This is a genomic window from Thalassiella azotivora (genome assembly GCF_054781695.1).
Genome location: NZ_BAAGTX010000002.1, coordinates 169,290 through 226,540 on the forward strand (window position 1 = coordinate 169,290; position 57,251 = coordinate 226,540).

Genomic DNA, 57,251 nt, shown 5'->3' on the forward strand with positions numbered 1-57,251 from the left:
GTGCGCTGGTCGGCGTCGACGACCACGCCGCCGCGCGGGCCGAGCCGCAGGCCCGCGGCACGGGCGAGGGTGACGTCGGGGCGCACGCCGATCGCCAGGACGACGAGGTCGGCGTCCAGCAGGCGGCCGTCGGCGAGACGGACGGCGTCGTCGGTGACCTCGGTGACCTCGGCGCCGAGCTCGAGGCGGACGCCGTGGTGGCGCAGCTCCGCCTGCACCGGCGTCACCATCTCCACGTCCAGGGGGGTCAGGACCTGCGCGGCGCGCTCGACGACGGTCACCGCCAGCCCGCGGTGGCGCAGGTTCTCGGCCGCCTCCAGACCGATGAAACCGCCGCCGACGACGACGGCGGTCCGCGCGCCGGCGTCCAGGCGCGCCACGATGGCGTCGACGTCCTCGACCGTGCGCAGCGTCGACGCGCGCTCCACCCCCGGGACCGGCGGGACCACCGGCACCGCCCCGGTGCTGAGCACGAGGTGGTCGTAGCGCTCGGTGTACGCCGTGCCCGAGGTCAGGTCGAGCACCCGGACGGTCCGGTCGGCGACGTCGATCCCGACGACCTCGGTCCGCACTCGCACGTCGATCCCGAACCTGGCGCCCAGGGACTGCGGCGTCTGCAGCAGCAGCGCGTCCCGCTCGGTGATCACGCCACCCGCGTAGTACGGCAACCCGCAGTTGGCGTAGGACACGTGGGCGCTGCGTTCGAGCACGACCACCTCCGCGGTCGGGTCGAGCCTGCGCAACCGGGTCGCCGCGGACATCCCGCCCGCGACCCCACCCACGACCACCGTCTTCACGTCCGCTCCTCGCGCTCGCCGCCCCTGGACCAGGGCGTCCGACGACCTGCAACGCCATACCCGGCGGGGTATTCCTGGCCGCGGCCGACCGGGCGACGCGCGGTCAGGTGGTCGGCCGCACCACTCCCTCGGGCGCGCCACCGCAGGCGGCGACCACGTCGAGCACCAGCCGCCGTGCCCGGTCCAGCACGGCGTCCTCGCCGAACAGCTCGCGGTGGGCGTTCGCGGCGGCGAGGTAGGCGTCGACGCGCCAGGCGTCGGTGACCGGGTCGGCCGAGCCGGCCACGACGAGCTCGGCCTCCAGCAGGTCGAGCCACTCGCGCTTGAGCCGGCGGACCGCGTCGGCGACCGGGCCGTCGCGGTGACCGAACTCGACGGTCGTGGCCGCGACGAAGCAGCCGCCGGGGAACACGCGGTCGCGCAGGTAGCGGACCCAGCTGTCGACGAGGGCGATCAGGCGGGCGCGCCCCGGTGCAGCGGTCCAGGCGGGGGCGATGACGGCGTCCCGGTAGACCCGTCGGGCCTCGGCGACGGCGGCGACCTGGATCTGCTGGCGGTCGGCGAAGACCGTGAGGATCCCGCTCTTGCTCAGGCCGGTGGCCGCGGCCAGCGAGCCCACGGTGATCGAGTCCAGACCGGTGGTCGTCGCGACGTCGGCGGCGGCGCGCGCCGCCTTGCGGCGGGTCACGTCACCTCGAGCCCGTCGTCCGTCCGCCGGTGCGCCGTGCGTCATACCGAGCATGGTAGGCGACCGTCTGGACGTACATCTTCGGGCGCGCTAGCCTTCGGGCCCACATCACGACCACTCGGTCGTAAAACACTGGAGGTCGCCGTGAGCACCGTCCCCGTCGTGAGGTCCAGCATCGAGATCGCCGCTCCCCCGGCGCGCGTGTGGGAGCTCGTCAGCGACGTGCGGCAGATGCCGCGGTGGAGCCCGACCGTGGCGTCGACCCGCCTGCGCGACGGGCACGAGCGCGTCGAGCTGGGCACCGAGTTCACCAACCGCAACGTCGACGGCGAGCTGCAGTGGACGACGCGAGGGACCGTCGTGCGCTACGAGCCGGAGCGCGAGCTGGCCTTCCGGATCGCCGACAACTGGGTGGTCTGGGTGTTCCGGCTGGAGCCCTGCGGCGAGGGCACGCTGCTGAGCGAGCACCGAGAGACCCCCGAGGGGGTGTCCGAGCTGTCGCAGCAGCTGACCGACCGCTACATGGGCGGCCAGGAGGCGTTCACCGAGCGGCTGCGCGCCGGGGTCGAGCAGACCCTCCAGCGCATCAAGGCCGAGGCCGAGGCCTGACACCGCTCCTACGAGCCCATCTCGGGAGCGGGACACCCCTCGTACGGTCCGCGTGACCGGCGAGGGCAGCACGGCCGCGCACGACGTCGTCCCCAGAGGCGTGCTACGTCGGGAAACGTGTCGACACGAGCTCTCGCATGCGCCGCTCGACAGCCAGCCGCTCGCCGGGCGTGCTGAGCTGGTCGAGCTCGTGCAGCAGGAGGGCGAGCGCCCGGTCGAGCTCGCTCTGCTGGTCCCAGGCCACGAGCCGCGCGTAGAACGCCCTCTCGAACCGGGCCACCGGCAGGTCCCACAACCCGAAAGCACGCAGGAGCAACCGGTACCGGGCGTCGTCATCCTCCGCCGGAGGTACCTCCATCCCCCACTCGGCCAGCATCGCCCGGACCGTGTCGCCCGCATCCGCCCGCGTCGCACCGCGCGGCAGAGACGCCATGTCGACGGTGGCCCAACCCCCGAGACCGAGCGCCACGAGCTCCTCGGCGAGGACGACGGCCTCCTCCAGGCCCGGACGCGTCGGCATGGCGACCTCGACCGCCACGGCTCTCAGCCGACGGACGAGCTCCGCACCGGGATGAGTGGTCACGCCACCCATCGTCCTCTCCCAGGTGCGGGGGCCGTTGCGTGGGGAGCAACCACACAGCAACAGGGCCCGGTCTGCGTTTCCACAGACCGGGCCCTGTTCGTTGTAGCGGGGGCAGGATTTGAACCTGCGACCTCTGGGTTATGAGCCCAGCGAGCTACCGAGCTGCTCCACCCCGCGTCGGTGGCTCAACCATAAGCGGGTGCCGCCCGGCGGGGCAAATCGAGGTCGCGGTGCACCCGGCGGGTCGGGTGCTCCGCGCCCGAGATGCGGCTCCCTCCCCCGCCAGCGAAGGTGACGAGCATGGACGCGAGGGCGGCACACCAGCACACGGACCAGGACGAGCCGGGCCGAGGGGCCGACGGTGCACCGGCCACGCACCGGGTCCGGCCGAGCATGGCCCGACTGGTCCTGGTGCGCCACGGCGAGAGCGTCGGCAACGTCGCCGACGCCGAGGCACGACGGCGCGGTGCGCACCGACTCGACCTCGACGTCCGCGACCCCGACGTCGAGCTCTCCGGCACCGGCCGGGACCAGGCCGCCGCCGTCGGCCGGTACCTGCGCGACCTCGACGAGGACGAGCGCCCCCACGTCGTCGTCACCTCGCCGTTCCAGCGGGCGCTCGGCACCGCGGAGACGGCCCTGGAGGTGGCCGGCCTCGACGTCCCCCTCGTCGTCGACGAGCGGGTGCGCGAGCGCGACCTCGGCGCGTTCGACGGGATGACGGGCGACGGCATCAAGGCCACCTTCCCCGACGAGGCGGAGCACCGCGGCAAGGTGGGCAAGTTCTACTACCGACCGCCCGGCGGCGAGAGCTGGTGCGACGTCGCCCACCGGGTGCGATCCGTCCTGCGCGACCTGCACGACGAGCACCGCGACTCCCGCCTCTGGCTGTTCTCCCACCAGGCGGTGATCATGAGCTTCCGGCTCGCCATCGAGGGACTGCGCGAGGCGGAGCTGCTGGAGATCGACCGGGAGGACCCCGTCCCCAACTGCTCGCTCACCACGTACGCGCGCACGGACCACGGGCGTCTCGAGCTGGTCCGGTACGCCGACACGACGGCCGTCGAGCGGACCGAGGCACCGACCACGGCGGAACCCGGGGCCGACGACGCCGCGGACGAGCAGGCCGACGAGCAGGCGGACCCGTCCGAGGGACGACGTGACGCCTCCTGAGCCTCGCGCGGAACCGGGAGCGGCCGGTCGCGCGACCGCCGGCGCGCCGGACCCGGTCGCGGTCACGACCCGGGTGCTGCGGGACTGGCCGCTGCCCGCGCCAGGCGACGACAAGGAGTCCCGCGGCCGCACCCTCGTCGTCGGCGGGTCCTGCGCCACGCCCGGCGCCGTGCTCCTCGCCGCCGAGGCGGCCCTGCGCTCCGGCGCCGGCAAGCTCCAGGTCGCCACGGCACGGTCCGTCGCCCCGGCTCTGGGGGTCGCGCTGCCCGAGGCCCTCGTTCTGCCGCTCCCGGAGAACGGGGACGGCGACCTGGACCCGCGCTGCGCCGAGCAGGTCCTGGACCTGGCGGGCGGCTGCGACGCCGTCCTCGTCGGGCCCGGCCTGCGCGACCCCGACGGCGCCGCCGACCTGGCCCGTCGCCTCGTCCCGCACCTCGACGCGTTCGTCGTGGTGGACGCCCTCGCGCTCGCCCACCTGACCGAGCACCCGGACGCCGTGGCGCACCTGGGTGGTCGTGCCGTCCTCACCCCGAACCTGCGCGAGCTGGCCCGCACCCTGCACACCGACGACGAGCAGGTGGAGGACGACCCGGCGGCCGCGGCCCTGGCGCTGGCCCGCCGCTGCTCCGCCGTCGTCGCCGCCGGCGGTTCGACGTCGTGGACGGCGGCACCGGACGGGCGCCGGTGGTGCGACGACACCGGCGGGCGGGGCCTGGGGGTCTCCGGGTCGGGCGACGTCAAGGCGGGGTTGGTGACCGGCCTGGCCGCCCGCGGTGCCGACCCCGCCCAGGCGGCGGTCTGGGCCACGCACCTGCACGGGCGGGCCGGTGACCGGCTCGCCGCCGCCGTCGGGCGGCTCGGTTTCCTCGCCCGCGAGCTGCCCGCCCAGGTGCCGCAGGTGCTGTCCGAGCTCGAGGTCTGACGCCCCCACGCGGCCGTTCCCCGCTGGGTGACCCGACGGACGACGGCCCCCGACCGGTCAGGTCGGGGGCCGTCGTCCGCGGCGAGCCCACCGCGTCACGGCGCTGCGGTGTCCTCCGGGGCCTCCTCGGTGGTCGCCTCCTCGTCGGTGACCGGCGGGGCGGCCCCCCGGATCTCGGCCTCCGCGTTGAGCGCGTCCTCGATCGCCCGCTGCAGGCGCTGCTGTGCCTCGCCGTAGGCGGTGAAGTCCTGCTCCGCGAGCGCCGCCTGCCCGTCCTGGATGGCCTGGTTGGCCGCCGTCAGCGCCTGCTGGAGCCGGACCTCCGCCTGAGCCGGCGCGCTCGGCCCGGCGTCCGGGTCGGTCGGGTCCGTCGGGACGTCGGACGGGTCGCCCGCCCCCGCGTCGCCGGCGGTCGCACCGGAGTCCCCGCCGAACACCTGGTCCAGCGCCGCGTCGAGGGTCTCGGCGAAGCCGATCTGCTCGCCGAACGACACCAGCACGCGCTGCAGCTTCGGGTACGACGTCTCCCCGGCGCTCTGCACGTACACCGGCTGCACGTAGAGCAGACCACCACCGACCGGCAGCGTCAGCAGGTTGCCGCGCCGCACCTCGGAGTCACCGCGGGCCAGGATGTTCAGCTCGTTGGACACCGTCGGGTTGGCGTTGAAGTCGTTCTGCACCTGACCCGGTCCGGGGACGACCTCGCCGCGGGGCAGCTGGAGCAACCGGATCTTGCCGTAGCCCTCGGCCTTCTCACCCCCGGCGTCGCCCGCGTCCGCGTCCACCGCCACGAACCCCGTCAGGACGTTGCTGACGTTGCCCTGCGTGGCCCTCGGGATGTACGCCGACGTCAGCGAGAACGACGGGTCGTCCTGGCCGGGCATCTGCAGCGTCAGGTAGTACGGCGGCTGCGCCTCGCCCTGGTCCGTCGGAGCCGTCGGGTCGGCCGGCACCTGCCAGTAGTCCTGACCGGAGTAGAACGCCTCGGCGTCGGTCACGTGGTACTGGCCGAGGACGGTGCGCTGCACCTTGAACAGGTCCTCCGGGTACCGCAGGTGACCCATGAGCTCACCGTCGATCTCCGACAGCGGCTGCACCGCACCGGGGAAGATCTTCATCCACGTCTGCAGCAGCGGGTCCTCGTCGTCCCAGGCGTACAGCGTCACCTCGCCGGAGTAGGCGTCCACCGTGGCCTTCACCGAGTTGCGGATGTAGTTGATCTCCCGCTGCTGCAGCGCCACGACGCTGGAGGACGTCTGTGTCAGGGAGTCGACCGTCACGTCGCCGAGCGGCTGGGTGTCCGCGTACGGGTAGGCGTCGGTGACCGTGTACGCGTCGACGATCCACGTCACCCGGCCGTCGACGACCGCCGGGTACGGGTCGCCGTCCAGGGTCAGGAACGGCGCGACCTTCTCCACCCGGTCGCGCGGCGCGCGGTCGTACAGGATCTGCGACTCGGCGTTCACCGCGTCCGACAGCAGGATGTTCTGGTCCCGGAACTTGATCGCGTACAGGAGCCGGTTGAACAGGTTGCCGACGCTGGGGCCGCCGTCCCCGCTGAACGTCGTGTTCGCCTGGCCCGTGCCGTCGCCCTCGTCGGTCGGGAAGTCGAGCTCACGGGGGGCCGCCCCCTCCGGCGCGCCGACGATGGAGAAGTCGGGGGACTTCTCACCGAAGTAGATGCGCGGCTCGTACTCCCCGAGCACGCCCGTCGACGGGATGCCCTGCTGCATGAACGCCGGCTCGCCGTCGTCGTTGCGCTGGTTGCCGTACGCCGCCACGACCCCGAAGCCGTGGGTGTACACGGCGTGGTCGTTGAACCAGGAGCGCTGGTTGTCGGGCAGGCCCGACAGGTCGAGCTCCCGGACGGCGATCACCGTGTCCCGCACCTCGCCGTCGATCTCGTACCGGTCGACGTCCAGCGGGTCGGCGAACGTGTAGTACTGCTTGTTGCGCTCGAGCTGGCGGAACGTCGGGCTGACCAGCGCGGGGTCGAGGAGGCGGATGCTCGCCGCCGTCTGCGCGTCCTCGCGCAGCGCGCCCCGCTCGCCGGTGGCCGCGGCGGCGTACTGGCTGACCTCGACGTCGTCGATGCCGTACGCCGTCCGCGTCGCGTCGATGTTGCGCTGGATGTACTCGGCCTCCCGGGTCAGCTGGCTGGGCGTGACCTGGAAGCGCTGGACCAGCGCGGGGTAGATCCCACCGACGACGACGGCGGACACCACCAGCAGCGCGACGCCGATCGCCGGCAGCCGCCACGTGCCGCCCCGGCGCGCGGCCGCGACGAAGAACAGGACGGCGACAAGGACGGCGATCGCGGCCAGGATGCTCTTGGCCGGCAGCACCGCGTTGATCCCGGTGTAGCCGGCACCGGTGAACCGGTCGTTCTCCTCCGTGAGCGCCGAGTACCGGTCCAGCCAGTACGCGCCGGCCTGCAGCAGCACCAGCAGGCCCACCAGCCCGGCCAGGTGCACCCGCGCGGCGTTGGTCGTGCGAGGGCCGCTGCCCTGCAGGCGGATCCCGCCGTACAGGTAGTGGGTCGCGGCGCCGGCCAGCAGCGCCAGCAGGAAGACGGCCGTCAGGAAGCCGACGACGAACCGCAGGAACGGCAGCGTGAAGACGAAGAACGACAGGTCCATGCCGAACTCGGGGTCCCGCGTCCCGAACGGCGTCCGGTTCAGCCACATCAGGGTCGTCTGCCACTGCTGGGCGGCCGCCGACCCGGCGAACAGCCCGAGGCCGAGCGGGAGCACCACCATGACGAGGCGGCGCAGCGGCTCCAGGCTCTCCCGGTAGCGGTCGAGGTTCTGCTGCTCGACGTCGACCGGCGCGTACACCGGCCGGGACCGGTAGGCCCAGGTGATGCTCGCTCCGACGGCCGCGGCCATCAGCCCGCCGCCCACGACGAACAGCAGCGCCTGCGTCACCAATCGGGTGCGGAAGACCTCGCCGAAGCCGAGCTGGCGGAACCACAGCACCTCGGTCCACACCTCGGCGAGCAGCCCGAGGACGACGGCCAGCCCGGCCAGCACGATGAGGGTGGGGACCAGCGGCCCCCGGCGTCGGCGCTGCAGGACCGGCCGGGACGGGCCCGGGCTGGTGGCGAAGCTCACGGTGGGTCTACCTCACGTCGTCGGCACGGCGGGCGTGGCCCGATCCTCGCACGCGGCCCGGGGCACCAGCAGGCGGCGTCCGGCGCACGTGCCAGGATCGAGGGGTGACGCCCTCTACCGGACCCAACGGCGCGGAGCCCGACGGGGTTCCGCGGTCCCCCGGGGCCAGCGCGGCCGACGCGCCGACGGACCGCCCGACCGACCCGCCGGACCCCCTTGACCGGGCCGTCCGCGAGCTGGAGCGGCACGTGGCGCGCGGCGGCTGGGACGCCCCGGTGCGCGTGTTCGCGCTGATCCGCACGGCGCAGGCGCTGCGCCGCGACCCCTCGCTCGCCGAGCAGCTGCCACCCGACCTCGTGGCCAGCGCGCAGGCGGACCCGGACCACATCACGTCCGTGGAGCAGGAGGGCCTGCCGCAGGCCGACACGATCGAGGAGCTGCTGGCCCAGATCACGTGGGGCCCGTCCGTCGACGGGGCCGCGCTCGTCTGCGAGCGGCTCGTCGTCCCGCCGGAGGCCGAGGCCGACCTGCCCGACGACCCGGACGAGGCGCTGGCGCGGCTGATGGAGCACCCGCAGCGCCAGGACGTGCGCCTGGCCGTGGGCGTGATGCGCGACGGCGCCACGCGCTGCGCGATCCGCACCCGCGCGCACGACGAGGACCACGCCGTCGGGACCGGTGCGGACCTCGCCCCCGGGGTGGCCGCCGCGCTGCGGGCGACGCTCGAGCCCTGACGGGGGCGCGACCGGCTCGGTCGCAGGTCGGCTCGGTCGCAGGTCGGCTCAGTCGCAGGTCGGCAGGTCCCGCGTCCCCTGGCCGGCGCCGATCGCCTCGACCGCGGCGCGCGCCTGCTCCAGGGTCTCCACCTCGACCACCCGCAGGCCGTCGGGGACGTGCCCGACCACCTCGGGGCAGTTGCCGGCCGGCGCGAGGAACCACTCGGCTCCCGCGTCCCGGGCGGCCACCAGCTTCTGCTGGACCCCGCCGATCGGACCCACCGTGCCGTCGGAGTCGACCGTCCCGGTGCCCGCGACGTGCTCGCCGCCGGTCAGCGCGCCCGGGGTGAGCTTGTCGATGATCCCCAGGGCGAAGACCATCCCGGCGCTCGGTCCGCCGATGTTCTCGATGCTGATCCGCACGTCGAACGGGAACTCGTACGTGGGGTCGACGAGGACGCCGAGCAGCGTGCGCCCGTCCTCGCTGCCCGTGGTCGTCACGGTCACCGGCACCGTCGCGCCGTCCCGCACGACGCCGACGACGACGTCGTCACCGGGCTCGGAGCGCTGCAGCACGTCCCGCAGCTGCGGCAGGTCGGTGACCTGCTGGCCGCCCACGGCGACCACCACGTCCCCCTCGCGCAGCACGTCCTCGGCCGGGGCGTCCGGGGAGAAGCCGGCGACCGTCAGGGTCGTCGGGACCGGGACGTCGAGCTCGTGCAGCGCGGCCGCGGTCGCCTGCTCCTGCGACGTCACCATCTCCTGGTTGCTCTCCTGCTCGATCGACTCCCTCGTCACGTCGGGCGGGAAGAGCTCGTCCCGGGGTCGCACCGACACGTCCGGGTCGAGGACGCCCGACACCAGCTCGGCGAGGTTGACCGGGCTCCCCGGTCCCCCGTCGACGGACACCGTCAGCAGGTCGAGCCGGCCGTCGGTCGGGTAGGTGCGCTCCCCCTCGACCGCGATCATCGGCGCACCGCCGTGCGTGCCCAGCACGTCGCGGACCGGGCCGGGTCGCACCACGGCGTACGGGACGGGCAGCATCGACACGGCCGCCATCAGGGCGACGGTGAGCAGGCCGAGGACGGCGGTGACGGCGTGCCGCGGGTCGAGCCGGTCGGCAGCGGGAGCGGCAGGCGCCACCGGCTGACCGGCAGCCGTGGCGGCGCCGGGCTCGGAGGCTGCGCCGGACGCAGGCGGAGCCGGCGGCGGGCCGACGACGTCCGCACCACGCTGCTGCTGGTCGTTCTCCGCGGTCACCGGGGCCGGTCCTCCTTCGTCGACCTGCGGACCGGGTGCCCGGGTCGCTGCCCAATATCGCACCCGCGAGGACCGCCGGCCGGTCGGGCCCTCGGTCAGGCCCGTCCGCCGCGCCGGCGCCCCGCCCGCACCCGCGCCTGCCGCCACACCGCCGCGGTGCCGACGAGGGCGACGGCCGCGCCCGCGGCACCGAGGGCGGCGTCGCGCCGCTCGAGCCGGCGGGCGGCCACCGCGTGGTGGCCCGCCACGTGCTCGAGCAGCTCGCGCAGGCACTGCTCGTTGTCGTGGGCGGGACGCCAGCCCGCCTCCCGCAGCCGCTGCGCCGACACGACCCAGGGGTGGACGACGTACGCCAGGTCGGTCGCGGGCATCGGCAGCACCCCGACGCGGTGCAGGCGCTCGGCCGTCCCGAAGGCCAGCGCGGCGGGGAGGTCGACGCGGCGCATCCCGCTGAGCCGCTCGACGTCGTCGGCCGACAGGGCCCCCGGCGCGCCGACGCCGACGTCACCGTCGATCCCGTCGAGGACGACCCGCAGGACGGCGGCGCCGAGGTCGGCGACGTGGCAGAACTGCCAGGCCGTGCGGGCCTCCCGCACCGACAGCAGCCGCGGCGCCTCGAAGTGCCGGGTGCTCAACGTGTCGACGCCCGGTCCGACGAGGGCGGCGGGACGCACGGCCGTGACCGTCAGGGCGGGGTGGGCGGTCCGCGCCCGGGCGACGACCTGCTCGACCTCCAGCAGGTCACCCACCACCCCGGTGTCGGGTTCGGCGAGCAGCGGCGCGTCGTCCGCCAGCGGGACCGGCGCGTCGGGGCGGGCGCCGTGCACCATCGCCGAGCCGACGACCACCACGTGCCGGGCACCCACCGCCGCGGCGGCCGTGAGCACCGCCTGCGCGGAGCGCACGACCCGGGCGCGCCGCGTCGGGTGGTCGACCGCCAGCGCCGCCTCCAGGTCGTCGGGGCAGGCGACGTGGACGACGACGTCGGCACCTTCCAGGGCCCGCACGACCGTCGGCGAGGCGGTGTCCGCGGCGACCGCGGCGACGTCGTCCGGCAGCACGTCCCCGGGGTGGTCGTCGGGTGCGGGCGCCGGCGGGACGACGGCGACGACGCGGCGCAGCCCGTGGCCGACGGCGGCGGCGAGCGCCGCGGTGACGGCACGCCCGGCCGGACCCGTGGCACCGGTCACGACGACGACCGGCCCCGACCGCCGGCCGCGCCTGCGACGCGACGGCGTGGCACCCGGCTGACCGGTGGAACCCACGCACCCTCCCCGGAGTTGTCCTGACGAGCCGGTCGGCCGGCGCTCGCGCGGCGACCTCGGCCGCGGGAGCGGTCGGCCGCCCCGGCGGCACCGGCTCGGGGACGGCCGGACGGTGGGTACCGTGGGAGGCCGTCCGCTGCACCGGTCCGGTGCGGTCCATCATCCCGGTGCGAGCGGCGCGGTGTCCGGCACCCGCGCGTCAGGAGAACGTGAGATGAGCGACGTCCCGCACGACCCGACGGACGACGACCCCCGTGACCGTCCGGACGGCGAGCAGGAGCCCGAGCCCGGTGAGCCGGCCGGGTCGAGCGGGTCCACCGGGCCCGGGCCGCGCGGTGGCGACGTGGGGTCCCGCAGCGGTCTCGGCTTCGGCGGTCCCGGACCGCAGGGCGGGTCGTCGGCGTCCGGCCCCTCCGACGACGACGACAACCCGCTCGCGGCGCTGCTGGGCCAGCTGATGAGCGGCGGCCTGCCCGGTGGTCTACCCGGCGGTCTGCCCGGGCTGGATCCGGCGCAGCTGGCGGCCGCGGGGATCCCGACCGACCCGGCGGCGCTCAACCAGGTCCTGGCGCAGGTGCAGCGGATGCTCAGCACCGCCGGGGACGGTCCGGTGAACTGGGACCTCGCCAAGGACCTCGCGCGCCAGACCGCGGCCCAGTCCGGCGACCCCACCGTCAGCGGCCCCCAGGCCCGCGCCACCGGCGAGGCCCTGCGGCTGGCCGAGACGTGGCTGGACGCCGTCACGGACCTGCCCGCGTCGTCGGCGACCGCGCAGGGCTGGTCGCGGGCGGAGTGGGTCGAGTCGACGCTCGCGACGTGGCGCCGCCTGGCGGAGCCGGTCGCGGCGTCGGTGGCGGACGCGATGGCGGCGGCGATGGCCCAGCAGGCACCGGAGCAGATGCAGCCGTTCATCGCCCAGGCCGGCTCGATGATGCGCCAGGTCGGCGGTGCCGTCTTCGGCATGCAGGTCGGGCAGGCGGTCGGGGCCCTGGCCTCGGAGGTGCTGTCCTCCCACGACATCGGCGTCCCGCTGACGAGCGGCGGGACGGCGCTGCTGCCCGCGAACGTCGAGGCGTTCAGCGAGGGCCTGGGCGTGCCGGTGGACGAGGTGCGGCTGTACGTCGCGCTGCGCGAGGCCGCCCACGCACGGCTCTTCGCGCACGTGCCGTGGCTGCGCGCCCACGTCCTGGGCGCCGTGGAGGCGTACGCGCGCGGCATCACCATCGACACCGCGCTCATCGAGCGGGCGGTGCAGGACGTCGACCCCACCGACCCCCAGGCCCTGCAGCAGGCGCTCTCCGAGGGGCTGTTCGAGCCGCAGCGCACGCCCGCGCAGGAGCAGGCGCTGGCCCGGCTGGAGACCACGCTGGCCCTCGTCGAGGGGTGGGTCGACGAGGTGGTGGACCGCGCGGCGTCGGGGCAGCTGCCGCACGCCGCCGCGATGCGCGAGACGATGCGCCGCCGTCGGGCGGCCGGCGGGCCGGCGGAGCACACCCTCGCCAGCCTGGTGGGCCTGGAGCTGCGCCCGCGGCGCCTGCGGGACGCCGCGACGCTGTGGCGCACGCTCGAGGAGGCGCGGGGCGCCTCGGGGCGGGACGCCGTGTGGGAGCACCCCGACCTCGTGCCCACCGCGGAGGACCTCGACGACCCCACCTCGTACGCGACGCGGCGCGGTGACGCCGAGGCGGCGTCCGCGGAGGTCGACGCCGCCCTCGCCGCGCTGCTGGCGGACGAGGGCGCCCCACGCCCCACCGAGGGCGGCATGACCGGCGACGGGGACGACGGCCGGCGCGCCGGCGAGCCGAACGACGGGGACGGGCCGGACGACGGGGAGGGGCCGGGTACCGGTGACGCGGGCGGTGACGGCCCGCGGTGAGCCTGCACGCCGAGGCGGTCCGGCTGCTCGGGGCCTGGACCGCGCCCACGACCACCCAGGACGTCCTGCGCCGCACCTACCTCGAGCACCTCGCCCACCACCCCGACGGCGTGTTGCGGGACGGCCCGCCCGCGCACCTGACCGCGTCCTGCTTCGTCCTCGACGCGTCGCTGGGGCGGGTCTGCCTGACCCTGCACCGCAAGGGCGGCTTCTGGGTGCAGCCCGGTGGTCACTGCGAGCCCGGCGACGCCGACCTCGCCGCCGCGGCCTGGCGCGAGGGCACCGAGGAGACCGGCCTGCCGGGGCTGACGGTGCTGCCCGACCCGGTCGACCTCGACCGGCACGCCCTGTCGGCGGCGTTCGGGCGCTGCACCGAGCACCTCGACGTGGCGTTCGTCGCCCTGGCACCGGACGGCGCCACGCCGGTGGCCAGCGAGGAGAGCGACGAGGTGGCGTGGTTCGACGTGGACGCCCTGCCGGACGGCGTGGTCGGTGACCTGCCCCCTCGGCTGGCCGGCGCCGTCGTCGCCGCCCGCCGCCACCTGCTGGTGACGGGCCGGCTCTGACCCCGTCAGCTCAGACCCGTCAGCTCAGACCCGTCAGCTCAGACCCGTCAGGCGTGCGCGGCGCGGATCGCCCGGTCGAGGTCGGCGAGCACGTCGTCGGCGTCCTCGAGCCCGACGGACAGCCGCAGCAGCCCCGGCGCGGGCTTCGCGTCGCCCGCGACCGGCCGGTGGGTGAGCGCCGCGGGGTGCTGGATCAGCGTGTCCACCCCACCCAGGGACACCGCGTGGGTCGCGAGCCGGACCCCCGCCGCGACCCGGCAGGCCGCGTCGTAGCCGCCGTCCACCTCGAACGCGAGCACGGCACCGGGGCCGTCCATCTGCCGCCCGACCAGCCCGCGCGGGTCGCACTCGGTCAGGCCCGGGTAGTGGACGGTGCGCACGTGCCGGTGCCCGAGCAGGGCCGCGGCGACCTTGCCGGCCGTCTCGCCCTGCGCCCGGACCCGCAGCGGGAGGGTGGGCAGCCCCCGGTGCAGCAGGTACGCCCCCAGCGGGTGCAGCAGCGCGCCGGTGACGGCGCGCACCCGCCGGAGCCTGGCGGTCCACTCCACCGCGCGCGGGCCGGCCGTCGCCACCACGCCGCCCATCGCGTCCCCGTGACCGCCGAGGTACTTCGTGGCCGAGTGGAGCACCAGGTCGGCGCCGAGGGCCGCGGGCCGCTGCAGGACCGGCGTGGCGAACGTGTTGTCGACGAGGACGGCGGCCCGTGGTGACCGCTGCCGGACGGTCGCGACGACCGCCGCGACGTCGACGAGGTCCAGCGTCGGGTTCGCAGGGGTCTCCAGGACGACGAGGGCCGTGTCGGCGCGCAGCGCCGCGACGAGGTCGCCGGCCGCGGCGAAGGTCACCTGGGGGCCGAGCACGCCGGTCGCCAGGAGGTGGTCGCTGCCGCCGTACAGGGGCCGGACGGCGACCACGTGCGGGCGGGCGCGCTCGTCGGTGAGCGCGGCCGCCTCCCCCAGCCCCACGAGCACGGCGCTCAGGGCCGCCATCCCCGTGCCGAAGGCGACCGCCCCGTGCGCGCCCTCGAGGTCGGCCAGCGCGTCCTCGAACCGGGCGACCGTCGGGTTCCACAGCCGCGCGTACACGTGCGAGTCGTCGGCGCCGGGCGCGCCGCCGGTGGCGAGCAGCTCGTAGCTGGCTCCCCCGGTCTCGACCCCCGGGAGCGGGTTCGTGGTGGACAGGTCGATCGGCAGGGCGTGGACGCCGAGTCCCGTCAGGTCGCTGCGTCCCGCGTGCACGGCCCGGGTGCGCAGGGACGGGGCGGGGGCGTTCGAACGGGGCGTCTCGGTGGTCACGTCGGCTCCTCGGGTTGGCGTGGCCCGGGTCACGGGCCGTCGACGGGAGTCTGAACGAGACGATGGCAGGATGGGGGCGGGACCGAACGTCCTTCGGTCAGACGCCCGGAGGACGACGAGGTCTTCGACCGTGCGGGATCAGGAGGACCAGGTGCCGAAGATCGTTCGACCCCCCGGGCAGGACCTGGACGACGTCGACCGGGCACTGCTCGCCGAGCTCGAGGACGACGGGCGGGTCAGCAACGCCGAGCTCGCCGCGCGCGTGGGCGTGGCGCCGTCCACCTGCCTCGCGCGGGTGCGCGAGCTGCGCCGGCGCGGGGTGCTGCGCGGCATCCACGCGGACGTCGCCCCCTCGGCGGCCGGGTTCCCGCTGCAGGCGATGATCGCCGTCCGGCTCCGGCTGCACGTGCGCGAGCAGGTGGAGGCGTTCCGGGCCAGCGCGACGTCCCTGCCGGGGGTGCTGTCGGTCTTCCACGTGTCGGGCACGGACGACTACCTGCTGCACGTGGCGCTGCCGAGCGCCGAGTCGCTGCGCGACTTCGTCCTCGAGCACCTCACCGGCCACCCCGCCGTCGGGCACACCGAGACCAGCCTGATCTTCGAGCACCTGCGCGGTGCCACGAGACTCGGCCTGCGCGACGGGCCCACCCGGGCGCGCTGACCCCCACCGGCCGGCTGCGCCCCCGCCACGCGAGCGGTCCGGTGCCGCTGGACCGGCGGTTCAGGTGCCGGGCACCCGGGCGACGTCCGCCGCACCAACCCGCCGCGCGGGCGCCTGCGCGGCGCCGTCCACGTCGTCCCCGGCCTCGTCGTCGTCGGCTCCCGAGAGGGGCGGCAGGTCCCTGCCCGCCGCGAAGCCGTCGAGGTAGCCGCGGGCGCGCTCGGTCCGCGGGTAGCCCTCCAGGAGCCGCCAGAACGCCGGGCCGTGCCCGGGTTCGATCAGGTGGGCCAGCTCGTGCAGCAGCACGTAGTCCAGCACCCACGGCGGCACACCACGCAGCCGCGTCGACAGCCGCACCGTGCCGTCCGCCGGGGTGCACGACCCCCAGCGGGTGTGCTGGTTGGTCGCCCACCGCACGCTCGACGCCCGGGCCCGGCCACCGAGGTAGCGCTCGGACAGCTCGGCGGCCCGCTCGGTGAGCACCTCGTCGCTGGGGCGGCGCCGTCGCTCCTGGGCGGCGAGCCGCTCGAGCATCGTCGCGACCCAGGCCTTCTCCTCGGCGCGGGTGAACCGCGCCGGGATGGCCACGACGACGGCGCCGTCCTCCCGGTAGGCGGTGACCGTCCGGCGGCGGCGCCTGCTGCGCCGGACCACGACCGGCGGGTCCCCCGGCACGGTGGGGCCCTTGCGCGGCTCACCGGCAGCGGGCGCGCCGGCTGTGGCCCTGCTCACGCGGCCACCGTACCCGCGGGCGCCGGCCCTCCCCAGGACCCCGACCCGGTCGTGACCGCCGTGTGACCTGCCCTCGCGTCCGTGCCGACCCGCGGTGACGGTCCGCGGCGCCCGCCTCAGCGGCCGCGGAAGTGCGGGGCGCGGCGCTCGCGCTGGGCGGCCAGGCCCTCCTGCAGGTCGTCGCCGGCGAGCGTGACGGCCTGGGCGAGGGCCTCCCACCGCAGCGCCGTCGCGTGGTCGGCGTGCCCGCCGTCCCGCAGCGCCAGCGTCGTCAGCCGGGTGGCGACGGGTGCCTGCGCGGCGACGTCGCGAGCGAGCGCCAGCGCCTCGTCGAGCACCTGGTCGCCCGGCACCACCCGCGACGCCAGACCCAGCCGCACGGCCTCCTCGCCGCGCACCAGCCGGCCCGTCAGCAGCAGGTCGCGGGCGACGGCCAGCCCGGCCACCTCGGGCAGCGACCACGTCGTCGCCATCCCGGGGTGCAGGCCCAGGGCGGTGAACGGGACGCCGAGCCGGGCGTCCGCGGCGACGACACGCAGGTCGCACGCCAGCGCCAGGGCCAGGCCCGCGCCGATCGCCGGCCCGTTGACGGCGGCGACGACCGGCACCTCGAGCCGCCGCACGCTCAGCCAGTCCGAGTAGAACGCGTGCATCCGGCTGCGCAGCCGGTCGACGTCGCCGCCCTCCCCCAGCCAGGACAGGTCACCCCCCGAGCAGAACGCGCTGCCGGCGCCCGTGACGACGACGCAGCGCAGCCCCGGCACCTCGCGCAGGTGCTCCACCGCGGCGACCCACGAGCGGGTCATCGGGTCGGACATCATGTTCCGCCGCTCGGGCAGCTCCAGCGTCAGCAGCGCCACGCCGTCCGCGGGGTGCTCGAGACGCAGGTGCTCCAGCGCGGGGGCGTCGGCGGTGGTCCGGTCGTTCACGCCGGTGAGGTTAGCCGGGTGGTGCGGACCCGGCGGTGACCGAGCCCCGGGTCGTGCGCCGGCCCGCCGAGGTCGCGTGCCGTCGACCGGTCGGGACCGGCTCGGGGAGTGGCCGGGGAGCGGCTGGGGAGCCGGCCGGGGACCCGCCGGACGCGCCGGTGGGGGTGCGTGGGCTCGTGCTCAGCCCGTGCTCGGCTACTGTGGCTGGCGATCCTGGCCCGCCAGGGCGACCGCCCCGGTCCGTGCGAGCGGGCACAGGCGTGCCCGGCGCGCGCACGGGGGGACCAGGGCACCGAGCCGACCAGAGAAAGGGGCCACACGTGGCTGAGACCGGCGAGACCTACAAGGGCGAGTTCTACTGCGTGAAGTGCAAGGAGAAGCGCGAGGCGGAGGGCAACGTCGTCGAGACGAACGGCCGCCGCATGGCGAAGGGCAAGTGCCCGGTCTGCGGCACCAACCTGAACCGCATCCTCGGCAAGGCCTGAGCACCGCAAGTCGCTCCGGAGGGCGGGAGGGGACACCGGTCCCCTCCCGCCCTCCGTGCGTCCGGGTCCGATGCCGCCGAGTCCGATGCCTCCGGCGCGACACGCGAACCACCCGGTGCTGTGGACGGCGGCACCGCAGCGCGTCCGCACCCGGACATCCTTGGCGCATGGGGCTGCGACTGAGACCGGGGCTGGCGACGGCCTGGAGGGCACCCGGCAGGCTCCAGGTGGGGCTCGACGCCGACGCGGTGCTGCTCGACGGCCTGTCCCCGGACGACGAGCGGGTGCTGGACCTCCTCGACGGTGCCAGCGGACCCGCGGAGCTGCTCCGGCGCGCCGGCCGCGCCGGGGTCGACGTGGGCCGTGCCCGGTCGCTGCTGCTGCGACTCGAGAGCGCAGGGGTGCTGGCAGGGGGTCGGGTCGCCCACGACCTGGGCGTCGGCCCGCGCGACGTCGGGGCCGGGACGGCGCCGGGAGCGGTGCCCGACCGCGACCTGGACGCCGTTCGGTCCGACCGCGCGCGTCCTCGCTCGTCCGCGACGGTGGCGGTGGCGGGCCTGTGCCCCACGGGCCTGACGGTGGCGTCGTGGCTCGCGCACGCCGGCGCGGGCACCGTGGTGCTGGACGACGACCGCCCGGTCCGGGCCGCCGACGTCGGCCCCTGCGGCTACCGCCCCCGGGACGTGGGCAGCCCGCGGGCGAGGGCGGCCCGGGCGAGGGTCAGCCGCTCGGCGCCCCGGACGCGGACCGCCGTGGGCGGCGACGTCCGGCCCGACCTCGTGGTGCTCGTCGCCCACGGCGCGCTCGACCCGGCGCTGACCGAGGGGCTGGCCCGCGAGGACGTGCCGCACCTGCCGCTGGTGCTGCGCGAGCGGGTCGCCGTGGCCGGGCCGCTGGTGCTGCCGGGCCGCTCGACGTGCTGCCGGTGCGTGGACCTCGCCCGCGCCGACCGGGACCCGGAGTGGCCGCGGGTGGTCGACCAGCTGGCCCGGGGCGGCCGCAGCGGGCACGGCCACCTCACGACCGGGTACGCCCTCCGCGGGCCGGCAGGCGCCCGGTGGGCCGACGCCGACCCAGCGCTGGTGGCCCCGGCGGCAGGGCTCGCGGTGGCCCAGGCCCTCGCCCACCTCGACGGGCGCGACGTCCCGGCCACGGTGGGCGCCACGTTGGAGGTCGTGCTCCCCGACGGCCTGGTCGGGGTGCGGCCGTGGGCGCCGCACCCCGCGTGCGGGTGCACGTGGCGGTCCCTCGCCGGCCCTCCCGGGACGTCCCGGGAGGTGACCGGGCAGGCCGCCGGACGGGCGAGTCCCCGGCCCGCCGCGACGCTCACCGCGGCGCCTCGCGCACGGCCCACCCGACCCGGCGAACCCGTGCCGTCGCGCGTCCCGGCGGCGTCCGTGGACACAATGGGCGGGTGACGGACCTCCCCCGGCGCGCCTTCGCGCGCAGCGCGCGCCTGGCCAGCCTCCCCGTCGGGTTCGCCGGACGCACCGCCCTCGGCCTGGGCAAGCGGGTCGGCGGCAAGCCGGCCGAGGCGGTCGCCGCGGAGGTCCAGGCCCGCACGGCCGAGCAGCTGTTCAAGGTGCTCGGCGAGCTCAAGGGCGGGGCGATGAAGTTCGGCCAGGCGATGAGCATCTTCGAGGCGGCGCTGCCGGAGGAGATCGCGGGGCCGTACCGGGCGACGCTGACCAAGCTGCAGGACGCCGCTCCCCCGATGCCCGCCGCGTCGGTGCACAAGGTGCTGGCCGACCAGCTCGGGCCCCAGTGGCGGCGCCGGTTCGCGGAGTTCGACGACACCCCCGCCGCGGCGGCGTCGATCGGCCAGGTGCACCGGGCCGTGACGAAGGACGGGCGGGCCGTCGCCGTCAAGGTCCAGTACCCCGGTGCGGGTGAGGCGCTGATCTCCGACCTCAACCAGGTGTCGAGGGTGGCGCGGGTCGCGGCCGGCTGGATCCCCGGGCTGGAGCTCAAGCCCGTCCTGGAGGAGCTGAAGGCCCGCGTCGTGGAGGAGCTGGACTACGAGGCGGAGGCGGAGTCCCAGCAGGCGTTCCACAAGGCGTTCGCGGACTCCGAGGAGATCGTGGTGCCGCAGGTGCTGGCGGCCAGCGAGCGCGTGCTGGTCGTCGAGTGGCTGGACGGCGTCCCCCTGTCGCACCTGATCACGAACGGCTCGCAGGGGGAGCGGGACGTCGCCGCCCGGCGCTACCTGGAGTTCCTGCTGCGAGGGCCGCAGAGCTGCGGCCTGCTGCACGCCGACCCGCACCCCGGCAACTTCCGACTCACCCCCGACGGCCGGTTCGGTGTGCTGGACTTCGGCGCGGTCAAGCGCCTGCCGGACGGGATGCCGACGGAGATCGGCCGGCTGCTCACCCTGGCGCTGCGGGACGACGCCGCCGGGGTGGTGGAGGGCCTGCGGGACGAGGGCTTCATCAAGGCGACGATCGACGTCGACCCCGACGGGCTGCTCGAGTACCTCGAGCCCTTCCTCGCGCCGGCCCGCTCGGAGACGTTCCGGTTCAGCCGGGAGTGGCTGCAGGAGCTGTTCACGCACATCAACGACCCCCGCCGCCCGCAGTGGTCGATGGGCATGAAGCTGAACCTGCCGCCGGAGTACCTGCTCATCCACCGGGTGTGGCTGGGCGGGATCGGGGTGCTGTGCCAGCTCGGCGGCGAGGTCGCGGTGCTCGACGTGCTCGCCGACTACCTGCCGGAGTTCACGCCACCCGACCGGTGACCGCGGCGCGGTGCGCGGGCTCAGCCGAGGTCGGTCCGCGCCCTGGCGGTCACCTCGAGCGGCACGCCGTCCGACCAGTCCTCCAGCACCCACGACACGATCGGCACCCGGGCGCGGGCGACGAGGACCACCTGCGCGGTGCGGCCGTCGGGGGTCCCGGTGCCCGAACCCACCGCCAGGCCCTCCAGGTCCTGCGCCGCGACGTTGCCCGCCAGGTGCTCCTCGACGGCGCGCCGCACGGACGCGTCGGTGATCGGCACCCCCTGCGGTGCCGCGCCGGCGTCGTAGAGGGCCGCCTCGTCGAGGGCGTCCGCGGCGTCGAGCGCGGCGGCGTCGGCGACGGCGAGCAGGCGCTTGCGCTCCAGGTGGACGGCGGACGCACCGATCACCACGGTGACGAGCAGCAGCGCGATCGCCGCGTACGCGATGACGAGGAGCAGCACCTGCCCCTCGTCGCCGCGGCGGAGCGCACCGCGACCGTCCGGGCGCTCGACCCGGGTCCCTCGCCCGACCTGCGGCGTCACGGCGCGAACCGGTCGACCACCGCGACCGCCTCCGCCCGCACGGGCACGCGGGTCGGCACGACCGCGGTGACGAACGCCGGGACACCCGGGAGCGTGACGTCGACCGTGACGCGGACCGTGACCAGCGAGTCCGGCTCGCCGCAGCCGGCGGCGCCGCAGGAGACCCGCGTCGCGGCGTCGGCGTCGACGTCCTGGAAGCCCTGGTCGTCCAGCGCGAGCCGGACGACCGTCGACGCGTGGACGGCTCCCGTCCGCTCGTCGGGGGCCGCGGCCAGCACGTGCGCTGCCTCCCGGGCGGCACCCTCGGCGGCGAAGGACGCCGCCTGGAGCCGCCCGAGCACGACGACGAGGTAGACGACCGGCACCAGCAGCAGCACGCCGAGCGTCACGAACTCCACCACCGCGCTGCCGGCGTCCGGGCCGGCGCCCGCGACCCGGGCCCGCACCCTCGCGACGACGCGCCGCACGGCCCGGGTCACGCCGGCCGCCGCGCGCCGTGGCCGTCGACCTCGATCGCCCCGGCGGGCCCGAGCAGGCCGATGACCGGCAGCGGCGCGCGCACCGTGACCCGCACGACGTCCACGCCGCCGAGGTCCACGGTCGTCGCCGTCACGTCGGCGGCGTACCGCGAGGACAGGGAGGCGCCGATCAGCTCACGGGTGCGCTGGGCGGCGTCCTGCGGTCCGCGGTCGGCGAAGGCGCCGTACCGGGCGCCCTCCGCCGCGCAGTCGACCAGGGTGTTGCGCACGTGCAGCACCAGGGTGAGCTGGACGAGGGCGACGAACATCAGCGTGAGCAGCGTGCCGACGAGGACGAAGTCGACGGCCGCCGACCCTCGGTCGCCGGGTCGCGGGACACCGCCGCTCCCGTGCCCTGCACGCGGCGGGCGGGGCACGGGTCGGGGGCCGTCGGCGGGGGTCACGGGCGGGCTCGCGGGACGTCGGCTCAGTTGGCCAGCACCCGGTTCATCGCCTCGGTGAAGACGTTGTTCAACGCGTCGCCGGCGACCGCCCACAGGCCGATCACCAGGCCCGCGGTCATCAGGGTCACCAGGACCCACCCGGGCACGTCCCCCCGGTCCCGGGCCCCCGTCGTCCCGCGCCAGCGCACGACGACCCGCTGGACCAGTCCTGTGCTCATCCGATACCCCTCTCCCGCGACGCGGACCGTCCGCGTCGGTGTGTCGTGCGGCTCACAGGCCGACCGTGAGGACGGCGAACCCGGGGTAGACCGCGAAGACGACGGTGACCGGCAGCACCAGGAAGACGACCGGGACCATCATCGCGATCTCCTTCTTGCCGCCGGTCTCCATCAGCTGGCGGCGACCCTGGTCGCGGACGTCCTGGGCCTGGGCCCGCAGCACCTCGGCCAGCGGCGTGCCCCTCTCGACGGCGACGGCGACCCCGTCGGCGAACCTCGCCAGGCCCGCCAGGCTCGTCCTGGCCGCCAGTCCCTCGAGGGCCTGGGCCAGGCTGGCTCCGGCCCTGGCGTCGGCGAGGGTGCGGCGCAGCTCGGTGCTCAGCTCCCCGTGGCACGTGCGCGCGACCCGCTCCAGGGCACCGACCGCCCCCTCACCGGCACTGACGGACAGCGCCAGCAGCTCGGCGACCGTGGGGAACTCGGCCAGCATCCGCTCCTCGCGCCGGCGGACCGCCACACCCAGCAGGTAGTCACGCGCGAGCACGCCGGTGACCCCGCAGACGACGACCAGCGCCACCAGAGGCACCAGCGAGAAGCCCCGGGCGGCTGCGACGAGGACCGCCGCGACCAGTCCGGCGCCGAGGCCGCCGAGCCCCCACAGCACCTGCTCCGCGCGGAACTCCTCGACGGTGGTCCGCTCCCCCAGCTGGTCGAGCCGCCGGCGCACCGTCCCCGGGCCGCCGGACACCCGCTCGACCCACCGCGTCGCGTCCGCCATCACCGGGGCGAGCAGCCGCTCCAGGACGGCCAGCGGGGAGCCCGACCGCGCCTCGCGGACCAGCAGGCGGGACGGCGCGACGGCGTCGCGCACGTACGGCGCCAGCCGGTCGTCCAGGGTGGGTCGCCGCAGCCAGGGCAGCCGGACCAGGACGAGCCAGGCGCCCAGACCACCCACCGCGCCGAGCAGCGCACCGGTCAGCACCGTCGGTTCGGTCAGCCCGGTCAGCGTCAGCTCCGTGAGCGTCATCCCCGTCAGCGTCATCTCGGTCAGCGTCATCTCGGTCAGCGTCATCTCGGTCAGCGTCATCTCGGTCAGCGTCATCTCGGTCAGCGTCACCTCAGCACCCGCTCCTCCTCCGGCAGCCTGCCGATGCGGACCATCACCCGGTAGGCCACGACGGACAGCCCGCCGCCGACGGCCAGGACGAGGACGCCCGCCGGCCGGTTGTAGGCGTGCACCGCCTCGGGGCGCGTCGCCAGCAGCCCCAGCACGACCCACGGGGCGGCCACGGCGAGCCGCGCGGCGTTGACCGTCCAGCTCTGCCGGGCCTCGAGCTCGGAGCGGGTGCGGGCGTCCTCGCGGAGGAAGGCCGACAGGGTGCGCAGCATGACGCCGAGGTCGCTGCCGCCGACCTCCCGGGTGACCCGCAGGGCCTCGACGATCCGGTCGGCGACGGGGTCGGCGAGGCGACGCTTGAGGTTCTCCAGGCTCTCGGCGAAACGTCCCGTGGCCCGGTAGTCCTCGGCGAAGGCCACGAACGCGGGCCGCAGGGGCTCGGGGCCGCGCTCGCCGAGCTGGCCGAGGGCCTCCGGCAGCGACAGGCCCGCCCGGATGCCGGAGGTGAGGTGGTCGACCGCCTCCGGCCACAGCTCCCGCACGGCCGTCCGGCGGCGGCGAGCCCGTCCGCGCACCACGGCCACCGGGGTCCACCCCCCGATCACGGCGAAGCACACGGCGATCGGCGGGGACGACGAGACGGCGACCACGACCGAGCCGACCAGCGCGGCGCACACGAGGCAGGCGCCGGCCAGGGCGCGAGGTGACACCGAGGCCATGTCGGCCTGGACCAGGTCGTCGCCGAGACGGCGCCGCCAGGCCGGCACGGGCCGGGGCGTGCGTGGTCCGGCCGGCTCCCAGGCGGACCACCACGTGAGGAACAGGCCTGCTCCCATCAGCAGGCCCAGGGTCGCGCCCACGTCAGCCGGCCAGCAGCGCGGCGACGTCGACGCCGACCCGCTCGAACCGGTCGAGGTGCGGGGGGAACCCGTCGGCGCGCACGAGCGCGCCGTGCCGCGTCGTGAAGACGTCGGCGGTCTCGACGACCTCCTGCTCGACCCTCCCGGGGACGGCCACCACCTCGCGCACGCGGCGGCGTCCCTCGGCGTCGAGGGCCACGTGCACGACGAGGTCGACGCTCGCGGCGACGGTGGGCACCACGAACCGCGACCCGACGTTCTCGCCCGCGAGCAGCGGCAGCGTGCACATCTTGGTGATGGCCTCACGCGCGCTGTTGGCGTGGATGGACGCCATCCCCGGCAGGCCGGAGTTCAGGGCGATCAGCAGGTCGAGGCTCTCGGCCTGACGGACCTCGCCGACGATGATGCGGCTCGGCCGCATCCGCAGCGCCTCCTTGACCAGCCGTCGCAGCGGCACCTCACCGGTCCCCTCGAGGCTGGGCTGGCGGCACTGCAGCCCGACGCAGTCCCGCAGCGGGATCTTCAGCTCGAAGACCTCCTCGCAGGTGATCACCCGCTCGCTGCCGGGCACGGCGGCCGCGAGGCAGTTCAGCATGGTGGTCTTGCCGGCCTGGGTCCCACCGGACACCAGCACGTTCAGACCCGCGGCCACGGCGGCCTCCAGGAAGCGCGCGGCGTGCGCGGTGAGGGTGCCGAGCGCGACGAGGTCGTCGAGCCGGTCGGCCCGCACGACTGGCGCAGTGACATATTCGAATGCCGTGAATGCGCCGTCGACAGGGCAGGCAGGCCTTGCACGCGACGCATGGCCAAGTAGGCTAACATCGCCATATGGCGATGCATGTTCTGACGCAGTCCGCCGCGGATGACGCGGTCGACGAGGCGGCGGCCCTGTTGGTGGCGGCATGCCTGTTCCACGGGTTCAGCGACCCCTCACGGTTGGCGATCCTGCGGCACTTGGCGCTCAGCGAGCACCGCGTGGTGGATCTGACCGAGCACCTGGGGCTGGCGCAGTCGACGGTGTCCAAGCACTTGGCGTGCCTGCGCGACTGTGGGCTGGTGACCTCCCGACCGCAGGGGCGGGCGTCGATGTTCTCCCTGTCCCACCCCCAGGCGACGATGCAGCTGCTGTCGGCGGCCGAGCGGCTGCTCGGCCTGACCGGCGACGCCGTGGCCTTGTGCCCCACCCACGGCGTCCAGGCGCAGGCCGGCCGGTCATGAGTACCCGCCACGTGCACCACGTGCGCCCCAGCGCCCCGCTGGGTCCTGCTCAGGTCGAACGCAGGGAGCAGCTGGGACGCCGCGCCCGGCTGCTGGCCGCCGCGTCGGTGTCCTACAACCTGCTCGAGGCAGTGATCGCGATCGGCGCCGGCGTGGTCGCCGGGTCCGTGGCGCTGATCGGGTTCGGCATGGACTCGATCGTGGAGGTCTCCAGCGGCCTGATCATCCTGTGGCAGTTCTCCCACCGGCTGCCCGAGACCCGGGAGCGTCAGGCGCAGCGGCTGATGGCGTTCGCCTTCTTCGCCCTGGCCGGCTACGTCGGCGTCGAGTCCCTGCGCGCCCTGCTCGGCGACGCCGAGCCCGACTCATCACCGGTCGGCATCGGCCTGGCCATCGCCTCACTGGTCATCATGCCGTTCCTGTCCTGGGCCCAACGCCGCACCGGCCGCGAGCTCGGCTCGGCCGCCGTGGTCGCCGACGGCACCCAGACCCTGCTGTGCACCTACCTGTCCGGGGTACTGCTGGCCGGTCTGGTCCTGAACACCACCCTCGGCTGGGGCTGGGCCGACCCCGTCGCAGGCCTGGTCATCGCCGCCGTCGCCGCCCGCGAAGGACTCGAAGCCTGGCGCGGCGACGGCTGCTGCGCACCCGGCGCCGCACACGCCGACGCCGCGCCCGCGGACGACTGCTGCAGTGGGTCCGACGACGCCTGCTGCGCGAAGGACTGATGGCGATGACGCTGTTGGCCCTGGGGCTGTTCGTTCTCTACCTGGTGCTCGCGTTCGTGCTGCGCACCCTCGTTCAGCTGCGCTGGACCGGTGACTCCGGGTTCCGCGGCATCTCCGGCCGACCCGGGTCTGCCAGATGGTGGGCCGGCGTACTGTTCGCCGCCGCCCTGGCCGCGGGCCTGGCCGGCCCGGTGGCCGGGCTGCTGGGCCTCGCACCGCTGGCGGTCCTCGACCGGCCATGGATCGCGGCTGCAGGAACGCTCACAGCGGTGCTCGGCGTCGCAGCCACCGTCCGCACGCAGCTGGCGATGGGCACCAGCTGGCGGATCGGCGTCGACCCCACCGAGACCACCACCCTGGTCACCACCGGCCCGTTCGCACTGGTCCGCAACCCCATCTTCGCCGCGATGGCCATCACCGGGACCGGCCTGAGCCTGATGGTGCCCAATGCCATCGCCGTCACAGGCGCAGCGCTGCTGCTCATCGCCCTGCAGCTGCAGGTCCGCGTCGTCGAGGAGCCGTACCTGCGACGCGTGCACGGCTGGGCCTACCACGCCTATGCGGCGCGTACTGGCCGGTTCGTCCCCGCCCTGGGCCGGCTCCGCGCACCGCAGCCGGACCCACTCCCCGGCGGATAGAAGACCAGCCATCCCTGCGGTGCGACGGCACGAAGGTGCTCGGCCGCACTCCTCCTAGTCACTGCCGATGCACGCGCACGGACTTGCGAAGGACGTGATGGACCTGTTGACCCATGTCGGGCAGGCGGTCGGCCTGTTCCTGGTGACGAACATCGACGACATCATCGTGCTGTCGTTGTTCTTCGCCCGCGGCGCCGGCGTGCGCGGGACCACCGCCAAGATCACCGCAGGCCAGTACCTGGGTTTCGGGGCCATCCTGACGGTGTCCGTTGTGGTCTCGCTTGGCGCGGCCACCTTCTTGCCTGAGGCGGCAGTCGCCTACTTCGGCGTGATCCCGTTGGTCCTGGGTCTGTTCGCGGCCTGGAAGGCCTGGCACGGCGATGACGACGACGACGCCAAACTCGCGGGAAAGCAGGTCGGCGCCTGGACGGTGGCAGGTGTCACCTTCGCCAACGGGGGCGACAACATCGGAGTCTACGTGCCCGTGTTCGTCACGGTGGGCAACGCGGCGATCGTGGCCTACTCGATCGTCTTCCTGGTGCTCATCGCGGCGCTCGTCCTGCTGGCCAGGTTCGTCGCTACCCGTCAGCCGATCGCGCAGGTGCTCGAGCGCTGGGAGCACATCCTCTTTCCGCTGGTGCTGATCGGGCTGGGTGTGATCATCCTCGTCGAGGGGGGTGCCTTCGGCCTGTGACCGAAGCGTGGGAGGGCTGGAGCTGGACGTCTCAACGGTTGTTAGGGTGACGTGGTGAGCGAAGAACGCTGCGACCTGTTGTGCCTGGACCTGCCGAGGGCCGAGGCGGTCAGGTCGATGTTGCCCGCGGCTGCTGAGGCTGAGCAGGTGGCGAGATTGGCCGGTGCGTTCGCCGACCCGACGCGGCTGCGGCTGGCCGCGGCGTTGGCCGCTGGGGGGGAGATGTGCGTCTGCGACCTGGCTTGGGTGTCCGGCTTGGCGGACAACCTGGTCTCTCATCACGTGCGGCGGCTGCGAACAGCCGGCCTGGCGTCGCGCCGGCGTGAGGGCAAGCTGGTGATGTACCGGCTGACCGACACCGGCCAGGTCCTGCTGGCCATGCTGACCGAGCACGCTGGCCACGGCGACAATGGTGGCGGTGTGGACGGGCCACCGAAGGCAGCCTCGGCCGGTCAGATCACGTCCGCAGGTAGGCGCCGACGATGAGCGACGGAGAATCTCCGGTCGGCCCACGCGGCGGCGGACCGGGCCGTGATGCGACGTCGCGGCGAGGTGGCGTGGTGTCGCGCAGGACGGCGATCATGACTGCTGGCGCCGCCCTGGTCCTGGGTGTCGGAGGAGGCAGTGCCCTAGCGCTGCGAGCAATCGACCGATCGCGCGGCGAGCAGGAAGAGTCGCCTCTGAGCAGCGGATCGGTCGATGCCGGGCAGCCGGTGACCGAGTTCGCGGCCGAATCCCGGGCCGCCCCGGTGGACCTATCCGGTACGACGCTTTCCGGTGAGCCTCTGGACCTCACATCCCTACGCGGCGGCCCGGTGGTCCTGAACGTGTGGGGCTCTTGGTGCGCCCCATGCCGTGAAGAAGCCCCGGTCCTGGTCCGACTGTCATCCGACTACGCCACCCGCAGGGTGTCCTTCGTGGGCCTGAACGTGAAGGACAACCCGGCCGCCGCCAGGGCCTTCGAGGACCGGTTCGGTGTCAGCTACCCCAGCATCGACGACGGCGACGGTCGCGGGATCCTGGCGCTCAGCCAGTACGTGCCCGCCTCGGCGGTGCCGGTGACGTTGGTGCTCGACGCCGCCGGGCGGGTCGCGGCTCGGGTGCTCGGCGCAGTGCGGGAGGCGACGCTGAGAGCGTTGCTGGACGCTGTCCTGTCCGAGAAGGGCGGGTCATGACCGGTGGCGTCGCCGCGCCGTTGAGCGGCCTGGCGTCCAGCGCAGCGGCAGTCGACGTCACCGGGGCCGTGCTGACCGGCTCGTTGCTGCTGGCGGTGCCGATCGCAGCGGTCGCCGGGCTGGTCTCGTTCCTGTCACCGTGCGTGCTGCCGTTGGTCCCCGGCTACCTGTCCTACGTCACCGGGCTGTCCGGCACCGACCGGCAGAGCCCTCGGCGTGGCCGGGTGCTGGTGGGCACGTCGTTGTTCGTCGCCGGGTTCACCGTCGTGTTCGCGAGCTTCGGCGCCCTGTTCGGTGGTCTGGGGTCGCTGCTGGTGGCCTACCAGGACCCCATCACCCGGGTCCTGGGTGTGATGGTGATCGTCCTGGGCCTGGGGTTCCTCGGCTGGCTGCCGGTACTCCAGCGCGACCGTCGCCTGAGGGTGCGGCCCGTCGCGGGACTGGCGGGAGCACCCCTGCTCGGCGCCACCTTCGGGCTGGGATGGACGCCGTGCATCGGCCCCACCCTTGCCGCCGTGCAGACCCTGGCCTTCACCGAGGCCAGTGCCGCCCGCGGCACCGTCCTGTCCGTGGCGTACGCGCTGGGCCTGGGGTTGCCGTTCCTGTTCGTCGGCCTGGCGATCGGGCGGGCGACGAACGCGCTGGGCTGGGTGCGCAGCCACCGCCTGGCCGTCAGCCGCGCAGGCGCTCTGATGCTCGTGCTGATCGGGGTGCTGCTGGTGACCGGGCTGTGGGAACAGATCATGGTCACCGCCAGGATCTGGACGGCATCCTTCACACCGGCGATCTGACCAGCCACGGCGCCAGCCCGGCCTGGCGCGCCGTATCCGTCGAGTATCAATCAAGGAGAGACGTGGGCACGAGCAAGCAGCAAGCCAAGGACCGCGCCGCCCGGGCGGCGCAGCTGCGCGCCGCGCAGGAACGCAGGGAACGGCGGCGCACCCTGCTGGTGATGGGAGCCACCCTGGCGGCCTGCGTGTTGCTGGTATCGGTGGTCGTGGTCGTCATCAACGGTGAGCGTGACCGCCAGGGACGCGAGCAAGCCGCTGCGGACGCCCCGATCGAGGGGGTGCAGGAGTTCGCCGACCTCCCGCGCGACCACGTCACCGAACAGGTGCAGTACGACCAGAGCCCGCCGGTCGGCGGGAACCACGAGGGCGTGTGGACCAACTGCGGGGTGTACGCCCAGCCGCTGTCCAACGAGCAGTCGGTGCACTCCCTGGAGCACGGGGCGGTGTGGATCACCTACGACCCCGCCCTGCCCGCGGCGCAGGTGGAGACGCTGACCGCCCTGGTACAGCCCAACCCGTTCGGGCTGCAGAGTCCCTTCCCGGGGCTGTCCAGCCCCATCGTGGCCAGCGCCTGGGGTGTGCAGCTGGCGGTGGACGACGCCGACGACCCGCGGCTGGCCCGGTTTATCGAGAAGTACGCCCAGGGCGAACAGACCCCCGAGCCCGGTGCGCCGTGTACCGGGGGAGTGACGCCGGCATGAGCACCGTGGACCCGAACCAGCCGCCCGACGACGAGGCAACGAACCAGGGTGGCGGCGGGCGGGCGACCGGGATGTCCCGTGCGGTGCTTGCTGCGGTGGTGATCATCGCGGTCGCGGTTGCGGCGGCCGGTGGGCTGCTGGCCGGGTCGCGGTTGGCGGCCGGTCCTGCCGCCTCACCAGGCACCGAGTCGGTGGACGCCGGCTTCGCCCGTGACATGCAGGCGCACCACATGCAGGCGGTGCAGATGTCGATGCTGCTGCTGGAGGGCAGCAGCGACGTCGAGGTCCGGACGCTGGCCCGCGACATCCTGCTCACCCAGCAGCAGCAGGTCGGGCAGATGCACGGGTGGCTGGAGCTGTGGGATCTCCCGCAGACCACGTCGCGGCCGGCGATGGAGTGGATGCCGGACACCGGTGCTGGCATGTCCGGCATGGATCACGGGTCACCACCCCCCACCGGCGGTGACAGCGCGGTCATGCCGGGGATGGCCAGCACGCAGGACCTGCGACGCCTGGAGGAGTCCGCGGGCTCGGTCGCCGACCGGCTGTTTCTCCAGCTGATGATCCCGCACCACGAGGGTGGGGTGGCGATGGGCGAGGCGGCTGCCCGCAGCGCCAGCCAGCCGCAGGTCCGTCACCTGGCCCGCACGATCGTGGATTCCCAGACCTCCGAGCTGAAGGTCCTGCAGGAGATGCTGACCGCCCGCGGTGGTCCAGTGACGTCGTGACCAGTTCTCACCTCGCCAAAGTGGCGCTCAGCGATACCAGGACGTCGGCTGCGCCGCTCACGTCCCGGACGGCGGCGCCTTCACCCCACGGCCATGTCGTGGGTGGGACGGCGCACCGGGCCGCGGCGCCGGCCCGGTGGGCCAGGGTTGCCGGGCGCCTGACGGCGGCGGTGCTGGCCGGTCTCGTCCTCTGGGCGGCGTTCCCTCCCCATGACCTGTGGTGGGCGGCTCCCTTGGCGGTGGGGATACTGACGGCGGTCGTGGCCGGCCGCGGGGCGGCTGCTGCGTTCGGATACGGGTTGACCGCCGGGCTCGGTCTGTTCGTCCCGCTGCTGTCGTGGACCTCGAACGTCGGTGCCGACGCCTGGCTCGCGCTGGCACTGCTGCAGGCGGTGTTCCTCGGGGCGATGGCCACCCTGGTCGCCCGTCTTACCGGGATCAGGTGGTGGCCGATCTGGGTGGCCGCCGCCTGGGTGGCCCAAGAGGCGCTGCGTGGACGGCTGCCCTTCGGTGGATTCACCTGGGGTCGACTCGCCTTCTCGCAGGCCGACAGCCCGCTGCTGCCCTACGCCGCGGTCGGCGGAACCGCCCTGGTGACGTTCGCGGCAGCGCTGCTGGGCGGCTGCGTGCTGGTTGTGGCCGGTCAGCTGCTGCGCCGTCGTTGGCGGGCGGCCGGCTGCTGGGGGGCGGTCGGGGCGGCGGTCCTGACCGGACCGGTTCTGCTGCCCGGTGGCCCAGCGCCCGCGGACACGGTGACTGTGGCCGCGGTGCAGGGCAACGTGCCGCGGCTTGGGCTGGGCGCCTTCGCGCAGGAACGTGCCGTCCTGGACAACCACGCGCAGGCAACCGCCCGGCTGGCCGACGACGTGGCCGCGGGGAAGGTCGAGGCACCAGACCTTGTTCTGTGGCCGGAGAACTCCTCCGACGTCGATCCCTACCGTGACCCCGGCGCCTACGCCCGCATCGACGCCGCGGTCCGTGCGGCCGGGGTTCCCACCCTGGTCGGTGCCGTCGTGGACGCCGGTCCCGGCCGGGTCGCCAACACCGGCATCGTGTGGGACCCGGTCACCGGTCCCGGCGCCACCTACGTCAAGCAGCACCCGGTCCCGTTCGCCGAGTACGTGCCGTTCCGCTCCCTGCTCACCCGGTTGGACGAGCGGTTCGCGATGGTGCCCAGGGACTTCGTCAAGGGTGACCGGACCGGCCTGCTGCAGGTCGGACCCGCCGCCGTGGGCGATGTCATCTGCTTCGAGGTCGCCTACGACGGCCTCGTGCGCACCACGGTGGCCGCCGGGGCCCAGTTCCTCGTCGTGCAGACCAACAACGCGACCTTCGGCTACTCCGCCGAGACCGAGCAGCAGCTGGCCATGTCCCGGCTTCGCGCGGTCGAGCACGGCCGTGACGTCGTGGTGGTCGCCACCAGCGGAGTCAGTGCCGTCATCACGCCCGACGGGACGGTCAGCCAGCGGGCGGAGCTGTTCACGGCACAGACGCTGACCGCCCCGGTCGGCCTGCGGAACGGGTTCACCCCAGGTTCGCGGGTAGGCGCCGGGGTCGAGTGGGTCCTGTCCGGGCTGGCCGTGGCCCCGCTGCTGGCGGCGCTGGTTCGGCGCCCGCGGCGACCTCGAGCCCGTCGCGTTCCGGCGGCACCGGCATGAGCGCCTCCCCGACCAGTCCCCGGGGCAGCGACCAGGCGCCCGACTCACCTGCCGAGGGTGAGGGTGTCCTGGCGGTGCCGGCCCGTCCGCTGGGACAGGGCGCCGCGGCGTGGGGGCGATGGGGTTGGCGGACCCTGACCTCGATGCGGACGGCGTTGTACCTTCTGGCCGCGCTGGCCCTGGCCGCGGTGCCGGGGTCGCTGCTGCCCCAGCGAGGGGTGGCCAGTGACCCCAACGCCGTCGCCCGGTTCCGCACCGACAACCCCGTGATCGCGCCGTGGCTGGACCGCTTCGGCTTCTTCGAGGTCTACTCCTCGCCCTGGTTCGCGGCCATCTACCTGCTGCTGCTGACGTCGATGACCGGGTGCGTGCTGCCCCGTTGCCTGCGGCTGTGGCGGGCGGCTCGCGCGCAGCCGCCCCGGGCGCCGAGGAACCTGGCGCGCCTGCCCGGGCGCAGCTGGGCCAGTGCGGGAGACCAGCAGCAGGAGCTGACCTCGGCGGCACGCGAGCTCAGGCGCCGCCGGTACCGGGTGGTCGTCGACGGCGACACCGTGCGGGCCGAGAAGGGCTACCTGCGCGAGATCGGCAACCTGGCCTTCCACCTGTCGCTGCTGGTGCTGCTGGTCGGTGTGGCCGCCGGGTCGCTGCTGGGCTTCGAGGGGCGGGTGATCGTGGCCGAGAGCCAGGGGTTCTCCAACACTCGCTCCCAGTACGACGAGTTCACCCCCGGCCCGCTGGTGGACGAGACGTCGCTGACCCCGTTCTCCTTCACCCTCGAGCGGTTCTCGGCCTCCTTCGAGCCCGACGGGCCGCAGCGAGGCACACCGCGCGACTTTCGGGCCGACGTCCACGTGGTCACACCACAGGGCAGGGCCGAGAGCCAGCAGACCATCGAGGTCAACCACCCCCTGGAGATCGACGGCACGAAGGTCTTCCTGACCGGCAACGGGTACGCCCCCCGGGTCACCGTCCGCGACGGCACCGGCGAAGCGGTCTTCAGCGGGCCGGTGGTGTTCCTGCCTCTGGACGGCAACCTGACCTCCGAGGGCGTGGTCAAGGCCCCAGACGCCCGGCCCACCCAGCTGGGGTTCGAGGGGCTGTTCCTGCCGACCGCAGCGGTGGACCCGACCACCGGCCCGACGTCGCTGTTCCCCGCCGCGCTCGACCCCCGCCTGGTGCTGACGGCATTCACCGGCGACCTCGGCCTGGGGGACGGCCGCCCGCAGTCCGTCTTCACCCTCGACAAGGCAGACCTGTCGCAGGTCACCATCGACGGACAGCCGCTCGCGAAGGCGCTGGCGGTGGGCGAGACGATGACGCTGCCCGACGGGCAGGGCAGCATCACCTTCGACGGGGTGTCACGGTTCGCGAACTTCCAGATCGCCTACGACCCCGGCAAGGAGATCTCCCTGGCCGCCGCCGTGATGCTGCTGGCCGGTCTGACCGTGTCCCTGCTGGTCCGCCGGCGCCGGGTGTGGGTGCGGGTGCGGCCCGCCCCCCAGCACACCGGCACGAGCGTGGAGCTCGCCGTCTCGGCGCTGACCCGCCGCGGCTCACCCGAGGAAGAACTCGACCAGCTGGTCACCGCACTGACCCGGTCCCCGGCGGGCACCCAGCGGCCAGACCCAGACCCAGACCCAGACCTCGCCAGCGAACCAGCTGAGCGCACCGTCCTCACCCACCAGGAGCAGGAGCAGGCATGACACCGCCCATGACGTTGGCCGAGCTCAGTGACGCCTTGATGTACTCGGCCATCGTCGTCTACGCCCTGGCGATGCTGACGTACGCCGCCGAAGCCGCCATCCGAACTCGGACGCAACAGCCCACCACGGCGCCGGCGCCCCAGCGGGCATCCGTGCCAGCCGGACCGCTGACCGCGCCGGCGTCCGACCACGACACCACCGCCACCGTCACAGGGGTGACCGGTGACTCCGGCAGAGGCCGGCGCACCGGGCATGTCGCGGTTCGACTGACGGTCCTGGCGTTCCTGCTGCATGCCGGCGCCGTGGCGGCGCGCGGCGCCGCCGCCGGCCGGGCGCCCTGGGGGAACATGTACGAGTTCGCCGCCGCCGGCGCCCTGGCCGCCAGCGCCGCCTACCTGGTGCTGCTGCGCCGGGAGCCGGTCCGCGACCTGGGCGTCTGGATCGTCGGCGTCGTGACCCTCACCCTCGGTCTGGCCGTCACGGTCCTGTACACCCCGGCCGGGGACCTGGTGCCCGCCCTGGACTCCTACTGGCTCGTGATCCACGTCGCCGCCGCCATCATCTCCGGGGGCATGTTCACCGTCGGCGCCGCCGCCGCACTGCTGTTCCTGCTGCGTCGGCGCTCAGACCGCCGCCAGGCACGCGACGGCCGCGCCGGCGGCTACGCCGGTCACCTCCCACCGGCTGCGATGCTGGAGAGGGTGGCTCACGCCGCGCACGTCTTCGCCTTCCCGATCTGGACGTTCGCCGTCATCGCCGGCGCCATCTGGGCCGAGGACTCCTGGGGCCGGTACTGGGGATGGGACCCCAAGGAGACCTGGGCGTTCATCACCTGGGTGCTGTACGCCGCGTACCTGCACGCGCACTCCACAGCCGGGTGGCGCGGCCCCAAGGCCACCGCCTTCGCGGTGGCCGGGTACCTGGCGTTCCTGTTCAACTTCTTCGGCGTCAACATCTGGATCACCGGTCTGCACTCCTACGCCGGGGTCTGAGCACCCCGGCCATGTGCCGCCGGGCAGCTCACCCCACAACCACCGCCAGCCCCCAACCCGAACAGGACCGGTCTCCCGCTACAGGGGCCCAGCGCTCAACGAGGCGGAGACGCCGACCGGACATGTGGAAGGTCAGTGCGTGCCACGGTGCACAACGTGGCGTGCACACCATCACGGATACAGGCCAGCGCCACCGCAACCGGCACCGGTGTGCGGACCGGACCATCCTTGGTGCGAGACAGCAACGTGCCGCCGACAAGACACCCACCCTGGCAGTGCACGGCGACGGCCAACGCCGTTCCACCGGGCGTCCGGTCGCGGTACGAGGGGGCGGGCCGGGCGGACACGTGCACCACGTCCCGGCCACCGCCCGGACCCAGCACGATCAGCACCGACCCACCCGCAGGGTGATCACGGATCTCGGTCACACGGCGAACGGTCATCGCGCCCGGTCACCGCTGAGCTGGCAGGCGGTCACGGCGTCCCCGGTCGCGGCCAGCAGCCGCTCCGCTGCGGCCAGCAGCCCCATCAGCTCGGGCTCGGTGGTCAGGGAGAACAGCGACGCCCGGCCCCGCGGGCGCGAGGTGACCAGCCCACACCCGCGCAGGCACGCCAGATGCTGGGAGACGGTGGACTGCGCCATCCCCAGGTGCTCGGTCAGGTCCACCACCCGGTGCTCACCCAACGTCAGATGCCGCAGGATCGCCAGTCTCGTCGGATCGGCCAGACTGCGGAACAGGCACACTGCCGCGGCCGCCACCTCGGTCGCCTGGTCGGCGTCCGACCCGAGCCGCTCCGACGGATCTACCTCTGGGATCGCCATGCACCGATGCTAACGCCGATGCGTGCCGATGCCGTGCGCCCCGCCCGGGCTCGGTACCATCGGCGCCTAACGATGATGACGCCTGGCGCCGCTGCGGGCACGCGGTGTCCACAGGGAAGGACTAGTTGATGGGTGCAGGGCACAGCCACGGCGGCCCGGGAACGGCCTCGGCCGCCCACCGCGGGCGGCTGGCGATCACGCTGGCGATGACCGCCACGGTGATGGTCGTGGAGATCGTCGGCGGGCTGCTGTCCGGATCGCTGGCCCTGCTCGCCGACGCCGGGCACATGGCCACCGACGCCGCCGGCATCGCGGTCGCGCTGATCGCGGTGACCCTGGCGCAGCGTCCCGCCACACCGCGACGCACCTTCGGCCTGCAGAGGGTGGAGATCCTGGCGGCCAGCCTGAACGCCGTCGTCCTGTTCGGGCTGGCCGGGTACATCCTGTTCGAGGCCTACCGCCGGATCACCGACCCGCCGCAGGTGGAGTCCGCGCTGATGCTGGTGGTGGCGGTGGTCGGACTGGCCGTCAACGCCGCCTCGCTGCTGCTGCTGCGGCGGGCGCAGGCGGAGTCACTGAACATGCGCGGGGCCTACCTGGAGGTGCTGGGAGACCTGCTCGGTTCGGTCGCGGTCATCATCGCCGCCGCCGTCATCCAGATCACCGGCTTCGACCTGGCCGACCCGATCGCCTCGGTCCTGGTCGCCGTGATGATCCTGCCCCGGGCGTGGACACTGCTGCGCGAGACGCTCGACATCCTGCTGGAGGCCACACCCAAGGGAGTCGACCTCGAAGAGGTGCGGGCCCACATCCTGGCGACTCCAGGAGTGCTGGACGTCCATGACATGCACGCCTGGACCATCACCTCGGGGCTGCCGGTGATGTCCGCGCACGTCGTGGTGACCGATGCCATCGCCACCGGTGACCACGCCCCCGTCCTGGACCAGCTCGCCGAGTGCCTGGCCGACCACTTCGACGTCGAGCACTGCACCTTCCAGATCGAACCCGCCAGGCACCGTCACCACGAAGGAGTCATGCACGCATGACCCCCGCCGCAGCACGCCCACCGGAACCGACCTTCTGTCCGCAGGGGTGCCGCAGTCGCCAGCTGCCTGGCCCGCTGCTCGGGGCCCTTCTGGTGGCGGCGCTGCTGGTGGCGCTGACCGCTGGGCCGCCGCTACCGGCGGTGGCGCACAGCCAGCTGATCAGCTCTGACCCGGCCGCGGACAGCTCACTCGACCGGTCGCCGCCGGTGGTGTCGCTGACGTTCGACGAGGACGTCGAGCCCCGGTTCGCCACCGTCACCCTGGCGGTCGGTGCCGGCACGCCGGCGCAGGTCCCCGCCTCCGTGCAGGGCTCACAGGTGCTGGCCGACGTACCGCCGGACCTGGCCGCCGCCACCACCGCCGGGCAGGCGACCGGCTGGCAGTTGGCCTACCGGGTCGTGTCCGGGGACGGGCACCCCATCACCGGGACCCTGGACTTCACCGTCACCGCGCCACCGCCACCAACCACCTCGGGCGCTCCGGCCAGCAGCGAGCCGCAGCCGTCGCCTACCGCCTCCGGTCGGGCACCAGAACCTGCGTCGACCGCCGGCATCGTGGCCGCCGACGCCCGCGCGACCGGCGGGGTGTCGATCGGGCAGCTCCTCGCAATCGCCGCCGTGGCCCTGGCTGCTCTGGTCGGGGCCGGGTTCTGGCTGTCACGGCGCCGACCAGGGCAGCCGTCGTGACCGGCGCGACCAGAACGGGTTTGGGCGTCGGGACGGTCCTGCTGGTGCCGGTGGTCGCCGTCGCAGCGCTCCTGGCGTCCGGCGGCTTGGAGGCACCGGCACCCGGTCTGCCCGACCCCGGCACGCTGACCCGGTGGGGGCTGCCGGTGGCCCGCGCAATCCACGACGCGGCGGCCGCGGTCACCATCGGTCTGCTGGTTCTGGTCGCCGTCGTGCTGCCACCCGATCCCGGCGTGCCGGCCGGGCGGCTGGGCCGGGTGCGGGCCGAGGGCGTACGGCTGGCGGCGGTGGCCGGCACCGTGTGGGCGGTAGCAGGGGCCACGGTGCTGGCCCTGACCTACTCCGACCTGGCCGGCACAGGCCCTTCCACGCCAGGTACCGGCGGCCAGCTGCTGTCCTTCGTGTTCGACTTCGACCTCGGCCGCTCCCTGGCGGCGAGCCTGGCCATGGTGATCGTCGTGGCCACCGGCGCCGCTCTGGCCACCCGCCTGACCACCGTCGCGGTCATGGCCCTCATCGCCCTGGCGGCGCTGTGGCCGCTGGCGCTGACCGGTCACACTGCCGGTGCCAGCAACCACGAGGCGGCTGTCGACACCCAGGCCGCCCATCTGTTCGGGGTGAGCATCTGGGTCGGTGGGCTCGCCGGCCTGGCGCTGCTGCGCCGCTCACTGGGCGACCGGTTCGCCGTCGCGGCACGCCGGTTCTCCACCCTGGCCGGCTGGTGCTTCGCCCTGGTGGCCGCTTCCGGGGTGCTCGGGGCGCTGGTCCGTTCCGGCGGGTGGTCCGGGCTGGCCTCGGCGTACGGGCTGCTGCTGGGCGCCAAGGTGATCGCGATCGTCGTGCTCGGGGCCGCCGGCTGGGTGCACCGGCGTCGGATCCTGGCCGCCCTGGACACCAGCCCCGCGACCGGCCGCGCGTTCGCCCGGCTCGCGGCCGGCGAGCTGGTCGTGATGGCGGTGGCAACCGGCCTGGCGGTGGCCCTGGCCCGGACCTCTCCGGTCACTGCCGGCGCACCCCCGGAACCGGTGACGCTGACCGAGTCCCTGCTCGGCTACCCGATGCCCCCGCCCCTGGGGGTCGCCGAGTGGTTCACCCAGTGGCGCATTGACACCGTCTGGGCGCCGGTCGCCGTCGCAGCCGCCGCCTGGTACCTGGCCGCGGTCATCCGCCTCCGGCGGCGAGGAGACCACTGGTCGGTGCCACGCACCATCGGCTGGCTCGCTGGCTGCCTGGTGCTGATCTGGGCCACCAGCGGTGGGCCGACGGTGTACGGGCGGGTGCTGTTCAGCATGCACATGGTCGAGCACATGACCATCGGGACCCTGGTGCCCATCCTGTTGGTCCTGGGCGCCCCCATCACGCTGGCGCTGCGCACCACCGTGGCCCGCCGCGACGGCAGCCGCGGGCCGCGGGAGTGGCTGCTGCTGACCGTGCACTCGAAGGTCTTCAGGAGCTTCGCGCACCCCGTCGTCGCGCCCATCCTGTTCATCGGCAGCCTGATCGTCTTCTACTACTCACCAGCCCTGGAGCTGTCACTGCGCACGCACACCGGTCACGTGTTGATGACGGCGCACTTCATCATCGTCGGGTACCTGTTCGCGTGGGTGATCTGTGGCCCCGACCCCGGCCCCAAACGACCCGTCTACCCGATCCGACTCATCATCCTGATCGCGACGATGGCCTACCACGCGTTCTACGGGGTCTCGATGATGGACACCGTCGACATCCTCGCCCAGGACTGGTTCGCCTCCCTCGACCGGACCTGGGGACCGACCCTGGCGCAAGACCAGTACCGCGGCGGCGCCCTCGCCTGGGCACTGGGCGACTACCCCGTCGCGATCCTCGCCGTCGCGATGGCGCTGGCCTGGATCCGCGACGACGCCCGCGAGACCCGCCGCCACGACCGCAAAGCCGACCGAGACGGCGACGCCGACCTGGCCGCCTACAACGCGATGCTCCAACGACGCGCCGCCGCGCACACCGCACCCCAGCCCCAGCCGGCCACCCGCGGTTCGGACGAGTCCTCGACTGCCTCGCAGCACGCCGATGCCGCACCAGAGCGCCCGTGACCGCCCCCGCCCACCACCAGCTGACACCCCACATGCACCCAAGGAGCACCACACCTCATGATGGAGATCCTCGGAGCGATTGTTCCCAGCATCGGCGTCGGACTGCTGTTCTGGCTCGCCATCCGGGCGATACTGCGGGCCGACCAGCGCGAACGCGCCGCGATGGCCAAGCTCGACCGCGACCAAGCACAAGAAGCTCGCCGAGCCGGGTCCCCGCCCGCTGCCCAGCGAACCCAACCGAAGGCCCTTCACACCCGTCCCCGCTCACCCGAGCAGTGACCGAACGCGCCCCGACCGTCTCGTCCGCCCGACCCTCCTACCGCCGATGAAGAGAGCTCGCACCCCGCACAGCACACCCGCCCTCCCCGCTGGTTCCCAGGTGGCGGCCCCCGCGCCCGTCCCTGCTTCAGTTGATCCCTTTCGCAGAGCGCTCCGCGGCGTAGTCAGCCCACGAGCCACCTGCATAGTTGCGCCAGCGCTCGGCAGTGCTGGCGCCGACGCCAAGCAGGTCGCAGAGAACCATGGGTGGGACATCACGAGCCAGAGCTAGCAGAGCGGTGTTGCGGCCAGCACGGGTATGGACGCCGAGTCTTGTGAGCTCCACGCGTAGGGCTGCGTCGCCCAGACGCTTGCCTGGTCCGCGACCGGGTAAGAGCCACCCGTCACCGTCCGCGTTGAATGCACGAGAGAGGCCGCGGGGCTGAGCTTGGGGCACTCTGGCGACGGCAAGGTCCCTGGCGATACCGGCGAGCGGTTCGTCTAGGACGACGGAGTCCGTGCCGAGGTCGATGTGGGTGACCCCGTCGGTCACGGTGACGTCGGATCGCCGTAGCCGGACGATGGTGGAAGCTCGTTGGCCGTAGAGGAGGACTAGGCAGCCGGCCAACCTCAAGCGGTGCGGCAGCGCGTCGTCAGTGAGGCACCGCCGGGCCGCAGCCCAGTGCTCGTCGTGGGGGATGAAGGTGCGTGGCGTGTCCATCTTCTGCTTCGGCAGATCCAAGGCCGGGGCGAGGCGCTGCTGTCGCGCCCAGCGTAGAAACTTCACTGTGTGGATGACATAGCCAGGGTTCTCGGTCATCCAGACGTCGACCATTGGCTGGTTCAACGCGTTCAGCGGCACGTTGGCTGCCTCGAGGTCGGCTAATAGCCGGTACGGACCGAAGAGGGCGTTGCGCGCATTCGAGCAGGTGGACTCTGGGTCACGTCCTTGGGCGATCCTCGACCGGACGCGCGGCAGGGTGTGCCACGTGACGAAGCGCCGTAGGACGGACCGGTGGGCGGACGCGAGAGCTTCTGTGCGGGCCTCGATCTCGCGCTGCAGGCGGGCGAAGTGCTCATCTCTGGGCGGGAGCACCCCGGCCGACACGAGTAGGCGTCGAAGGTGCTCGATACCGGTCGCTCGGGCCCGCCGATGTGCGCCTGCCGTATCAAGCGTTGCGTGCTCGATAGGTAGCCGACCTTGCGCCATGTCACGGAGCACCACCATGGCGGGGCTACGGCTCAGCCACCTGGCCACCTGGTCGTGGTCCTCGGCGGTCGACAACTGCTCGACGAAGGGCAGCAGCTGATCAGGCACCTTTCCGCTGCCTGCTGAGAGGGAGGCGAGGATCCGCACCCGGAGCCGACAGGTCAAGCATCGCCGTGGGCTCAGATCACTTATGGCGAATGCCTGCCCACCGCACCGACGACAGGAGTCCACGGCAGTCGAACTACACCGCGGGCACACCGGTTCGCCACCGTCACGTCCGCGGACTCGGGGATGGCGGCAGTCCGCGCACACGAGTTGAGGCAGGCGGCTGCAGGCTTTGCAGACGTCCTCGCCGGTGCGGCGGGATTGGATGACGCGATGCTCGCCGCACCGGTCACATATGCGACGCAATGGCGGCGGAGAGGTTCTCCTGCGGGTCGGGTCGAGGGACCGCGCGGCCCGCTTCGAGCAGCGCACGCATACGCGACCGTCTGGAGCCTGCACAACCTTCTTCGCCGGCCGCCCACACCTGACGCAAGGCGGCTTGGGACGCGCCTCGTCGCACCGGGCACATAGCAACCGTCCCTCATGATGGCGAGGCTTCAGGGGGCGGCTGCCGCATGCCGTGCACGCCGGTTGGTTGCGGCGCCACCAGCAGCGTTTACAGACCGCCGACCCATCGCTGGTTCGGCCGCCGGGCTCCCAGCGGCGCCCACAGTCCGCGCACGGCTCGTGATCGCGGTGGGAGTGGCAGCGTTGACACAGCGGTGCACCGTCTTGAGCACGTCCTCCCAGCGCTCGGACGTTCCCGCACTCTGAGCAACGGGTGCGCCGACGCTTCAACATGCATCTCTGGCACAAGACTCCGCCGTCGACGTGACGCCCCTTAGGCGGGGAAAGGCGACCGCACTCAACGCACTCCGCAGCTCGACGTCGCCGCATGCACTCCCCGCACACCGCGCCGCCATCGGGCGCGCGGCCCGTGGGATAGCGCACGTTCCCGCAGCGATCGCAGGCTTCTCGTCGCCCGCTGCGCCAGCACGTGTCGCACTGCCTCTCGCCCGACTCCAGCCGCGAGGTGAGCGGTTTGGGCTCGCCGCAAGTCGCACAGCATGGGACGGCGGCTCCCACCACGCCCTCGCGCGCAAGCGCAGTGGCTAGCCGGCGCACCACTCCCACGGCCCGCGACGACCCCGACACCAGGAAGGACGGTTCGTCGATCAGGTGCCGGACCAGGATCGTCAAACTGCGTCCGGGCGGGCATGCCTCGACGACACAGGCACGAATCGTCTCCGGGTCGGCCTCTGGCAACACGGTCAGAGCGGCGATCACCGCCCGCTCCACCAGTTGAGGGCGCCGATCGCTGGCGGAGGAACGCGCAGAGTTCGCCACCAGGTTGCTTGTCCGCGTCATCAGTGCTCGCGGCTCAACGTCACTCTCTTCGGCCTTCGCACCTCTCCAGTTGGCGTCGTCCGTGAGGCACGTCCCGCTACCGCGGTGCGTGGCGCGTTCTGCTCGACAGCCCGAAGCCCGATCAGCTGATCGGGGGTGCAGTCCAACGCATCGCATGCCGCAGCTAGCACCCGCATGTTCAACCGCTCAGGGCACTGAGTCACCAACCGGTACACCTGAGTCGCCGACAGGTTCACTCCCCGCTCCGCAAGCAGCGGTTGCAGATCCGTCGTCGAGAACATCCCCCGCTGCGCCATCACCTGCCGCAACTTCCACTCGACCTCAACCGCGCGCATCCTCAACCAACCCTTCGTCCATAGAGTCCGCCAACCGGTCCAACGCCGACCGCAACGACCGGTTCTTGAAGTCGCTACTGAGACCTGAGTAGAGCCCCGTTGACCCTCCCCAACGGTGGCCCACCTGTTGCTGGACGAAGTAGGCGTCAAAGCCGTCTTCCAGGAGGTGCGTGACATACGAGTGCCGTAGGCAGTGCGGGTGCAGCTCTGTCGGCAGCCCTAGCGCGTCTCGATACTCCGCGAAGCGCCGGCTCACGTAGTCCGTGCTGACGCCGCTGCCACGCTCAGTCGGCCACAACCACGCACCTGCTCGATCGCCGTAATCGGCGCGGACCTCGAGGTATTCCTCGAGCACGCCCGCCGTCCACGGCATCACTGCCAACACGGACCGGCGCCGCGGCGGCCCGCCACGGACGGCCTTGCCCCAGCGGACATTGCAGACTCCGAAGCGGCCGAACTCGGCGGCCTTGGGATTGGAGTGGAAGTCGACCACCTCTAGCCGGGCTACCTCACGACGACGCAGCCCAAACGCGTAGGTGACCTTGAACAACGTGGCATCTCGCCATGCCGCCAACCACCCCTTGCGCCCCGAACGCTGAGCGGCCACGACGCGGTCGTCGGCATAGTCGAAGAACCGCTGGATCTCCTCGCGCGTGAGCGCCCGGACCGCAGGACGCGCCTCAGCTTCTTCGACATGCACCACGGTGTTCCACTCGTGGAACACCTGAACCGGATGCGTGCCGAACCGCTCCCAGCACTGCTCAGTCCAGCCATAGCCGGGATCGGTGACGTAGTCGCAGAACCGCCGGACCATGGCCTGATAGCCGCGCAGCGTGGACAGCGTCAGCCCCGCGTCACGCAGGTGGCTCGACCACGCTTCCACGTCCTCGGCCGACCACCGCCATGGGTACTCCCCGGAGAACTCGATGAAGCGGCGCACAACCCTTTCCCGCATCGTGACCGAGCTCACCGCGAGTCCGCGCGAGCGCCCCTGCGCGGCCCACCCCCGCAGCATCCCGTCCACCACGGCGTCTTCAGGGTGCAGGTGGCGCACCGACGACGGGACCAACCGCGCCGCCACCGACTTGTCTCCACGATCGACCAAGGCCACCTCCCAGCAGGAGGTGGATCATTGCATCAAATGCAAGATCGCTCAAAGGCCCAGGTCACGGGCGCAGCCCTCCCTCAGTACTCCATGCCCACCGGCGAGAGCAGTGGAGCAGGTGTGCTCAGACACGCGTGCGACCAAGCCCGCGAATCCACATCCGATGCAACTAGTCGCCTTTGACGAACTTGCGGATGTTGACGGCCCAGTGCTCGCGGGTGATGTCGGGGATCACGACGTGCAGCCGCGAGCCGTCGGGGAGCATGGCGTCCACGAAGGGCGAGCTGAGGTCCACCCGTCGCCCGGACGTCTTGAGCATCCGCTCGACGAGGTCGCGCACCTGGTCCGCCGTGAGGATGGTCGTGGTCAGCTCAGAGCGCCCGTCACGAGCCACGAAGACCTTGCCGGGCTCGTTGACCCAGATCTCCTCGACGCCCGGGTCGTCCAGGTACCGCTGCAGGGGCCCCAGACCGGCGACGGCGTCCAGGACGGACCTCACGGTCGCCGGCAGGTCGGTCAGCGGCGGCAGCGACCCGGCCAGCGAGCGGTCGTCGTAGTCGGAGACGACGGCCTCGACCAGCTCCCGGACCCCGCGCGGGTCCCGGTGCGGGTCGACCCCCCGTCGACGGATCAGCTCGCGGACCTCGTCCTCGACGATCGTGGCGCCGTCCACTCCTGCCCCCTGCCGCAACCGGTCCCGTCCCTGCGCTCGTCGACCGCACCGGCGACGGGAGCCCGGCGAGGCGGCGGCCACGATAGTGCGGCAAACGACGCCAACCGGCCGCTGTTGTGGACAACACACGCCAAGACGACGCAACGTCCTCAGTGCCTCACCGACGGTGAGACCACCCGGCTTCGTGGGAGCACCGTCCACAGGCGTGCCGGCCACGGGGTCCCGGCGCTGCCAGGATGTGCGGCGCCCGACCCCGAGGAGCAGCGCGTGCAGATCCGAGTGACCGTCGTCGACGCGGTCCGCAGGGCCGCGCGCGCCGACGTCGTCCTCACCGTCGGACCGGACGTCCCGGCGACCGAGCTGCGCTCGCTGCTGCTGGCCTCCGTCGGCCGCGACCCCGACGACCCGGTGGACGTCCACGTGGCCGGGCGCCCGCTCGACGACGGGGTGGCGCCCGGCGATCCACCGTTCGTGCAGGGTGCCCTCGTGACCGTCGGGCGCCGCGGCCCGGACCCCGCCCGCGCGCGTCGCAGCGGCGGCTTCCTCGAGCTGCACGTCGTGGGTGGTCCCGACGCCGGGCAGGTCCACCGGCTCGGACCCGGCGAGCACCCCGTGGGACGCGCCGGCCGTCGCGGTCTCGTCGTGGACGACCCGGACGTGTCGCGCCGGCACGCGACGCTGCTCGTGGACGCCGACGGCGTGCGCGTCCGGGACGAGGACTCCACCAACGGCACCTGGGTGGACGGCCGGCGGCTCGGACCAGGGGCCGTCCGTCTCGACCTGTCCTCGCGCGTGCTCGTCGGGTCGAGCACGCTGGCGCTGCGGCTGCCCGACGCCGACGCGGCCGCCGTCCAGCCCGCCGGCGACGGGACCCTGCTCGTGAACCGGGCACCGCGGCTGCGGCAGGCCCCCCAGGCGGTGGAGGTCAGGTTCCCCGCACCGCCCACCGCACCGCGGACGGTGCGCGTCCCCGTGGTGGCGCTCGTGCTGCCCGTCGTGGTGGCGGTGCCGCTGGCGCTGCTGTGGAGCCCGATGGCGCTGCTGTTCGGGCTGATGTCACCCGTGATGCTGCTCGGCAACGCCCTGTCGGACCGGGTCACCGGCCGGCGCGAGCACCGGCGGGCCACGGCCGAGCACGCGACGTCGGTCTCCGCGTGCCGGACCAGGGTGCGCGACGCCCTGGCTGCCGAGCAGGTGCGCCGCAGGACGGCGGCCCCCGACCCGGCGCTCGTCCGCAGCACGGTGTCCACCCCCTTGCACCGGTTGTGGGAGCGACGCCGCGAGGACGAGGACCTGCTGGCTCTCGGCGTCGGGACGGCGTCCCTGCCGTCCGACGTCAGGGTCGTCGACCCGGCGGTCGACGACGGCGCCCCGCAGCGGCCCGCTGTCGACGACGTCCCGGTCACGGTCGACCTCCCGCGGGTCGGCGTCCTCGGTGTGACAGGACCCCGGCACCGGCGCACGGCGCTCGGCCGGTGGCTGCTGGCGCAGGCGGCGGCGACCCACTCGCCGCGCGACCTGGCCGTGGTCGTGCTCGCGGACCCGCAGGGTCCGGACGACCGTGGCGCCGGGCCCGGGGGCGCGGGCGCGGCGTGGGAGCCGGCCGGGTGGCTGCCGCACTGCCGGCCGGAGCACCTGTCCCCCGGGCTCGCCGACGCGGCCGGCGCCCTCGTGGGGACCACCGCCGACCAGGTCCGCCGACGCGTGGCCGAGCTCGTCGGGGTGCTCGACGCCCGGCTCGAGGCCGCCACGGCCGGCCTCGTCGGGCGGCGGTCCTGGGCGGGGCCGCGGGTGCTCGTGCTGCTCGACGGCGCCCGGCGGCTGCGCGCGGTCCCGGGCGTGCCGCGCCTGCTCGCGGAGGGGCCGGCGGTCGGCATCCACCTGCTCTGCCTGGAGGAGGGCTCGGCCGGCCTGCCGGTGGAGTGCGGCGCCACCGTGACGGTGCACGGCGAGGTGGCCACCCGCCTGAGGCTGGCGGTGGCCGGCGAGCCACCGGTCGACGACGTCGTCGCCGACCTCGTCTCCCACCACTGGTTCGAGGGGGTCTGCCGGCTGCTCGCGCCGCTGCGGGACGCCACCCCGGAGGCGGACCGGCACGAGGTGCCCGACTCCGCCCGGCTGCTCGAGGTGCTCCACGGGCTGGAGCGACCGGACCCCACCGACCCCGGCGCGGTGGCGCGGTCGTGGCGGGCCCGACCCCGGTCGACGTGCGCGGTCCTGGGCGTCGGGGCGGACGGTCCGCACGAGGTCGACCTGCGTCGCGACGGCCCGCACGTCCTCGTCGCCGGCACCACCGGGTCGGGCAAGTCCGAGCTGCTGCAGACCCTCATCGCCTCGCTCGCGACGGTCAACCGGCCGGACGAGATGGGTTTCGTCCTGGTCGACTACAAGGGGGGCTCGGCGTTCGCCGAGTGCGCACGGCTGCCCCACGTCCTCGGCCTCGTGACGGACCTCGACGAGGACCTGACCCGCCGGGCCCTGACCTCGTTGACGGCCGAGGTCACCCGCCGCGAGCGCCTGCTCGCCCGGCACGCCGCCAAGGACCTGGACGACTACCTGGCCACCCGGGACCGGGCGACCTCCCTCGGCGTCCCGGCCGACGGCCCGGACGCCGTCCCCGCGCTCGGGCGGCTCGTCATCGTCATCGACGAGTTCCGGGTCCTGGCCGAGGAGCTCCCCGGCTTCATCGACGGCCTGGTCCGGATCGCGGCGGTCGGCCGGTCGCTGGGCGTCCACCTGGTCCTGGCGACGCAGCGGCCCGCCGGGGTCGTCGGCGCCGACATCAAGGCCAACGTCAACCTGCGGATCGCCCTGCGCGTGCGCGACGACGCGGACTCCGTGGACGTCGTCGACTCCCCCCGCGCGGCGGCGACCAGCGAGCGGACCCCCGGCCGGGCGCTGCTGCGCACCGGCTCCGGGCCGCTCACGGAGGTCCAGACCGCGCGCGTCGGCGGCCGACCGCCCCAGGCGGCCCGGACCCTCCCGTCGTGGCGGCGCGCCGGATGGCCGGTGCTCGGGGACCCACCGCCACCACCCGGCCCCCCGCTGCCGGGGGACGGTCCGACGGACCTGCAGCGGGTCGTCGCCGCCGTCCGCGAGGCGTCCGCGGTCCTGGGGGTGCAGCCACCCGCCAGCCCGTGGCTGCCCCCGCTTCCCGCCACGCTGCCCCTCGACTCCGTCCGCGGGACGCCCCCGGAGCACAGCGGTGCCGAGCAGGACGCAGGGCGCCGAGGGCCCTCGGAACCCGTGCGGCTGACGTTCGGGCTGCTCGACGACCCCGCGCGACAGCGGCAGGTGCCGGCCCGGCTCGACCTCGGCTCCCCCCAGTGCCTCGGTGTCGCGGGCACGGCCCGCTCCGGGCGCACGACGCTGCTGCGCACCCTGGCCGTGTCCGCGGCCCGGGCGCCCGCGGGGCAGGTGGCGGTCTACGTCCTCGACGGTGGCGGTGCGCTGACGGGCCTGGCGGCGCTCCCCGTCGTCGGTGCCGTCGTGCCCCGCGACGACCCGGAGCGGGTGGCCCGCCTGCTGCGGCGGCTGGACGCGGAGGTCACCCGGCGGCAGCAGCAGCTGTCCGCGGGCGGCTGGTCCGACCTGGCGGAGTGGCGCCGGGACGCGAGCGACGGCTCCGCGCCCCCGTACGTGCTGCTGCTCGTGGACGGCTACGACTCCCTGCAGCAGGCTCTGGAGGACCAGGACGCCGGTCGGGCCCTCGACGGGCTGATGCCGGTCCTGCGCCAGGGGCCGGGTGCGGGGGTCCTCACGGTGGTGTGCGGGGAGCGCTCCGTGCTGAGCGGTCCGCTCGCGGCGGGCCTGGGGACCAAGCTGGTCCTGCGGACGGCGGACCCCACCGACGTCGTCCTGGCCGGGGTGCCGCCCCGCGAGGCACCCCGTGAGCTGCCCCCGGGGCGCGGGGTCCTCGTCGACGGTCACGGCTGGCACGTCGTCCAGGTCGCGGTCCCGGGCGACGACGCGTCGGGATCGGCCCAGGCCGCCGCGCTCGAGGGCGCTGCGCGCACGACCGCAGCGGCCGCCGTCCTGCCCTTCCGCGTCGACGCGCTACCCGGCGACGTGACGGAGTCCGACCTCCTGGCGCACCCGGGTGCGGCCCACCTGCCGGGCTGGCTCGTGCTCGGACTGGGAGGCGACGACGTCGCCCCGACCGGCTGGGACCTCGGCCGCGACGGGCGGCGGTTCCTGGTCGCCGGCCACCCGCGGTCCGGGCGCACGACGACGCTGCTCCGGGCCGTCCGGGCGCTGCTGGCCGACGACCGTCCGGTCGTCCTGGTCGCCCCGCGCCCCTCCGCGCTGGAGCAGCTGGGAGCACCGGTGGCGCCGCAGGCACCCCAGGCACCCCAGGCACCGGCGCAGGCCGACCTCCCGGGGACCTCGACCTGCCCCGACACCGGCCCGACCGGGGTCCTGGGGGTGCTGAGGGTCGGTGACGCCCACCGGCTCGACGCACTGCTCGACGCGGCGGCCCGAGGCGGGACGCCCGCCGCGGTCGTCGTCGACGACGCGGACGCCGTCGACGGGACCGACCTCGAGGGCGCGCTGCTGCGCCTCCTCGACCGGTCCGCGACCAGCGGCGAGGTCGTCGTCGCCGCGGCGAGCACACCGGCCCTGGCGGGCCGGTTCGGCGGGTTCTGCGTGCAGCTGCGCCGCGGCGCCGGGGGCCTGCTGCTCGGTCCGCTCTCCCCGCTGGACGGCGACGTGCTCGGCATCCGCGTCGGACGCAGGGCCGAGCGCCGCCCCGGCCGCGGCCTCCTGGTGACGACCGGCGAACCGGTCCTCGTCCAGGTCGCCCGACCCACCGACGACGGCGCGCCCGTCGCGGCCACGCCGCCCGGCGTGGGGCCAGGGGGCACGGCGGCGACCGTAGGGTGCTCCGAGGACCAGCCGGCCGACCTCGGGAGCCGTCCGTGACGCAGGTGACCATCCGCCCGGCCGAGCCGCGCGACGTGCCGGCGATCGACGCCCTCGTCCGCGAGCTCGCCGTCTACGAGCGGGAGCCGGACGCCGTGCAAGCGACCCCCGCCGACTTCGAGCGCGCCCTCTTCGGCCCGGACCCGCGGGTGCACTGCCACGTCGCCGAGGACGGCGCGGGAGAGCACGCGCAGGTCGTGGGCATGGCGCTGTGGTACGTCACCTTCTCCACCTGGCGCGGCCGGCACGGCATCTGGCTCGAGGACCTCTTCGTCCGACCGCCGCACCGGGGGCAGGGCACCGGCCGACGCCTGCTGGCCGCGCTGGCGGCGGAGGCCCGCGACCGGGGGTACGCCCGGCTCGAGTGGTGGGTCCTGGACTGGAACGAGCCCGCCCACGGCTTCTACCGCGGCATCGGCGCCACGCCGCAGGACGAGTGGACGGTCTGGCGCCTCGACGACGAGGCGCTCCCCGCCCTCGCCGACCTCGCCGACGCCCGCCCCGTCGACCCGGCCGACGCCACCCGCCCCACCGACCCCGCCGACCCGGCGGACGCGTGACCCGACCGCGCCGTCCCCCGCCCCGGGTCGACGCGGGGTGCCCGAGCGGTCACCATTGACCTCAGCGGCGCCGCGACGTGCACCGCACGGCACGGAGCGGGGGGCAGCGTGACCACCACGGCAGACACGGCTCAGCCCACGCCCGGGCTGCCCGCGGACCGGGTCGACCTGCACGTCCCCGCCGACCCCGCCTACCTGGCCGTGCTGCGCACCGCCACGGCCGGACTGGCCGCCCGCCTGGACCTGACGCTCGACGAGATCGAGGACCTGCGCATCGCCGTCGACGAGGCGAGCGCGCTCGTCCTGCACGGCGCCGCCCCGGACGACGAGCTGCGTGCGGTGTTCGAGCTCGGCTCCGACACGATCACCGTGACCGTCACCGGCCCCGCCCCCGCCCTCCCGCCGCCCGACTCCGTCGCCTGGGCGGTCCTCGGCGCCCTCGTGGGGCACGTCGAGACGGGTGGCCGGCCCGGCGCGGTGCGGATCCGGTTGCACCACCTGCGGGTCGTGCGGTCATGAGACCGCCCGTTCGCCGCGCCCCCGGCTTCCCGGTGCCCCGCGACGGTCGCACGGGCGGTGACCAGGACCCGGTCGCCACCGACGTCGCCGACACCGGCACCGACACCGGCACCGGCACCGGCACCGACACGGTCCGGTCGAGCGTCGCGGACGACGCCGGAGACAGCCGGGCCGCCGCCGACGCCGCGGTGCGACGGCTGGCCCGCATGGACCCCGACGACCCCGGGCGAGCCGACCTGCGGTCCGAGGTCGTCCAGGCCCACCTGGGCCTGGTCCACCACCTGGCACGCCGCTACGAGGGTCGTGGGGAGCCGCTCGACGACCTCGTCCAGGTCGGCACCATCGGGCTGCTGAAGGCCGTGGACCGCTACGACCCGCAACGGGGCGCCTCCCTGGCGACGTTCGCCGTCCCCACCATCCTCGGCGAGATCCGCCGGCACTTCCGCGACCGGGGCTGGGCCGTCCGCGTCCCCCGACGTCTGCAGGAGCTGGTCCGGACCCTCACCGAGGCGCGAGAGGCCCTCACCCACGAGCTCGGCCGCGCCCCGACCGTCGCCGAGCTCGCCGAGCGCGCCGACCTCGACCCGGACACGGTCCTGGAGGGTCTGGAGTCCGCCGGTGCCTACTCCACGGTCCCGATCGACACCGGTACGGACGCCGACGCGGACTGGCCGGGCGTCGAGGACGAGGACCTCGCCGGGGTGGAGAACCGCGAGGCCCTGCGCCCCCTGCTCGCCCGGCTCCCGGCCCGCGAGCGGCGGATCATCGCCCTCCGGTTCGTCCGCGGCATGTCCCAGTCGCAGATCGCCCAGGAGGTCGGGTTGTCGCAGATGCACGTCTCCCGGCTGCTCGCGCGCAGCCTCGCGAGCCTGCGCGAGGGGCTCACCGACGAGGGCTGACCGCGAACGGCCGACCTGCGGGAACGACCGCCCCGGACCGCGTCACAGCACCCGCGTCACGGCACCCGCGTCACAGCACCGGCTGCTCGCCCGAGCGTGTCGTGGCCGCCACCACCGGTGGCAGGACCAGCCCCACGGCCACCACCACCGCGGGGACCGCGACGACGAGCACGGCCCACCACGCGCCGCCGCCCACCACGGACGGGACCACCCCGAAGAGGGTCAGCAGCTGCCAGACCATGACGGGGGCGCGGGCCCACCGGCGCCCCGCCCACAGGGCCCTCGCGCACCAGGCGAGGAAGGCGCCGGTCAGCAGCGAGAGCGCCGCGATCGTCACGGCCGACACGACGCTCGTGGGTGAGGCCACCGCCAGCTCGACGAGGAAGAAGACGCCGACCACCGCCAGCGTCACCGCCTGCACGAGCACGGCCACCACGACCACCGCCAGCGCCCGGGGTCTGCCCGGGCCACGCCGCCGCGCGCCGTCCCCGAGCCCGTCCGCGGGCCCGTCCGCGGGCCCGTCCGCGGGCCCGTCCGCGCCCTGCGACGGCCCGACGGGGCCCTCCCCGCGTCGTCTCTCGAGTGGCACGCCCGCACGCTACCCCCCACCCTGGAGACAGGCCCGCACCCACCGGTGCAGGCCGGGACCGGCGGGAGCCGGACCGGGGGGGCTCCACCGCCGGCACGGGCAACCGGCCGTCGCCAGGGGAACACGCCCCCACCGCCGCACGTTGGCCCCACTGGACGAACCGGGCAGGGTACCTCCCCGCGACGGGCCTGCTGTGAGCAACCCCTCACGGGCCTGGCGGAAATCTTCACACGGATCCCTTGTGGGCCCCGGTTCCCACGTGTGACCCTTGACCGCACGAGGGGCACCAGCACCACTGGCGCCCCTCTCAGCATGAGACCTCGTGAACACCTTCACAAAGGAGCACCCCCCGATGGACTGGCGCCACCGCGCTGCTTGCCTCGACGAGGACCCGGAGCTGTTCTTCCCGATCGGGAACACCGGCCCGGCGCTCCTCCAGATCGAGGACGCCAAGGCGGTCTGCCGTCGGTGCGAGGTCGTCGAGACCTGCCTCAAGTGGGCGCTCGAGAACGGTCAGGACGCCGGAGTCTGGGGCGGCCTGTCCGAGGACGAGCGCCGCGCCCTGAAGCGTCGGACGGCCCGCGCACGACGCGCCGGCTGACCCCACCAGCTCCGAAGGGGCGTCCGGTCACCGACCGGACGCCCCTTCCGCGTGCCCGTCCCCTGCGGGCCGGGAGCACGGGCCTGAGTCGTCCCGTCGTCACCCCGGCGCGTCACGCTCCTCACGGAGACGGACCTCCACGACCACCTCGGTGCCGCCGCCGTCGCCGTCGGCCCAGCGGATCGAGCCCCGCAGCTCCCCGGTGACCAGGGCCGACACGATCTGCGTGCCCAGACCGCCCGTCCCGGGGGTGAAGCCCTCCGGCAGCCCGGGCCCGTCGTCCGCCACCACCAGGCGCAGGTGCTGGCCGTCCCGCCGGGCCCTCACCTGCACGGTGACCGCCCCTGCGACACCGCCGTGCTCCACCGCGTTGCTGACCAGCTCGTTCACGACCAGCGCGAGCGCCGTGGCGTCCTCGGCGACGACCGTCCCCACCCGGCCCTCGCGGACGGTGCGCAGACCCGGGTGGCCCGTGAGGTCCGCGGCCAGGAGGAGGCCCCCGTCCAGCAGGTCGTCGAACGCGACCGTCTCCTCCAGCCCCTGGCTGAGGGTCTCGTGCACGAGGGCGATCGTCCCCACCCGCCGCATCGCCTCCTGCAGCGCCTGACGTGCCTCCGGGGAGGAGATCCGCCGCGCCTGCAGCCGCAGCAGGGCCGCGACCGTCTGCAGGTTGTTCTTCACCCGGTGGTGGATCTCCCGGATGGTCGCGTCCTTCGTCAGCAGCTCGCGCTCGCGGCGGCGCAGCTCCGAGACGTCACGGCACAGGACGACGGCGCCCCGCCGGACGCCGTCGGCGAGCAGCGGGATCGCCCGCAGGGACACCGCGGCCCCGTGCGCCTCGACGTCCGTGCGCCACGGCGCCCGGCCGGTCACGACCAGCGCCAGCGACTCGTCGACGGGACTGGCGTCGTCCACCAGGTCGCTCGTCACCTCGGCCAGCGAGCGTCCGACGAGGTCCCCGACCAGGCCGAGCCGGTGGAAGACCGCCAACCCGTTGGGGCTGGCGTACTGCACCACCCCGTCGACGTCCAGCGTGACCAGGCCGTCGCCGACCCGGGGGGCCCCGCGGCGCATCCCCGTCGGCGCACCCGCGACGGGGAAGGTCCCCGCCGCCACCATCGCCGCGAGCGCGTCCGCGCACTGCAGGTACGTCAGCTCCAGCCGGCTGGGGGTGCGTGCCGACGCGAGGTTCGTGTGACGGGCCAGCACGGCCACGACGCTGCCCTCGCGGACGACCGGGACCGTCTCCTCGCGCACGGGGACGTCGTCCAGCCACTCCGGGTCCCGCTCACGGCAGATCCGCCCCTCGTCCAGGGACCGGTCCAGCTGCGGACGACGGCCCCGCGGCAGCAGGCGGCCCACCTGGTCCTCGTGGAAGACGGTCGGCCCCGTGCTGGGACGGCAGTGCCCCACGGCCACGTACCCGGCCCGCCCGGTGTCGGGGACCCACAGCACCAGGTCGGCGAACGACAGGTCCGACAGCAGCTGCCAGTCCCCCACCAGCAGGTGCAGCCACTCCCGGTCGGCGTCGGTGAGGTCCGCGTGGCGCCTGACCAGGTCGTTGAGGGTGGGCACCCGCCCAGACTAGGACCGGCTCAGGCGGTCGCGGACGCCGACCGGATCACCCCCCGCAGCAGCCGCAGGGCCACCGACATGGACGCCAGGTCCGTCGACTCGAGCCGCCGCACCTCGTCGATGGTGCTGCGGGCGCGGGCCAGCTGGCTGGCGTTGACCGACTCCCAGGCGTCGATCAGCTCCGTCGTCCCCGCGTCCGACGGCACCGCCCCACCGGACTCCTGCGCGTGGGCGAGCACCGCGCGCGTCAGGGCCTCGAGCGCCGCGTACAGGTCGTCGCGCAACGCGCCGCGCGCGAGCGCCTCCCACCGGTTCGCCCGGCCCAGCGCCGCGATCCGCGCCAGCATGGCGTCGACCCCGTACCGCTCCGACAGCGTGAAGTACAGGGAGGTCACCACGTCCTCGGACGCCGACATCGTCGTGGCGATGTCACCGACGTCCAGCAACGAGTACTCGTCGAGCAGACCCGCGTAGCGCAGCGCCAGGTCCTCCGGGCAGCCGGCCTCCTGGAGCTGCTCCGCGGTCGCGAGCAGCCGCTTGCGCTCGGAGCCTGCGAGCGTCTCCGCCATCCGACCGCGGCGGCGCTCGCACGTCGGCCCGAACCGCTCGATCTCCGCGGCGACGTCCAGGACGTCGGGCCGGTTCTGGAGGAACCACCGCACCGACCGGTCGAGGAGGCGACGGAACTCCAGGTACATCCTGGTCTGCACGTCCGTCGGGACGACGTTGTCGAGCCGCTCGATCGCCTCGACGTACTCGCGCAGACCGAACACCTCCCGGCTGATGACGTACGCGCGCAGCACGTGGTCCACCGAGGCGCCGGTCTCCTCCACCGCCCGGTACCCGAACGTGATCCCGCCGCGGTTGACGAGGTCGTTGACCAGGCCGGTGGTGACGATCTGCCGCCGCAGCGGGTGCTTGGCGAGCCGGTCGTCGTAGCGCTCGACGAGCTGCGGCGGGAAGTAGTCGCGCAGCACGCGCTGGAACCAGGGGTCGTCGGGCAGGTCGGAGGCCAGCACGGCGTCCGCGAGCGTGATCTTGGCGTACGCCACGAGCACCGCGAACTCCGGGGAGGTCAGGCCGAGCCCGTCCTCCGCCCGCTCGGCCAGCTGGCTGTCGCTCGGCAGGAACTCCAGCGCCCGGTCCAGCGCGCCGTCGGACTCCAGCGAGCGGATGAAGCGCTGGTGCACCGGCAGCATCCCGTGCGCCTGCTGGCGGGCGTTGCCCAGCAGCACGTTCTGCTCGTAGTTGTCGCGCAGGCACAGCCGGGAGACGTCGTCGGTCATCTCGGCGAGCAGGGCGTTGCGCTGCTTGGTCGTCAGGTCCCCGTCGGCCACCACCTGGTCGAGCAGGATCTTGATGTTCACCTCGTGGTCCGAGCAGTCGACCCCGGCCGAGTTGTCGATCGCGTCGGTGTTGATCCGCACGCCGTGCAGCGCCGCCTCGATCCGCCCGAGCTGGGTGAAGCCGAGGTTGCCGCCCTCCCCCACGACCCTCACCCGCAGGTCGGCGCCGTTGACCCGGATCGGGTCGTTCGCCTTGTCCCCGACCTGGGCGCTGGTCTCCGACGTCGCCTTGACGTACGTGCCGATGCCGCCGTTCCACAGCAGGTCCACGGGGGCGCACAGGATCGCCTTCATCAGCTGCGCCGGGGTCATCGAGCGCACGTCCCTGCCGAGGCCGAGCGCCTTGGCCACCTGCGGGCTGACCGGCACCGACTTGGCCGACCGGGGGTACACCCCCCCGCCCTCGCTGATCAGCGACTCGTCGTAGTCCGCCCAGGACGAGCGCGGCTCGTCGAACAGCCGGCGCCGCTCGGCGTAGGAGGTCGCGGCGTCGGGGTCGGGGTCGAGGAACACGTGGCGGTGGTCGAAGGCCGCGACGAGGCGGATGTGCTCGGACAGCAGCATGCCGTTGCCGAACACGTCACCGCTCATGTCCCCGACGCCGACGACGGTGAACTCCTCGCTCTGGGTGTCGAGCCCGGCCTCGCGGAAGTGCCGCTTGACCGACTCCCAGGCGCCCCGTGCGGTGATGCCCATCGCCTTGTGGTCGTAGCCGACCGAGCCGCCCGAGGCGAACGCGTCCCCCAACCAGAACCCGTAGTCGGCGGAGACCGCGTTCGCGACGTCCGAGAAGCTCGCCGTCCCCTTGTCCGCGGCGACCACCAGGTACGGGTCGTCGCCGTCGTGGCGGACGACGCGCGGTGGCGGCTGCACGCGCCGGGAGCCCGCCTCGCCGGCGTCCGGGTCGGGCACCAGGTCGTCGGTCACGTCGAGGAGGGCCGAGATGAACGTCCGGTAGGCGGCGACGCCCTCCGCGTGCCAGGCGTCCCGGTCCGAGGGGTCCGGCAGCTGCTTGGCGACGAAGCCGCCCTTCGCCCCGGTCGGGACGATGACCGCGTTCTTCACCATCTGCGCCTTGACCAGTCCGAGGATCTCGGTGCGGAAGTCCTCGCGACGGTCGCTCCAGCGCAGCCCACCACGCGCGACGGCGCCGAAGCGCAGGTGCACGCCCTCGACCCGCGGCGAGTAGACCCAGATCTCGAACGCCGGTCGCGGCTCCGGCAGGTCCGGGACGGCGCGGGGGTCGAGCTTGTACGAGACGTAGCTCTTGGGCCGGCCGTCGCCGTCCAGCTGGTAGAAGTTCGTCCGCAGCGTCGCCCGCACCAGCCCGAGCAGCGAGCGCAGGATGCGGTCGGCGTCGAGGGACTCGACGGCCTCCAGCGCGCCCTCGATCTCCTCGGTCAGCGCCTCGCAGACCTCCTGCCGCCCGTCGTCGTCGAGGTCCCGGTCCGGGTCGAACCGCGCCTCGAACAGGCGGACCAGGGTCCGGACGACGCCGACGTTGCCGAGCAGCGTCCGCTCGACGTAGTCCTGGCTGAACGCCGAGCCGG

General features: G+C 74.2%; 53 protein-coding genes, 1 tRNA gene and 2 pseudogenes (2 of these 56 cut by a window edge). 31 read left to right on the forward strand and 25 right to left on the reverse strand.

The window, feature by feature from the left end; all coding sequences use genetic code 11:
- Positions 1-797, reverse strand: partial view of an FAD-dependent oxidoreductase gene (locus ACYVQV_RS02410; protein ID WP_461021660.1) — the 5' end (the start) only. The gene continues 904 nt to the left of window position 1, outside the view; only the first 797 of its 1,701 coding nucleotides appear in the window; its start codon is at positions 795-797; the stop codon falls past the left edge of the window.
- Positions 798-900: 103 nt separating this feature from the next.
- Positions 901-1,530: a TetR/AcrR family transcriptional regulator gene (locus ACYVQV_RS02415; protein WP_461021661.1), complete on the reverse strand. Its 630-nt coding sequence runs from the start codon at positions 1,528-1,530 to the stop codon at positions 901-903.
- A 99-nt stretch (positions 1,531-1,629) separates the two neighbouring features.
- Here ACYVQV_RS02415 and ACYVQV_RS02420 point away from each other — a divergent pair, with 99 nt between their 5' ends.
- The gene (locus tag ACYVQV_RS02420; protein WP_461021662.1) at positions 1,630-2,094 is read left to right on the forward strand and encodes an SRPBCC family protein; all 465 of its coding nucleotides are present in this window, start codon (positions 1,630-1,632) and stop codon (positions 2,092-2,094) included.
- 103 nt (positions 2,095-2,197) lie between these two features.
- Here the strand turns inward: ACYVQV_RS02420 and ACYVQV_RS02425 are convergent, their stop codons facing one another.
- A complete protein-coding gene (locus ACYVQV_RS02425) occupies positions 2,198-2,677 on the reverse strand; it encodes a hypothetical protein (protein WP_461021663.1) in 480 nt (159 codons plus the stop codon).
- Positions 2,678-2,780: 103 nt separating this feature from the next.
- Positions 2,781-2,854: transfer RNA gene (locus ACYVQV_RS02430), tRNA-Met, on the reverse strand.
- 123 nt (positions 2,855-2,977) lie between these two features.
- Between ACYVQV_RS02430 and ACYVQV_RS02435 the strand changes: the two genes are divergently transcribed.
- Both ACYVQV_RS02435 and ACYVQV_RS02440 read left to right on the forward strand, forming a co-directional pair.
- Entirely contained in the window at positions 2,978-3,850 is an 873-nt protein-coding gene (locus tag ACYVQV_RS02435; RefSeq protein ID WP_461021664.1) for a histidine phosphatase family protein, read from the forward strand.
- Positions 3,837-4,772 carry an NAD(P)H-hydrate dehydratase gene (locus tag ACYVQV_RS02440; protein ID WP_461021665.1) on the forward strand — a complete coding sequence of 312 codons (936 nt, stop codon included), beginning with the start codon at positions 3,837-3,839 and terminating at the stop codon, positions 4,770-4,772. The genes ACYVQV_RS02435 and ACYVQV_RS02440 overlap by 14 nt, the downstream gene beginning before the upstream one ends.
- Before the next feature lie 95 nt (positions 4,773-4,867).
- Here ACYVQV_RS02440 and ACYVQV_RS02445 read toward each other — a convergent pair whose 3' ends face one another.
- Positions 4,868-7,885, reverse strand: a complete 3,018-nt coding sequence (locus ACYVQV_RS02445; RefSeq protein WP_461021666.1) for a UPF0182 family membrane protein — start codon at positions 7,883-7,885, stop codon at positions 4,868-4,870.
- 104 nt (positions 7,886-7,989) lie between these two features.
- Here ACYVQV_RS02445 and ACYVQV_RS02450 point away from each other — a divergent pair, with 104 nt between their 5' ends.
- Complete coding sequence (locus tag ACYVQV_RS02450) at positions 7,990-8,619, forward strand: PPA1309 family protein (protein ID WP_461021667.1); 630 nt, start codon at positions 7,990-7,992, stop codon at positions 8,617-8,619.
- A gap of 48 nt (positions 8,620-8,667) precedes the next feature.
- Here ACYVQV_RS02450 and ACYVQV_RS02455 read toward each other — a convergent pair whose 3' ends face one another.
- Entirely contained in the window at positions 8,668-9,861 is a 1,194-nt protein-coding gene (locus ACYVQV_RS02455) for a YlbL family protein (RefSeq protein WP_461021668.1), read from the reverse strand.
- Positions 9,862-9,956: 95 nt separating this feature from the next.
- On the reverse strand, positions 9,957-11,051 hold the full coding sequence (locus ACYVQV_RS02460) for an NAD-dependent epimerase/dehydratase family protein (protein ID WP_461021669.1): 1,095 nt from the start codon (positions 11,049-11,051) through the stop codon (positions 9,957-9,959).
- A gap of 289 nt (positions 11,052-11,340) precedes the next feature.
- On the opposite strand from ACYVQV_RS02460, the gene ACYVQV_RS02465 reads away from it, so the two are divergent.
- Both ACYVQV_RS02465 and ACYVQV_RS02470 read left to right on the forward strand, forming a co-directional pair.
- Complete coding sequence (locus ACYVQV_RS02465) at positions 11,341-13,002, forward strand: zinc-dependent metalloprotease (protein ID WP_461021670.1); 1,662 nt, start codon at positions 11,341-11,343, stop codon at positions 13,000-13,002.
- Positions 12,999-13,568 carry an NUDIX hydrolase gene (locus ACYVQV_RS02470; RefSeq protein ID WP_461021671.1) on the forward strand — a complete coding sequence of 190 codons (570 nt, stop codon included), beginning with the start codon at positions 12,999-13,001 and terminating at the stop codon, positions 13,566-13,568. The genes ACYVQV_RS02465 and ACYVQV_RS02470 overlap by 4 nt, the downstream gene beginning before the upstream one ends.
- Before the next feature lie 47 nt (positions 13,569-13,615).
- Here ACYVQV_RS02470 and ACYVQV_RS02475 read toward each other — a convergent pair whose 3' ends face one another.
- Positions 13,616-14,863 carry a trans-sulfuration enzyme family protein gene (locus tag ACYVQV_RS02475; RefSeq protein ID WP_461021672.1) on the reverse strand — a complete coding sequence of 416 codons (1,248 nt, stop codon included), beginning with the start codon at positions 14,861-14,863 and terminating at the stop codon, positions 13,616-13,618.
- A gap of 151 nt (positions 14,864-15,014) precedes the next feature.
- Here ACYVQV_RS02475 and ACYVQV_RS02480 point away from each other — a divergent pair, with 151 nt between their 5' ends.
- The gene (locus ACYVQV_RS02480) at positions 15,015-15,524 is read left to right on the forward strand and encodes an Lrp/AsnC family transcriptional regulator (protein ID WP_461021673.1); all 510 of its coding nucleotides are present in this window, start codon (positions 15,015-15,017) and stop codon (positions 15,522-15,524) included.
- A 60-nt stretch (positions 15,525-15,584) separates the two neighbouring features.
- Here the strand turns inward: ACYVQV_RS02480 and ACYVQV_RS02485 are convergent, their stop codons facing one another.
- Positions 15,585-16,199: a M48 metallopeptidase family protein gene (locus tag ACYVQV_RS02485; protein ID WP_461021733.1), complete on the reverse strand. Its 615-nt coding sequence runs from the start codon at positions 16,197-16,199 to the stop codon at positions 15,585-15,587.
- 173 nt (positions 16,200-16,372) lie between these two features.
- Positions 16,373-17,185 (reverse strand): enoyl-CoA hydratase/isomerase family protein, encoded by an 813-nt coding sequence (locus ACYVQV_RS02490; protein ID WP_461021674.1) that lies wholly within the window; start codon positions 17,183-17,185, stop codon positions 16,373-16,375.
- A 320-nt stretch (positions 17,186-17,505) separates the two neighbouring features.
- On the opposite strand from ACYVQV_RS02490, the gene ACYVQV_RS02495 reads away from it, so the two are divergent.
- The 3 genes from ACYVQV_RS02495 (at position 17,506) to ACYVQV_RS02505 (ending at position 20,404) form a co-directional block, all read left to right on the forward strand.
- The gene (locus ACYVQV_RS02495) at positions 17,506-17,670 is read left to right on the forward strand and encodes a DUF5679 domain-containing protein (RefSeq protein ID WP_141789218.1); all 165 of its coding nucleotides are present in this window, start codon (positions 17,506-17,508) and stop codon (positions 17,668-17,670) included.
- Positions 17,671-17,837: 167 nt separating this feature from the next.
- Positions 17,838-19,088, forward strand: coding sequence for a thiamine biosynthesis protein ThiF (locus tag ACYVQV_RS02500; RefSeq protein WP_461021675.1), 1,251 nt, complete (start codon positions 17,838-17,840; stop codon positions 19,086-19,088).
- The gene (locus ACYVQV_RS02505) at positions 19,085-20,404 is read left to right on the forward strand and encodes an ABC1 kinase family protein (RefSeq protein WP_461021676.1); all 1,320 of its coding nucleotides are present in this window, start codon (positions 19,085-19,087) and stop codon (positions 20,402-20,404) included. Before ACYVQV_RS02500 ends, ACYVQV_RS02505 begins: the two co-directional genes overlap by 4 nt.
- 20 nt (positions 20,405-20,424) lie before the next feature.
- On the opposite strand, the gene ACYVQV_RS02510 is transcribed toward ACYVQV_RS02505, so the two are convergent.
- The 7 genes and pseudogenes from ACYVQV_RS02510 to ACYVQV_RS02540 all read right to left on the reverse strand — a co-directional run.
- On the reverse strand, positions 20,425-20,928 hold the full coding sequence (locus tag ACYVQV_RS02510; protein ID WP_461021677.1) for a pilus assembly protein TadG-related protein: 504 nt from the start codon (positions 20,926-20,928) through the stop codon (positions 20,425-20,427).
- The gene (locus ACYVQV_RS02515; protein ID WP_461021678.1) at positions 20,925-21,407 is read right to left on the reverse strand and encodes a pilus assembly protein; all 483 of its coding nucleotides are present in this window, start codon (positions 21,405-21,407) and stop codon (positions 20,925-20,927) included. Before ACYVQV_RS02515 ends, ACYVQV_RS02510 begins: the two co-directional genes overlap by 4 nt.
- Positions 21,404-21,850: a TadE/TadG family type IV pilus assembly protein gene (locus tag ACYVQV_RS02520; protein ID WP_461021679.1), complete on the reverse strand. Its 447-nt coding sequence runs from the start codon at positions 21,848-21,850 to the stop codon at positions 21,404-21,406. The genes ACYVQV_RS02515 and ACYVQV_RS02520 overlap by 4 nt, the downstream gene beginning before the upstream one ends.
- 23 nt (positions 21,851-21,873) lie before the next feature.
- Entirely contained in the window at positions 21,874-22,068 is a 195-nt protein-coding gene (locus tag ACYVQV_RS02525) for a hypothetical protein (RefSeq protein ID WP_461021680.1), read from the reverse strand.
- Positions 22,069-22,120: 52 nt separating this feature from the next.
- Positions 22,121-23,095, reverse strand: a complete 975-nt coding sequence (locus tag ACYVQV_RS02530; protein WP_461021734.1) for a type II secretion system F family protein — start codon at positions 23,093-23,095, stop codon at positions 22,121-22,123.
- Positions 23,096-23,181: 86 nt separating this feature from the next.
- A complete protein-coding gene (locus ACYVQV_RS02535) occupies positions 23,182-24,045 on the reverse strand; it encodes a type II secretion system F family protein (RefSeq protein WP_461021681.1) in 864 nt (287 codons plus the stop codon).
- 1 nt (position 24,046) lies between these two features.
- Positions 24,047-24,778: pseudogene (locus ACYVQV_RS02540) on the reverse strand (CpaF family protein); the annotation flags it as partial.
- A gap of 95 nt (positions 24,779-24,873) precedes the next feature.
- On the opposite strand from ACYVQV_RS02540, the gene ACYVQV_RS02545 reads away from it, so the two are divergent.
- The 12 genes from ACYVQV_RS02545 (at position 24,874) to ccsB (ending at position 35,071) form a co-directional block, all read left to right on the forward strand.
- Positions 24,874-25,263, forward strand: a complete 390-nt coding sequence (locus tag ACYVQV_RS02545; RefSeq protein ID WP_461021682.1) for an ArsR/SmtB family transcription factor — start codon at positions 24,874-24,876, stop codon at positions 25,261-25,263.
- Positions 25,260-25,991, forward strand: coding sequence for a cation diffusion facilitator family transporter (locus ACYVQV_RS02550; protein WP_461021683.1), 732 nt, complete (start codon positions 25,260-25,262; stop codon positions 25,989-25,991). Before ACYVQV_RS02545 ends, ACYVQV_RS02550 begins: the two co-directional genes overlap by 4 nt.
- A gap of 5 nt (positions 25,992-25,996) precedes the next feature.
- Positions 25,997-26,629, forward strand: a complete 633-nt coding sequence (locus tag ACYVQV_RS02555) for a methyltransferase family protein (protein WP_461021735.1) — start codon at positions 25,997-25,999, stop codon at positions 26,627-26,629.
- 97 nt (positions 26,630-26,726) lie between these two features.
- Positions 26,727-27,323, forward strand: coding sequence for a cadmium resistance transporter (locus tag ACYVQV_RS02560; protein ID WP_461021684.1), 597 nt, complete (start codon positions 26,727-26,729; stop codon positions 27,321-27,323).
- A gap of 54 nt (positions 27,324-27,377) precedes the next feature.
- Positions 27,378-27,809: an ArsR/SmtB family transcription factor gene (locus ACYVQV_RS02565; protein ID WP_461021685.1), complete on the forward strand. Its 432-nt coding sequence runs from the start codon at positions 27,378-27,380 to the stop codon at positions 27,807-27,809.
- Positions 27,810-27,883: 74 nt separating this feature from the next.
- A complete protein-coding gene (locus tag ACYVQV_RS02570) occupies positions 27,884-28,498 on the forward strand; it encodes a TlpA family protein disulfide reductase (RefSeq protein WP_461021686.1) in 615 nt (204 codons plus the stop codon).
- Positions 28,495-29,289 carry a cytochrome c biogenesis CcdA family protein gene (locus tag ACYVQV_RS02575; RefSeq protein WP_461021687.1) on the forward strand — a complete coding sequence of 265 codons (795 nt, stop codon included), beginning with the start codon at positions 28,495-28,497 and terminating at the stop codon, positions 29,287-29,289. Before ACYVQV_RS02570 ends, ACYVQV_RS02575 begins: the two co-directional genes overlap by 4 nt.
- Before the next feature lie 62 nt (positions 29,290-29,351).
- Positions 29,352-29,990 carry a DUF3105 domain-containing protein gene (locus ACYVQV_RS02580; RefSeq protein ID WP_461021688.1) on the forward strand — a complete coding sequence of 213 codons (639 nt, stop codon included), beginning with the start codon at positions 29,352-29,354 and terminating at the stop codon, positions 29,988-29,990.
- Positions 29,987-30,718 (forward strand): DUF305 domain-containing protein, encoded by a 732-nt coding sequence (locus ACYVQV_RS02585; RefSeq protein WP_461021689.1) that lies wholly within the window; start codon positions 29,987-29,989, stop codon positions 30,716-30,718. Before ACYVQV_RS02580 ends, ACYVQV_RS02585 begins: the two co-directional genes overlap by 4 nt.
- Before the next feature lie 98 nt (positions 30,719-30,816).
- Positions 30,817-32,376 carry an apolipoprotein N-acyltransferase gene (gene lnt / locus ACYVQV_RS02590; protein ID WP_461021690.1) on the forward strand — a complete coding sequence of 520 codons (1,560 nt, stop codon included), beginning with the start codon at positions 30,817-30,819 and terminating at the stop codon, positions 32,374-32,376.
- A gap of 143 nt (positions 32,377-32,519) precedes the next feature.
- A complete protein-coding gene (resB, locus tag ACYVQV_RS02595; protein ID WP_461021691.1) occupies positions 32,520-34,079 on the forward strand; it encodes a cytochrome c biogenesis protein ResB in 1,560 nt (519 codons plus the stop codon).
- On the forward strand, positions 34,076-35,071 hold the full coding sequence (gene ccsB / locus ACYVQV_RS02600) for a c-type cytochrome biogenesis protein CcsB (RefSeq protein WP_461021692.1): 996 nt from the start codon (positions 34,076-34,078) through the stop codon (positions 35,069-35,071). The genes resB and ccsB overlap by 4 nt, the downstream gene beginning before the upstream one ends.
- A gap of 439 nt (positions 35,072-35,510) precedes the next feature.
- On the opposite strand, the gene ACYVQV_RS02605 is transcribed toward ccsB, so the two are convergent.
- Positions 35,511-35,894: an ArsR/SmtB family transcription factor gene (locus ACYVQV_RS02605; protein ID WP_461021693.1), complete on the reverse strand. Its 384-nt coding sequence runs from the start codon at positions 35,892-35,894 to the stop codon at positions 35,511-35,513.
- Between the two features lie 128 nt (positions 35,895-36,022).
- Between ACYVQV_RS02605 and ACYVQV_RS02610 the strand changes: the two genes are divergently transcribed.
- The 4 genes from ACYVQV_RS02610 (at position 36,023) to ACYVQV_RS02625 (ending at position 39,974) form a co-directional block, all read left to right on the forward strand.
- The gene (locus ACYVQV_RS02610) at positions 36,023-36,940 is read left to right on the forward strand and encodes a cation diffusion facilitator family transporter (protein ID WP_461021694.1); all 918 of its coding nucleotides are present in this window, start codon (positions 36,023-36,025) and stop codon (positions 36,938-36,940) included.
- A gap of 140 nt (positions 36,941-37,080) precedes the next feature.
- Positions 37,081-37,626 carry a copper resistance CopC family protein gene (locus ACYVQV_RS02615; protein WP_461021695.1) on the forward strand — a complete coding sequence of 182 codons (546 nt, stop codon included), beginning with the start codon at positions 37,081-37,083 and terminating at the stop codon, positions 37,624-37,626.
- Positions 37,623-39,695, forward strand: a complete 2,073-nt coding sequence (locus tag ACYVQV_RS02620) for a cytochrome c oxidase assembly protein (protein WP_461021696.1) — start codon at positions 37,623-37,625, stop codon at positions 39,693-39,695. The genes ACYVQV_RS02615 and ACYVQV_RS02620 overlap by 4 nt, the downstream gene beginning before the upstream one ends.
- Positions 39,696-39,752: 57 nt before the next feature.
- Complete coding sequence (locus ACYVQV_RS02625) at positions 39,753-39,974, forward strand: hypothetical protein (RefSeq protein ID WP_461021697.1); 222 nt, start codon at positions 39,753-39,755, stop codon at positions 39,972-39,974.
- 127 nt (positions 39,975-40,101) lie between these two features.
- On the opposite strand, the gene ACYVQV_RS02630 is transcribed toward ACYVQV_RS02625, so the two are convergent.
- The 4 genes and pseudogenes from ACYVQV_RS02630 to ACYVQV_RS02645 form a co-directional block, all read right to left on the reverse strand.
- Complete coding sequence (locus ACYVQV_RS02630; RefSeq protein WP_461021698.1) at positions 40,102-41,271, reverse strand: hypothetical protein; 1,170 nt, start codon at positions 41,269-41,271, stop codon at positions 40,102-40,104.
- A gap of 1,304 nt (positions 41,272-42,575) precedes the next feature.
- Positions 42,576-42,911, reverse strand: coding sequence for a helix-turn-helix domain-containing protein (locus ACYVQV_RS02635; RefSeq protein ID WP_461021699.1), 336 nt, complete (start codon positions 42,909-42,911; stop codon positions 42,576-42,578).
- Complete coding sequence (locus ACYVQV_RS02640; protein ID WP_461021700.1) at positions 42,898-44,022, reverse strand: tyrosine-type recombinase/integrase; 1,125 nt, start codon at positions 44,020-44,022, stop codon at positions 42,898-42,900. Before ACYVQV_RS02640 ends, ACYVQV_RS02635 begins: the two co-directional genes overlap by 14 nt.
- Before the next feature lie 175 nt (positions 44,023-44,197).
- Positions 44,198-44,707, reverse strand: a pseudogene (locus tag ACYVQV_RS02645) (ATPase, T2SS/T4P/T4SS family); the annotation flags it as partial.
- Positions 44,708-44,956: 249 nt separating this feature from the next.
- On the opposite strand from ACYVQV_RS02645, the gene ACYVQV_RS02650 reads away from it, so the two are divergent.
- The 4 genes from ACYVQV_RS02650 (at position 44,957) to ACYVQV_RS02665 (ending at position 51,590) form a co-directional block, all read left to right on the forward strand.
- On the forward strand, positions 44,957-49,612 hold the full coding sequence (locus ACYVQV_RS02650; RefSeq protein WP_461021701.1) for an FtsK/SpoIIIE domain-containing protein: 4,656 nt from the start codon (positions 44,957-44,959) through the stop codon (positions 49,610-49,612).
- Between the two features lie 5 nt (positions 49,613-49,617).
- Positions 49,618-50,172 carry a GNAT family N-acetyltransferase gene (locus ACYVQV_RS02655; protein WP_461021736.1) on the forward strand — a complete coding sequence of 185 codons (555 nt, stop codon included), beginning with the start codon at positions 49,618-49,620 and terminating at the stop codon, positions 50,170-50,172.
- A 108-nt stretch (positions 50,173-50,280) separates the two neighbouring features.
- Complete coding sequence (locus tag ACYVQV_RS02660) at positions 50,281-50,691, forward strand: ATP-binding protein (RefSeq protein ID WP_461021702.1); 411 nt, start codon at positions 50,281-50,283, stop codon at positions 50,689-50,691.
- Complete coding sequence (locus ACYVQV_RS02665; RefSeq protein WP_461021703.1) at positions 50,688-51,590, forward strand: SigB/SigF/SigG family RNA polymerase sigma factor; 903 nt, start codon at positions 50,688-50,690, stop codon at positions 51,588-51,590. The genes ACYVQV_RS02660 and ACYVQV_RS02665 overlap by 4 nt, the downstream gene beginning before the upstream one ends.
- A 70-nt stretch (positions 51,591-51,660) precedes the next feature.
- Here ACYVQV_RS02665 and ACYVQV_RS02670 read toward each other — a convergent pair whose 3' ends face one another.
- Entirely contained in the window at positions 51,661-52,179 is a 519-nt protein-coding gene (locus ACYVQV_RS02670; RefSeq protein ID WP_461021704.1) for a hypothetical protein, read from the reverse strand.
- A 352-nt stretch (positions 52,180-52,531) separates the two neighbouring features.
- Here ACYVQV_RS02670 and ACYVQV_RS02675 point away from each other — a divergent pair, with 352 nt between their 5' ends.
- Complete coding sequence (locus ACYVQV_RS02675; RefSeq protein ID WP_461021737.1) at positions 52,532-52,780, forward strand: WhiB family transcriptional regulator; 249 nt, start codon at positions 52,532-52,534, stop codon at positions 52,778-52,780.
- A gap of 99 nt (positions 52,781-52,879) precedes the next feature.
- Here the strand turns inward: ACYVQV_RS02675 and ACYVQV_RS02680 are convergent, their stop codons facing one another.
- Both ACYVQV_RS02680 and ACYVQV_RS02685 read right to left on the reverse strand, forming a co-directional pair.
- Positions 52,880-54,355: a histidine kinase N-terminal domain-containing protein gene (locus tag ACYVQV_RS02680; protein ID WP_461021705.1), complete on the reverse strand. Its 1,476-nt coding sequence runs from the start codon at positions 54,353-54,355 to the stop codon at positions 52,880-52,882.
- Between the two features lie 20 nt (positions 54,356-54,375).
- Positions 54,376-57,251 carry the 3' portion of an NAD-glutamate dehydrogenase gene (locus tag ACYVQV_RS02685; RefSeq protein WP_461021706.1) on the reverse strand. The gene runs 2,068 nt beyond the window's last position, so 2,876 of the gene's 4,944 nt are visible here — the last part of the coding sequence; the start codon falls outside the window, past its right edge; it ends in the stop codon at positions 54,376-54,378.

Bases quoted from the DNA above. Each gene is read 5' to 3' on its own strand.
- ACYVQV_RS02675 (WP_461021737.1), top strand. From the start codon at position 52,532: ATGGACTGGCGCCACCGCGCTGCTTGCCTCGACGAGGACCCGGAGCTG.
- ACYVQV_RS02525 (WP_461021680.1), bottom strand. From the start codon at position 22,068: ATGAGCACAGGACTGGTCCAGCGGGTCGTCGTGCGCTGGCGCGGGACG.
- ACYVQV_RS02635 (WP_461021699.1), bottom strand. From the start codon at position 42,911: ATGCGCGCGGTTGAGGTCGAGTGGAAGTTGCGGCAGGTGATGGCGCAG.
- ACYVQV_RS02610 (WP_461021694.1), top strand. From the start codon at position 36,023: ATGGGTGCAGGGCACAGCCACGGCGGCCCGGGAACGGCCTCGGCCGCC.
- ACYVQV_RS02575 (WP_461021687.1), top strand. From the start codon at position 28,495: ATGACCGGTGGCGTCGCCGCGCCGTTGAGCGGCCTGGCGTCCAGCGCA.
- ACYVQV_RS02560 (WP_461021684.1), top strand. From the start codon at position 26,727: ATGGACCTGTTGACCCATGTCGGGCAGGCGGTCGGCCTGTTCCTGGTG.
- ccsB (WP_461021692.1), top strand. From the start codon at position 34,076: ATGACACCGCCCATGACGTTGGCCGAGCTCAGTGACGCCTTGATGTAC.
- ACYVQV_RS02605 (WP_461021693.1), bottom strand. From the start codon at position 35,894: ATGGCGATCCCAGAGGTAGATCCGTCGGAGCGGCTCGGGTCGGACGCC.
- ACYVQV_RS02465 (WP_461021670.1), top strand. From the start codon at position 11,341: ATGAGCGACGTCCCGCACGACCCGACGGACGACGACCCCCGTGACCGT.
- ACYVQV_RS02435 (WP_461021664.1), top strand. From the start codon at position 2,978: ATGGACGCGAGGGCGGCACACCAGCACACGGACCAGGACGAGCCGGGC.
- ACYVQV_RS02530 (WP_461021734.1), bottom strand. From the start codon at position 23,095: ATGACGCTCACGGAGCTGACGCTGACCGGGCTGACCGAACCGACGGTG.
- ACYVQV_RS02545 (WP_461021682.1), top strand. From the start codon at position 24,874: ATGGCGATGCATGTTCTGACGCAGTCCGCCGCGGATGACGCGGTCGAC.
- ACYVQV_RS02665 (WP_461021703.1), top strand. From the start codon at position 50,688: ATGAGACCGCCCGTTCGCCGCGCCCCCGGCTTCCCGGTGCCCCGCGAC.
- resB (WP_461021691.1), top strand. From the start codon at position 32,520: ATGCGGACGGCGTTGTACCTTCTGGCCGCGCTGGCCCTGGCCGCGGTG.
- ACYVQV_RS02555 (WP_461021735.1), top strand. From the start codon at position 25,997: ATGACGCTGTTGGCCCTGGGGCTGTTCGTTCTCTACCTGGTGCTCGCG.
- ACYVQV_RS02500 (WP_461021675.1), top strand. From the start codon at position 17,838: ATGGGGCTGCGACTGAGACCGGGGCTGGCGACGGCCTGGAGGGCACCC.
- ACYVQV_RS02625 (WP_461021697.1), top strand. From the start codon at position 39,753: ATGATGGAGATCCTCGGAGCGATTGTTCCCAGCATCGGCGTCGGACTG.
- ACYVQV_RS02415 (WP_461021661.1), bottom strand. From the start codon at position 1,530: ATGACGCACGGCGCACCGGCGGACGGACGACGGGCTCGAGGTGACGTG.
- ACYVQV_RS02585 (WP_461021689.1), top strand. From the start codon at position 29,987: ATGAGCACCGTGGACCCGAACCAGCCGCCCGACGACGAGGCAACGAAC.
- ACYVQV_RS02550 (WP_461021683.1), top strand. From the start codon at position 25,260: ATGAGTACCCGCCACGTGCACCACGTGCGCCCCAGCGCCCCGCTGGGT.